Source organism: Acetobacter malorum, assembly GCF_002153605.1.
Classification (GTDB): domain Bacteria; phylum Pseudomonadota; class Alphaproteobacteria; order Acetobacterales; family Acetobacteraceae; genus Acetobacter; species Acetobacter malorum_A.
Genome location: NZ_JOPG01000030.1, coordinates 1 through 57,671 on the forward strand (window position 1 = coordinate 1; position 57,671 = coordinate 57,671).

Genomic DNA, 57,671 nt, shown 5'->3' on the forward strand with positions numbered 1-57,671 from the left:
CGCCCCATGACCCTGCCCGATATCTTCATCGATCATAACACCCAGGACGCCCAGTACGAGCAGGCCGGGCTCACCGCTCCCCACATCGTCAAAACCGCTCTCAGCGCGCTGGGTGTGGCACTGACGGAGCAGACGGCCTGATCTGATGGCACGCCGTCGTGTTGACCAGATGCTTGTTGACCGGGGGCTGGTTGAGAGCAGGACAAAAGCTCAGGCCCTGATTATGGCCGGGCTTGTGTTCACAGGGGAGAAGCGTGTTGCCAAGGCAGGCGATCAGCTTGCTGAGGACGCGCCCCTTGATGTGCGTGGTCAGCAACATCCGTGGGTTTCACGCGGTGGCTGCAAACTGGCACATGCCCTCACCCATTTTGATCTATCCCCGCAGGACCGTGTGTGTCTGGATGTCGGTGCCTCAACAGGCGGGTTCACCGATGTGCTGCTCACCAACGGGGCACAGCATGTTTATGCTGTGGATGTCGGCCACGGGCAGCTGGCATGGAAGTTACGGTCAGACCCGCGCGTGACCGTGATGGAAAAGTGCAATGCCCGGCATCTGGACAGCACACAGATCCCGCAGGCTCCGTCCGTCATTGTCTGTGATGCCAGTTTTATCGGCCTGCGGACTGTGCTGCCTGCCGCCCTCTCTCTGGCGACGGATGATGCGTGGGCCGTTGCTCTTATTAAACCGCAATTTGAAGCCGGCCGTGACCAGATCGGGGCCAAAGGCGTAGTGCGTGATCCTGCGGTGCATGAAAGCGTGTGCCAGATGATCCATGACTGGTGGAGCGCCCTACCCGGCTGGTCTGTGCTGGGGATTGAGGCTAGCCCGATTACGGGGCCAGAAGGCAACCGGGAATTTCTGATTGCCGCCAAACGCGTGCCCCTGCCCGCCTAAAAATCCTGTCCGGGGTGCCCGACAGGATTCTGAGCGCCTTTGTGTCTTTCCTGGTGCATTGCCTGAAGGTGCTTGTTTCCGCCCCCGCTCACCGCGTCCACGCTTTCAAACGCCCCTTCCTTACTTGAAAAAATGCTTCACCCGCCTCAAAGGCGGTTTTCTCAAGCAGTCTTTTTCAACGTTCTTATAAAAACACTTCCTTAAAAGATTTTTTATTACTGCCTGTTCGGCAAATACGTGGCAAAAGATCACTTTTTCTGCCACATTCTCCAAGTAATAAATCCTCATCACAGCAAATTAAGGAAGCCTGTCGCTTATGCGTAAAATCATCATGATGCTTGGCGTTGCAACCGGCCTGCTCGGCATCACTGGTGGTGCCCAAGCTGCCCCTCGCCCGTATAAAGCTGCTGCCAGCGCACCTGCCCAGCAGGACAGCGTAACAGAAGCAGGCAGTTCTCTGCTCCGTGGCTATGAGCAGGATGGGCTTACGCTCCAGGATGATCTGAAAAACCAGACACTGGTGATTTCGACTGACCCTGCAACCCTGCATGCCCGTGCGCTCCCATCCGATGGCAACAACCGGTATCGCATTGCCATGCGGGATGTGCTGTCTGCCGCGGCCTCTTACGCGTATCTGTATTTTGGCCTGCATCAGGACGCGGACCATCTTTCCGTTGTTGCCAACATTCAGTCTGACGGCCTCCAGCAGGCCAGCATGGCAGGCAGCACCGCAGAGGCGGAACAGCCGGCGATGACGTTTGACATCCCGCGCCCCTCCTTTCCGATCTCTCCGGACACGACGCCGGACGTTTATTCAGCGCAGACAATCAGCGCAATTCTGGGCGGAATTGATCCGAGCAAAACCAATATCGCAACATGGCTGCGCGCGGGTCTGCAAGCCACTCCGCAGCAGTCTGGCGCCTCTGCGCATACGCCTTAAGGGATCCCTGCTGACATGAGACGCTGAAGGCGCAAGCATTAAGACTGATCCGCGGCCTTCGCGCAGAAAGATCAGGATAATTTATCAAGGGTCCGGTGCTTGCCGGGCCCTTCTCTGTTATAAGGGCTCCTTTCCTCCCTTCCAGTAGTGGCTCCGTTCATGTCTTCAGGTAATTCTGCTCATCCCACACCATCGCACGATGCAGAGGCAGCCGCCTCGCTCAATGCGGATGAACGCGCCCGTATTCTGGCAAAGGCCGCCCTGTTCAGCCCGCCTCCGGCCACCCTGCCCGATGGGCGGCGCGATCTGGTAGGCCTGACGCGTGAGGAAATTACCGACATTCTGGTCGAAATCGGCGAAAAGCCGTTTCGGACCAAACAGCTCTGGCACTGGATCTACCATCAGGGCGTGACCGATTTCACGCAGATGAGCAGCATCGCCAAGCCGCTCCAGCAAAAGCTGGCGGAACGGTTTGTTGTTGGTCGCCCGGAAGCCGCAACCGTGCAGACCTCTTCGGACGAAACCCGCAAATTCCTCTTCCGCTTCCGTGACGGGCAGGAAGCAGAAACTGTCTATATCCCGGACCGCCGGGAAGACCGGGGCGCTGTGTGCATTTCCTCGCAGGTTGGCTGCACGCTGTCCTGCACCTTCTGCCACACCGGCACCCAGAAACTGGTGCGGAACCTTGGCGCTGCGGAAATTGTCGGCCAGTTTATGGCGGCACGGGATTCCTATAACGAATGGCCAAGCCCTAAGGGCGACACGCCGCGCCTGCTCTCCACCATCGTGCTGATGGGTATGGGTGAGCCGCTCTATAATTACGAAAACATCGCCAAGGCCATGCGGATTATCATGGATGGTGAAGGCATTGGCCTCTCCCGCCGCCGCATTACCCTCTCCACATCTGGCGTAGTGCCGCTGATGGACCGCTGTGGGGATGAACTGGGGATCAACCTCGCCGTCTCCCTGCATGCTGTGCGGAATGACCTGCGGGACGAAATTGTGCCGCTTAACCGCAAATATCCGATTGAAGAGGTTCTGGCCGCCTGCCGCCGTTACCCGGCTGCCAGCAATGCCCGCCGCATCACGTTTGAATACATCATGCTGCGCGGCGTGAATGACAGCGAGGCCGATGCGCGGGAACTGGTCCGACTGATTTCCGGCATTCCTGCCAAGGTCAACCTCATTCCCTTCAACCCCTGGCCGGGCAGCGCCTACCGCCCTTCCACGCGGGAACAGCAGAACAAATTTGCGGATATCGTCATGGCCGCAGGCTTTGCCTCTCCCATTCGCACACCGCGCGGGCGCGATATTCTGGCCGCCTGCGGGCAGCTGAAAACCGAAAGTGAGCGCATCCGCGCCTCGCAAAGCTGATTTTTCTGCATCAGACCCCGCTCAGCGGGGGTTGGGCTCTGGCTCCCTTCCCCCGCTGGTGCTAGGACACTGTTCGGACTTTATTCATTTTATCAGATTCAGGAGACCTGCCTCATGGCCGCTACTGCCGCCAGAAAAGATGTCAAAAAGGTTGTGCTGGCCTATTCCGGCGGCCTTGATACGTCCGTCATCCTGCGCTGGCTGCAGAAGACTTACGGGTGTGAGGTTGTCACCTTTACGGCTGACCTTGGTCAGGGTGAGGAACTGGAACCCGCCCGCAAGAAAGCTGAAATGTTCGGCGTGAAGGAAATCTTCGTCGAAGATCTGCGCGAAACCTTCGTCAAAGACTTCGTGTTCCCCATGTTCCGGGCCAACACGCTGTATGAAGGCCAGTATCTGCTAGGCACGTCCATCGCTCGCCCGCTGATCGCTCAGCGCCAGATCGAGATTGCCCGCGCCGTCGGTGCCGACGCCGTTGCTCACGGCGCAACCGGTAAGGGGAATGATCAGGTTCGCTTTGAGCTGGCCTATTATGCCCTGCAGCCCGACATCACGGTTATTGCCCCCTGGCGTGAGTGGGATCTGACCTCCCGCACCCGTCTGCTGTCCTTTGCTGAAGAAAACCAGATCCCCATTGCCAAGGACAAGCGCGGCGAAGCCCCGTTCTCGGTCGATGCCAACCTTCTGCACTCTTCTTCTGAAGGCAAGCTGCTGGAAGATCCGGCTATCGGTCCGGAAGAAATCGTTTTCCAGCGCACTATCTCTCCGGAAGCCGCACCGGATGTGGCCACTGAAATCACCATTGATTTCGTCAGTGGCGACCCGGTTGCCATCAATGGCGAGGCCATGTCTCCGGCCACCCTGCTCACCCGCCTGAACGAGCTGGGTAAAGCTAACGGCATTGGCCGTCTGGATCTGGTGGAAAACCGCTTTGTGGGCATGAAATCCCGCGGCATTTATGAAACCCCGGGCGGCACCATCCTGCTGACGGCGCATCGCAGCATTGAGTCCATTACGCTGGACCGTGAGGCCATGCACCTGAAGGACAGCCTGATGCCGCGCTACGCCGCCATCCTCTATAACGGGCTGTGGTTCTCCCCGGAGCGCCGCATGCTGCAGGCTCTGATTGATGCCTCTCAGCATTCTGTTTCCGGCCGCGTGCGCCTCAAACTCTATAAGGGTAATGTCATCTGCGTGGGTCGTGAAAGTCCCAATAGCCTGTATGATACCCGTGTCGTGACGTTTGAGGATGATGAAGGTGCGTATAATCAGGCTGACGCACAGGGCTTCATCAAACTGAACGCGCTGCGTCTGAGACTGGGAGCACAGATTGGCCGCAATGGCGGCGCTCTCTGAGCTTTTGGACATCTGCCATTCTTTCTAGATTGCCGAGAGGACCATGACCCGTCGTTTCAACATCATCCCCTATCTGCTTGCGGCCAGCATGGCCGTTTCTCTTACGGCCTGCGGTTCACACAAGCAGGAAGAACCCGAGCTGACCCCAATGCAGCAGCTGGACAAGCTGCGCAGCCAGCCTGGTGTGACGGTGCTGAAGGACGGGCTGGCCTACAAGGTTCTGCAATCTGGTAAAAAAGATGCAGACCAGCCGCGTCCGGGTGACGTCATGATGCTGATCTATGAAGGCCGTCTGCCTGATGGATCCATTTTTGACAGCTCCGAACAGCATGGTGACGGCGCTTATATGCAGATGCCGCTGGAAGGCCTTGTAAAAGGCTGGATGGAAGCCCTGCCGATGATGCGCGTGGGCGATACATGGATGCTCTATGTGCCGCCTGAACTGGGCTACGGCCACAAGGCCATGGGCGTTATCCCGTCCGACAGCCCGCTTATCTTCCGTATCCAGCTGCTGGGTGTCACGCATACGCGCTAAACCCGGCACGTTGCCAAAGCTGGCTCCGCCCATGTGGAGCCAGCAGGTCTTTTTAGTCTCATGACGTTTTTCAAACGGCTTCGTCCCGCTCTTCTTGCCGCAAGCGGGGCTGCTCTCTTCCTGACAGCCTGCACCCCTAAAAGCGGGGCTGGCCTGTACGGGACAAATTGCGGCATCTGCCATCATGGTGGCGACGGGATGCCCGGCGCGGTGCCTCCGCTTGTCGGGCGGATTGACCGCATTGCCAGCACACCAGAAGGCCGGAAATATCTGGCTGATGTGCTGATGAATGGCGTCAGCGGCCCCATCAAAGCCAACGGGCAGCCTTACGAGGCGGAAATGCCGCCCTTCCGCTACCTGCAGGATGAACAGGTGGCACAGATTCTGACGTGGCTGTCTTCCCGTGGGCAGACCAGCCCCGCCCCGCAAATTACCACAGCAGATATTGCAGCCGCTCGCGCCACCCGGAAATCGGCTGGCATGGTCGCGCTGGAGCGGGAAGAGCTGGACCATAAAGCGCCCCTTCCCTGATCCTTCCTTTTCCTGACGCAGGCACTGGTATCCTTATGCAACGTATTTTTTCCGGCATTCAGCCCTCCGGTATTCCGCAGCTTGGCAATTATCTGGGCGCAATCCGCAACTGGGTCAGCCTGCAGGCCGACCATGAGTGCGTTTTTTGCCTTGTGGACATGCATGCCATCACAGTGTGGCAGGACCCGGAAAAACTGCGCAACCAGACGCTGACACAGGCCGCCATTCTGCTGGCCGCCGGGATTGATACGGACAAACACATCCTGTTCAACCAGTCCGCCGTGTCCGCCCATGCGCGGCTGGCCTGGATTTTTAACTGCGTGACCCGTCTTGGCTGGCTGAACCGCATGACGCAGTTCAAGGACAAGGCTGGCAAGGACCGGGAAAACCATTCCGCTGGCCTGTATGTTTACCCCAGCCTGATGGCCGCCGATATTCTGGCCTACAAAGCCACCCGCGTGCCTGTGGGGGAAGACCAGAAGCAGCATCTGGAACTGACGAACGACATCGCCCAGAAGTTCAACCACGACTACGGCGTGGAGTTCTTCCCGGAAGTTGAAGCGCTGATCCCGCCTGCCGCCGCGCGCGTGATGAGCCTGCGCGACGGCACCAAAAAGATGTCCAAATCTGACCCGTCAGCCCAGAGCCGTATTGAGCTGACGGATGATGCCGATACGATTGCCCTCAAGATCCGTCGCGCCAAAACGGATGCCGATGTGCTGCCAGCAGACCCAGCCGGGCTGGCAGACCGCCCGGAAGCCAAAAATCTGGTGACCATTTACGCAGCTCTGGCTGATCTGAGTGTGGAAGAGGTTCTGGCTCGCCATCAGGGCGAAGGCTTCGGCCCCTTCAAAAAGGCGCTCACCGAGGTTGTGGTCAACGCCATTGCTCCTATTGCGCAGGAAACCACGCGCCTGATGCAGGATGAAACGCATCTGGCCAACGTGTTGCGCTCTGGTGCTCAGCGCGCTCAGGCTATTGCGGAGCCGATTGTCTCTGAAGCTGAAAAGATTGTCGGCTTTCTGAAGTAATCCGCCTCTGCGGCATTTACCGGCAAGAGGGCCGTTTTTTCAGAAACAGCCTTCTTGTCACATACTCTTCCTCAAGATTTTATCCGGCGGACGGCGGGCTCTTTGTGTCCTGAGATGCTGGGAACGCATTGGCCAGAATACCCGGCACTGCCAGAGCGATAACCACACAAGCCACCCCCATCAGGAAAAAGCGGGGCCACGCGGTATAGCCAAAGGCTCCTACAGCCCCGCCTCCAATAAAACAGGCAATAATTTTGCTGTGCAGCCGTATGCGCAGGATCGTCTGCGCGTGCTTCTCGGGCTCCACGGGATGCCGGAAGGCGTCCACCCAGTCTGCCAGTTCAATACCCAGATCGGTAATCATCCCGGTCACATGGGTTGTGCGCACCACAGAACCGGAAATGCGGGTAACAGTGGCGTTTTGCAGCCCCATCAGAAAGCTCAGCCCAAGGGGTGGCAAAATAGCGTGCCCGGATGGAGGGAGCCAGAATAACTGTACCAGACCAATCGTGCCAAGAAGCAAGCCTTCTAGCAGAATACTATAGGCATAAATCGCCTTCTGCCCGCGTCTGCGGCCTCCATTTACCAGAAACGTGCACATCATTGCGCCCAGAAAGAAGCTGGCAATAAGGGCAATACAGGTTAACACCTCGGCGCCCTGCCCTTGCGCCAGACCAATGGCAAAGGCTGTGACATTGCCCGTCATGTTCGCGCAGTAAGACCCAACACTCAAAAACCCGGCGACGTTGACTGCCCCGGCAACAAGAGCCAGAGAGCAGCCTAACTGCCGATCATGCAGAAAGCTGCGGCTTCCTTTTTCAAGAAACAGCATCGGTCAGCGCGCGACCTCACGCACCAGCAGGCTCATCATCAGCTTTCTTTCCCTGCATGGCATGACTTAGCGGCCCTTGCGCGAGGCAGCCTGATCCGTCTCCTGACAGGTTAAGGGATGCGTATCCTCCGCGCCCACTTCCGAGAAAAAAGCCGTGTTCCCCTTACTCCACCATTCAAACCGATTGGCCGTATAGCGTGCGCCGGAAGCAGAAATCACATTCGAGAAAACCTGCGTTTCTCCCTCCACCTGCAACACGGCCAGACTGACCGCTCCGGCGTTAAGATAGGTGACAGAGACGACCGGTTTGGGCAGTTTATCCAACAGTTCGGCAGAGCCGGAACAGGTATAAGTCGTGCTGATTTTCTGCACCCGATTTGCGGGCGTCAACGGAATACGCAACGTGCTTGCAGCGGCGAGGTGTGCCGCCCAGCTGCTGCCAGCCTCTGCGGTCTCAAGCACACCAAAGGTGGCAGCCAGTGCGGCCAGCACTTTCAATGTCAGGCCTTTTTTTCCGACTTTTCTAATGTTCACGGGGTTCTCCAATCCTGCCTGCGGGACACGTTGGCCGAAAAACTACACCCGGTTCGCCTTTTTACAAAAATCTCCTGCTCAGAACCGCTCATGAGCAGGAGAAAACGGCTCAGTGTTCCCAAGGCAAAGAGATCTCACAAAAGCCGACAACCTTCAGGACAGCACATCCTCTCGCTGTTCTGCTGCCAGAATACGCAGGCTGATGGCAGCCTTTTGCAGCGTCTCCTGCACCTCAAACGGCGTGCCATGCATCTGGCGCAACAACCAGCCTTCCGTCATCCCGGCCCACGCCGTGGCATCAGTGCCCGTCTGCACCCATTTCCGTAAAAAGACCTGAATGCCGCGGCGGGCGCTGAGTGGCAGAACCGGGTCCTTCGCCACATCCCGCAGGAAGACAATGTGCATCCCCATAGTCATGGCGCGAAACTGCGTTTGCATATAGGTCAGCCGGACAGACTGCGGCACGCCCTGCGCATTCCGCAAAATCCGCACGAGGCTGGAAGCACTTTCTGAAAGCCATTGATGCACCGTCACCCGGCTGCCCGGTGCCCCCAGAGCCTTCAGCCTGCGCTCCACCCAGCGGGCTGTGCGCCGCATGTGGGAGTCCACACGGAACGGCAAAACGAGACGATACGTCCAGCCTACAAAAGTCACGGCTACCAGAAAGGCCATGGCGTTGTTGAAAAACGCCTCTTCTGAAAAGCGGCTCTGGTTCCCCGGCCCGATCAGAACCGGCAGGAACATGTTGAAGGAAAAAGCATACCCCGCAGTTGCCGGTTTTCGCGCCGCCAGACCGCCAATTGTCATGACAATCATCAGCATAACAATCAGCACCTCTGGGGCTGTCACAGCTGGCATGATCCAGAATGCATAAATGGCGGCAGCAAACGCGCACCACAACGCCCCTTTCAGAAAGGGGGTTGAGGCCACAATCGGATTTTCCCGCGTAGCCAGAAGCCCATAGACCAGAGCCACAAAGGAAATGAAGCCAGCCCCGGCAGGCCAGCCTGTCACCTCCCACACCAGCCAGCCGGCCAGAATGCCTGCGCAGGAGCGAATGCCGTTTTCAACAGCTTCCAACGCATGGCGGCGGGATGTCATTTTAAAACGGAAGCGGTCTCCACGTTTGGGATGCGCGCAGGCCTCAATATGCTGGCGGGCGACATCATAGTCGGCATAGAGAGAGGCCGGGAGCGGGACATCTGCCTGCCCGGCCGGATTTTTCTGCTCCAGTAACGCCATGCCCCGCGCACGGGCCAGCACCATAATCATGGCGGCAAGAGCCGCATGGGCGTGGTCTGCCGCGTGGGTCCGTGGCCCCATTTCCAGCGCATCGAACTCAATCCGGGCATTGGCCGCCATCAGGTCTGTCAGAACCTGCCCTTGCGTCTGGGCATCCGCCCGCCCGCTGACGAGCTCAGACACAACATGCCGCACCGTCTGAAAAGCGCCGTTCAGACGATCTAGCAGCCGTTTGCGGGCCTGCGTTTGCAAGGTTGGCATAAAGAGGACCGCAAGAAGCGCCTCACACACCACACCAAGAATGATGTAAGTGCCTCGCGCAATGGCGATATCAAAAACCTGATCAGGCTGTGCAATGGCCCCGGTGGCGACAATGGCCGAGGTAAACCCTGTAAGCACCAGACCATAAGCCCGGTAGCTTTCAAGAAACGTCGCACCGCCACAACACAGGCCAATCCACACAGCAAGGCAGCAGAAAAACAGGGCGGACGCCTGCGGGAAAGCAGCGATTAGCGCCACACCGATACAGCAGCCCAGCACGGTGCCGGCAATACGCCAGCGCGCCTTGGACAGACTTTCCCCACGTGAGGATTGCGCCACCACCCAGACTGTCAGAGGAGCCCACTGGGGGCTGTCCAGCTCCATGCCCATGGCAATCAGCAAGGACAGGACGGCGGCAAGGGAGGACCGGACGGCAAAAATGACGTCCATGGCCGAGGGTTCAAGCAGCCAGCTCAGCTTGCTGCGCCAGGACGCGCGCGGACCACCAAAAAAGAGCCTGCCCAGCAAGCCCCCATCAGGCCCGACCATGCTCTGACCTGTCATGATAGTATTCCGGCGCATGGCACCCCCTCCTGCACGAAGCGGGACAATGCGAAAAACCGGGGGCCTTCGTCCAAATGTTTGTAATAATCAGGTGATAACGTCTGCTTATCAGACTGAATAAATGTCTGCCACGTTCAGGGTCTGCGCAACGTCCCACAAGCGGGTCAGCAGCATGCTGGTGTTGGGTTGCATCAGCCGCACAAGCCCGACATCGGGCGATGCGCACCCGTGGATGCGCCGGAGCTGGAGGCCGGAAAGCCCCACCCGCTCAGGCAGCGCCGCCACCGGCAGGATACTGGCCAGACGCCCCCCGAGCAGTTCCGCATGCAGCAGTTCCAGCGCATCGGTTTCCAGCATGACGGTCGGGGTAACCTCCGCCTCCCGGAACCCTGCATCCACCAGTTGCCGGCTGCGCATATTACGGCTGAGCAGGCATAGCGGCAGCGCGGCAATATCCGCCCAGGAACATTGCTTACCTGCCGGGAGCTGAACCGAGGCCGCAGCCGCCAGCACATGCTGCTCCGCATACAGAGGTCGTGCTTCAAACACGCCATCCCCCGGCAGCTGATCCAGATACATAATGCCCAGCTGCAAATGATGCTCCCGGAGCATCCGGGTAATGTCTGTGCTGGAATAGACTTTCACTTCAACATGCAGAGCCGGAACAGCGGCCCGAAAGCATTCCAGCAGCAGCGGGACAACCTGTATGGCGGGCGGCATGACGCCAATGGAGAGTGAGCCCCCTGCAATATCCTGTGCAAAAGCAGCTTCCTGCTTCAACCCGTCCAGCGCGGCCAGTGTCTGACGCGCCCAGACCAGCACCCGCTTGCCTTCTTCCGTCAGCCCATAAAAACGCCGGTTCCGCTGGATGATGGTAATCCCCAGCTCGTTTTCAAGCTGACGAATACCCGCAGAAAGAGCCGGTTGAGAGACGCCACAGCTTTCCGCTGCACGGGAGAAATGACGGCACCGGTCCAGCGCAATCAGATAAGTCAGTTGCCGCAGAAACACCGTATACCTCGCACCATCAGCTCTTTAAAACGCTTACTGCGCATCCGTATGCGCCTGTAAGGCACTCTGGTCAAAAACCTGATGCGCCCCGGCAGGCGCGCAGATATGCCCTTTAAAAGCGGCCTTTTTCTCCTCCTGCCCGACCTTCAGCACAAGCTGTGCGGGCTGGACGCAATTATGGCTGTCATCAAACACCTCGCCGGAAACCCAGTGCAGCGTGGCCTCACGCACAACGCCGGGTTCTATCAGGACAGGCACTACATGCTGCGTGGCTTTGGCCCCGTGTGGACCGGGCTGACGCGCCCGAACGGTTGAGCGCCTGAAAACAGGCAGCTTAGCGCCATTCCCGTCCTCAAACTGCACCAGCGGGACCGGCGGCAGGGTGCAGGCCTCCGCACCTGTATTCCTTACAGTCAGCACAGTGCCAGACTGGGACATGCCATCAAACGCGCCATTCCGGTCATCCAGCGTGACGTCCAGATGCGCGGCCTGACAGGCCGCAGCCTGTCGGGTTGAAGGCGAAGAAGCACCCGCAGCGCCTGCGCTTGCAAGAGGTGTTACGTCAAAGCTCTTCACGGCCCCGGTTGCGGGGTCCAGATGGCAGGACCATTGAAAAGGCGTCCAGCTTATACCATCCGCAGCCTGTCGGAACTGCCCCCGCCCCTGCACCAAAGAGGGACTGACCAGCACCTGACTGTCGGGCTGATCGTCCTGCAGGAAGAACCGATTGTCTGCCCCCAGACGCGTCAATGGCGCGCGTGCTGCGTTCTGGCAGAGGAAGGTCGTCATCTTCCAGACCAGACTCTGGTTTTGCACCGCCGCACGATCCTGCGGGTTTTGAATGGCAGCAATCTGACGGTTTATGCTCTCCAACTCAGCTTTGGAGGGCTGGCCATTACGGCCCTCCGCCGCAAAAACGGGCACGCTGAACAGAAGAGCCGTAAGGCTAACGCCTGCGGCTCCGGCCTTGTAAAAGCTTGATATGCTGCACATTTTTAGATGATGCGGGAGAGTGAGGGGCAGATCAAGCCATCATCCCCGCAGAGGCCTGATGCATTTCTCACATTAAATCGAAAAATAAGTCTTGAAATCTATCTTAAGATATTTATATCGTAAGACATGATGAAAACACAGAAACACGATCGTCCCTCCCGCCATCCTCACCACGCCGCCGGACCGCGCGGCGACCGCCACGGCGGAGGCCGGGGCTTTGGCCGCGGTTTTGGTGGAGGCTTTGGACGAGGCCCCGGCCGAGGAGACTTCCCCAAAGGCCGCAAACTCAGCTCGGAAGAACTCCAGCTTGTCCTGCTTGCCCTGCTGGCTGAACAGTCTGCGCATGGGTATGAACTCATCCGCCTGCTGGAAGAAAAATCCGGCGGCTTTTATGCCCCCAGCCCCGGCATGGTCTACCCGGCTCTCACCTATCTGGAAGAAATTGGCCACACCTCCGTCACACAGCAAGGCAACCGCAAGTTGTATAGCCTGACGGATGAAGGCCGGGCTTTTCTGGAAGAAAACCGCGAGCAGGCTGACCGTATTCTGGAAACCCTCGCCCGCATTGGCAGCCGTATGAACGAAGTGCGGGAAGCCTTCGCCGGGGTCAACGCCCTTGATCCAGAAGCAGCGGATGCCCTGCATCAGGCGCGCCATGCCCTCAAACAGGCCATGATGCGCAAGCGTGGATGCTCCCCGGAGGCCCTTAAGCGCATCACGCAGATCCTCAACACAGCGGCTGAGGAAATCGCAAAAACGCCAGAGTAAGATCTCTGGCACGCATTTTCTGCTCATGGCATGAAGGAGGAAGTGCCAGCCCCTTATGCCATGAAAAGAAATCCGCATGACGCCCCACAAACCGCGCATCACCATCCACTACTGCACGCAATGCAACTGGCTTTTGCGCGCAGCATGGATGGCGCAGGAACTGCTTTCCACCTTTGGCGAAACTCTGGGTGGCGTGACACTGGTGCCAGATAGCGGGGGCCGGTTTGAGATTCATGTGGATGATCAACTGGTCTGGGAGCGTAAGCGAGACGGCGGCTTTCCCGGCCCTAAAGAGCTGAAGCAGAGAGTGCGGGATATCATTTCGCCTCAGCAGGACCTCGGCCATATCGACCGGTAGGGTCTGTTTAAAACGCGCGCCCTCCGCCTTTTTCTGGCATAATCCCGCGCATGAAACACTATTCCGCCGCCCAGACGCGTGACGCCCTCCCCTTTCCAGCTCTGGTCGAGGCACTGGTCCTAACGGCTCAGGCCTATGCGGAGGGCTCTATTGTGTGCCCCGAACGCAGCGTTGTGCCAGCTCCCGACGGCTCCACACTCCTGATGACGATGCCTTCGGTCAGTCAGGATCTTCTTGTCACCAAGCTACTGACAATCTGCCCGGACAATGCAGGCACCCCTCGTCCCACCATTCAGGGACAGGTCACCTGCGCCAGCACGCGCACCGGTGAGCTGCTTTTTTCACTGGACGGGCCGACCGTGACCATGCGCCGCACATCGGCCATAAGTCTGCTGGGCGTTCGGCTTCTGGCCCGAGGTCCTGTACGGCGCGTGCTGATCATTGGGAGCGGTACGCAGGCCCGCGCCCATTGTGAAGCCTTTGCCGCTCTGTATCCTGAGGCCACGCTTGTGGTACGGGCCCGTACGCCGGAACGTGCCGCGACTTTCTGCCAGCAACAGGCCGACCTGCCTCTCCCTATCCGGCCAGAACAACCGGACGAAGAGCGCTTTGATGTCGTCCTGACTGTCACCAGCAGTCGGGCCATTTTGTATGATGGACCGCCTGATCCAGACTGTCTGGTGGTTGGCGTCGGTGCTTTCCAGCCGGACATGATTGAAGTCGGCCCGCAAATTGTGCGCAACAGCACCCTCTATGTCGATGACCCGATTGGGGCTCCGAGTGAAGCCGGTGACCTCATTCAGGCAGGCGTCAACTGGGCCGATGTGCGGGCGCTGGCTTCCGCCCTGCACACCCCGCCCCCGAAGGATCAGCCTGTTTTTTTCAAATCCGTCGGCTGTGCAGCGTGGGATCTGGCTGCGTGCCGGGTGCTGACCCCTTAAGCAGGCCCTGATATCCGGCAGCGTTACGGCACGAGAGACTTCACCAGTGCGCGCAGAGCTTTCTGCGCGGCTTTCTTCCCCCATTCTTTCAGCAGCTTGCGGGTCCGGTCCTGTTTGGCCAGCGCGTAGGGGCTTTCCCGAATAGGCGGCATGGCCGCGACATGATCTTTCATGGACGCAGGGAGGGCCGGAAACGGATCAATATTCACCAGCCGGATCAGCATCGCGACACTGGTAATCCGGCAAGACGGCTGCGCGGTGTTCAGACAGACATACGCGCCCGTGCCATTCCCGGCGGGGTCATACACCGCTTTCCACGTCACGGTCGGGACGGGAATATGATGGGCCCCTATGGTCCTGAACTGATCGGGGTCATAGCCCGGCCCCGTCACCACAAAGATCTCCCCTTCCTCCCGCGCCCAGCCCCGCACGGCACTTTCCACCCCTTCCCACGGGCCACGATTAAGCTCCGGCGTTTGCGGCACGATATTGGACAGCAGGAAACTCTGCTTCTGGGCCGTCGCCCCGGCCTCGTCCCCACTGGGCGTCATATGCCCCCGGTCATAATGGGAGCGCGTGTAATCAGCAGTCAGCGCCTGCATGGTGGACGGCAGGCGCGTGTCCGGCTGAAAACTGTCATGCCGCTGCATCTTGTCGGCAATTTCCAGATTTTCTTCCGTCAGATCTTCCGCAGACCAAAGCGGCCCACGTGTCTGCTCCGAGGCCAGCACAGCGTACTGGTCATTACACAGCATGACTGTCCCGATCCGTGCTGTCTCAGACAAAACAGCAGGCGGCACACCTTTTGCAAACAGATCCGGGCAGCTTGCAGCATTGGCAACGGGGACCAGTGCTGCGGGAGACAAGCAAAGCAGCCCGGCAGCACCCCAAAAAACTTTCAGCACGTTTTTCCTAAACCCGGCTCGTAAAGCGGTCTGTGGCTTTAATCTCGCTGACGGTCAGTTCAACATCCCGCCGATAAATCTCGTCCCGCAAAAAGGTCTCTTCCTCTTCCCGTTTTTCCGGAGGCAGATCGATAAACCACGCTTTGGGCCGCCCATCCATGCCATCATTCCAGCGATACCCACGAGCCTTAAGCGCATCCTTGCTTTCAAACGGTGCCTGAACAGCCCAGATCCTGACCCAGACCGAGCGGGCGCGGTCCAGAAGGTAGGACAACGCACTCCGTCCCTCTGGAAAGTCGCAATAGCCGAGCAGCGCAAGGCTCGCCAGACAATCATCTGTCGCGCGATGCCCCTCAAAAAAGAACCCGGCCTGCGTTGCCAGATAGCCCAGTTTCCGCCCCTCAAACCCGGCCTCATCCCACGGCACATCCGCCATGGAACAGGCCCACGGTTTTTCCGCAAAGGCGGGGCAAAAGGCTTCAATAAACGGACGATCAAACGTGGCGTTATGCGCAATCACCAGAGAGGCATCCGCTGCAAAATCAGCCACATTCTCCGGCGCAATCCTATGCCCGGCCAGCATCTCCTGCGTCAGGCCCGTCAGCTCCGTCACACGCGGCGGCACGGGCACGGAGGGCTCACGCAGGCGGCTGAAAGCCGGCAATACGCCAATCAGCCCGCCATCCAGCGTATAGGCAAAGGGCACCATGCCAATTTCAATAATTTCATCAAAGGCTGCATCCAGCCCTGTGGTCTCAAGGTCCAGAAACAGACCTTTGCGCACTCTGCGGCCCTCCGGCATGGCCTCCAGCCAATGCGGCCGCAGGCGGCGCAACACACGATAATCGCCTGAACGCTCCAGCGTTCGGGCAAGATTTTCCAAAGACATGTCAGCTCCTGAACCTGCGCGCAACTTATGCAGCGTTGCGCGCAGAGGCCAGAAGATTTTTCCCCCTCCCCTTCAGAAATCCAGGGGTCAGAATGAGGTAGAAACCGTTCCGATCATGGAGAAGGACGGCAGCGGCGCGTAAGTGGGGGAAGAGTCCGCTGCAATCTTGTGCCCATAGACGCCAACAGTCGGTTTGGCGTTGTTGGAGAAGGAATACACACTCCCCAGCTTGTTCTGCCCCGTCACGTTGGAGAAGTTCAGGCGGAACGTGGGAGACTGCGCAATCCACACCTTGGGGAAATGGTAGCCCAGCGCGATGGTATTGGTGAAGTAATACGGCATCGCCTGATCGTTCATGAAGGTAGAATACTGCTTGGCCGTAAAATGCAGGCTGGCGTTCAGGAAGAACGGCCCTTCATTATAGGTCAGCCCCACGCTCGCCATGTATTTCGGCGTCATGACAGGCGTTTTGCCTTTGGTGCGCAGGTAATCCACCACACCACTGCTTGAGGTTGTCGGAAGGTTGTTGTCCATGGTCGCGTGCAGATACTCAAACGACACATAAGGACGGAAACGGTGCAGCAACGGCCGGGTGGACAGCATGACATCCACACCCCGAATGGTCTCACCACCCGCATTCATGGTCTGGCTCACCTGCACATCATTGCTATAGGTGTTCAGCGTCAGCAGACGGTTGGACACATTGAAGTTAAAGGCGCTGATATCTGCCACCAGCAGGTTGCCGGAATAGCGATAACCGATTTCTTCCTTGATGGAATATTGCGGCTTTGTCCCGGCCCCGGAAGTCGTCATCTTGCCGGTTGTGGTGCTGTAACGCGTGATCAGCCCCACCGGAGACGGCGCACGGAAATCCCCCTCCGCATTGAAGTAAACCTGATTGCGCTTATCAATGTCATACGACCACGAGACCCGAGGCGTGGGCGAGACGAATGTCTGAGACGTCTTGCCGGCCCCACCCGGCAGATAATCCTGCCCGCGCAGCGTCATGGCGGTCACCTTGATGCCAGCCCGCAGGCTCATCTTGTGATTCAGGAAATACTGCGTGTCTTCCAGAAAGCCGGAATTCAGGCTGTAGGAACCAAGATAATTGGTGGAATAATAAATATTCCCCGCCGTGGTGCGCAGGTAAGCCGATTTATCCGTATCGGAAGGCCGCGCGCCTGTGGTCTGGTTCATGCGCATCATAGGCGTCAGCAGAGAATAGCTGTTCTCTTCATGCCAATACCCCACCTGCCCTGAATTATCCTTCAGGTTCCAGTGCAGGGCCGCCACAACGCCCCCCTGCTGGTTAAGGGATTGCGCAGCGCTGGCTGCATTATAATACGTCCCTTTTTTGACCTTACCGTCCCCGTCCAGATCAATCTGCTCAAGCGTGGTCCCGGCATAGGTGTAGCCTTCACGCATGCGCGTGGCACTGTCCAGCGTAATGGCCGCACGCTGGTAATAAGGCACGACACTGACGCTGAAGATATGGTTCAGCCCGATCTTAACCGGCAGAGAGGCGTAAAACTGGTCCTTATTCGTGCCGCGCTCCGCGTAATAGGTGCTGGGCGAGGTCGCGCTATAGGTCGCCAAATAGCTTAGCGGCAGAGAAACAGGCCGGTCATGCTTGTCGTTAAGGAAGTTCGCCATCGTCGGATAGCGGTTGAGATAAGACTCATAGTGGTTGTAGCCCACGAACAGATCAATCGAACTGTTCTGACCGAATGTTTTCTGAGCGCGGAAATCCATATGTTTCCGGTCACTATTGCCCGACCCGCGCCAGGCATCCGCACGGGTATGCGAGAACGAGGCATAGCTCTTGATGCCCGAATTCCCCAGCAGACCCGTATCCAGCCGGATAAATTCCTTGGACGTATTGAAAGACCCGTAACTCCCGGAAATAGTGCCCCCAAATTTGTCAGACGGCTTGCGGGTTGTGATGGAGAGCGAACCTGCGGCAGCAGACGTCAACGGATCTTCCACCGAAATGGAACCCGGCGTCATGGATTCAACCGAGATATTCTGGGAATCAATATAGTTCTGGATAAAGCTGGCCCCGGATGTGGAGGAGCCATTGGCAATCGGCATGCCGTTCAGCAAAAAGCCGATATCCACATCGTTCAGGCCACGGCTGGTAATAGAACTGCCATCAATCCCGCTGGGATCTGAGGACGACACATTGACACTCGGCAGGTTGGCAATCAGGTCCAGCGGCGCGCTCGTCGGGCTTTGCATGCCAATATAGGTGCTGGTGACGGACTGCGTAGCGCGCGCATCATGCTCCACGCGCATCATCCCGCCACCCGGCGCATTCCGCCGGCTGCCCCGAATATCAAGGCTTTCAGACTCACTGGACTCACGGTCGGCCGCCTGTGTCTGGCGGGCCTGTTTCCGTGCAGGGCCGGCCTTGCCTTTCCCGGCTTTTGCAGGGGCTACGGCACCGTTGGACCGACCAGTTGTGGACGGGCTGGAGACAGTCTGAGCCGACGCAGACTCACCCAGCACAAAAGCGCCAAGAACAGTTGCCGCCATCAGGTGCCGCTTGCGCCGAATGGAACGCAACAGGGCATTGGAGGGACCGGCAACAGTGCAAATCTTCTGACGAGACATGAGGCGGAGTTTCCTGAAAGAGCATGACGCCTGACAATCGTTACGAATCTTCTCCAAAAGATAAATCGCTTAATCGTGGCGACATTATAAATCTGAGCTTGATAATGACGGTTTTGAGACATCTTTTCCTGCCGCCTCAGCACCCCGGAGATCAGGCAGACTCTCGCTCTTTCAGGAAACGGACCCCCAGCCTGACTGCCAGCGCTGCAAGGCATGCTGTGAACATAACGTAATAAAGTGGCGCACTCTGGTACCCGGAAAACTGGATGATTGCGCCATTGACCAGAGGAGCCAGCCCCCCGAAAGTCGCCACTCCCAGAGAATAGCCTACGGACAGGCCACGCCCCCGGTGCGCCTTGCCAAACAGCAGGCCCATATACCCGTCCAGCGATGCAAAATAGAACAGCCCTAGCACGTTCAGCAGCAGCGGACACAGCATCACCATCACCGGTGTCCACGGCATCCATCCGGCCATGAGGGCTGGCAGCAGAACCAGCCCGGCGCAGGAACACAGCATGGGATAAATGCGCTTTGTGCGGTCAAAATACGATGCCAGCCGCCAGCGCACCGGAGTAAGCAGCAGTTGCCCGGCATAGGTCGCAAAGGCCGCCCAGTAAGTCTGGCGGGGCGAGACATGAAAAACGCTCTGCGCAAAATGGGGCATATAGAACCCCAGATAGGTAATGCCACTCCCAAGGCTGACCATGCCCATAACCAGCATGATCCGCAGGCCGGTATAGCGCTCCGTGCTGACAGGCTTTGGGGCCACAACAGCCTGCGGTGCCACTTCTCGCGGGCCAAGAGACGCCCGGAGCGCCAGCCCCACCAGCCCGCCGCATGAGCCAAGAACCGCCGCAATGCGGAACCCATAGGCGGCATAAGCCTGCTCGCTCAACAGCCCACCAAGCGTCAGCACGACGCTACAGGCGCAGAGAGACGCCAGAATCTGGCCAATAGCCTGCCAGCTCGCCCGCTTGGCTTCCTGATGCGGAGATTGCTCAATCAGGAAGGACGTTGCCACCCCAAACTCGCCGCCCAGAGAAAAGCCCTGTAGCAGACGCCCCAGCACAATCAGGCCCGGAGCAAGCGAGCCCAGCACGGCATAGCCAGGGCAAAAAGCAATCAGCGCACTGCCTGTCGCCATCAGGGCCATACAGACCGTCAGCCCTGGCAGGCGGCCGTTTCTGTCCGCATACCCCCCAAGGACATACGCCCCCACTGGCCGCGCCAGCAGCGAAAGGCCGAACGTGGCAAGGGCCAGCGCGATCTGGGAAAAGCGCAAATCTGCGGGGAAAAACGTCCGGGCGATAAAGGCAGAAAAGTACGAATAAATGACCAGATCATAATATTCGACAACATTGCCGATAATCGCCGTCAGAATATACCGCTTGCGCTGTGAGGCAGACAGGGATGCCGTCATCGGGCCTGCGTCGCAACGCCGCCCAGAGCGCTGACCACAAAGTTGATGAACGAGCGCAGCGTGGGCGAGCTGAAGCGGTCCTTATGATACAAAAGATAAACTGGCCGTGACGGCAGACGGTATTCCGGCAAAACGGCCTTCAGCCTCCCGGCCCGCAAATCCTCTCGCACAAGATCCGCTGGCAACATGGCAAGGCCCATCCCGGCCAGAACAGCTTTCCGCAACGCCTGCGTGTTATTCATGACGGCCCGTGTGCGCAGAATTTCCACCACAACCTTCCCTTTCGGTCCTTCAAGCTGCCATTCCCGCCCCGCCCAGTGCATGGGAGAACTGGCCGGATAAGGGAAAGACAACGCATCATGCGCCTGAAGCTGCGCAGGCGTAAAAGGTTCTCCCCGCCGTTCCAGATAGTCCGGGGCCGCACACAGCGTCATCTGGTAATCGCCCAGCCGCCGGCAGATCAGCGTGGATGGCCCTGGCAGGCCAAGACGGATAGCAGCATCAAATTTTTCTTCCGTCAGATCCACGCTGCGTTCCGTCAGCACCACTTCCACATCCACAGTGGGGTGCTGTTGCAGATAGTCCACCATCCGGGGCGTGAGGCTTTCCGTCCCATACGTCACCGGTGCTGTAATACGCAGCTTGCCGCCCGGCACAGTTTGGGCGGCCTGCGCCATCCGGTCTGTTTCCTCCAGCATCGCAATAATTTCACGACACTTCTCAAAATAGACCGCACCAAAGGGTGTCAGACTCTGCCGCCGCGTCGTACGCCGCAGCAGACTGGCCCCGACCCGCTCTTCCAGCAGACGAATGTAATTGCCCACCATAGTGGAGGACATGCTGCATCGCTCAGCCGCCGCAGCCATGCTGCCGGTTTCCACCACCGCGACAAAGGTCGTCATTGCCTGAAAGACGTTCATTCCGCACCCTGGGTTTCTAATCTTCCCATAATCAGCACGTTTATTGTTTTGATTAAAGACCGTAACCTTTTTCCCAGAGATATTTTCGTGCGGTGCAGCAAAGGTTCTTGTTTCAGGATGAGCATTAAAACAGATCACCGAGCCCTTCCCCTGTCTCCCCGCAAGCGCGCTGGCCTTAAAGCCATGCTTGGCGCTTCGGCCCTGCTGCTCTCCGCCTGCGCGACCCAGCCACCACAAAAAGCACCCGTTATGGCTCAAAGCTATATGGCCGCCACGGCCAACCCGATGGCCTCCAACGTTGCGTCCGACATCCTCGCACGCGGCGGCAATGCAGTGGATGCCGCCATTGCCGGGCAGATGATGCTGGCGGTGGTGGAACCACAGGCCTCCGGTCTGGGCGGCGGCTCCGCAGTGCTCTTCTGGGAAAAGCAGACAGGCCAGCTGAGCTTTTATGACGGTCTGGCAAGCGCCCCGGCCTCTGTCCCGGATGATTACACCAAAGATGCACAGGGCAAGCAGATCCCCCATGCCGTGCTGGAACGCACCGGGCGCGTTGTGGCGGTGCCGGGCACGCTGCGCACCCTCGCCCTGCTCCACAAACGGTATGGCAAACTTCCCTGGGCCGACCTGTTCACACAGGCCATTGCCACAGCCCGCAACGGCTTCCCCATGCCGGGCTACCTGCATCTGGTACTGACGGAACGACCGGACCTTGCAAAGCTACCGGATTTTGCGGCCTATTTTGACGCCAGCCAGCGCCCCCTGCCACAGGGCACGCTTCTGCATAATACGGCATTGGCGGACACCCTTACCCGCATCGCCCAAAACGGGGCAGAAAGCTTCTACGCCCCGGAAAACGCCAACCGCATTGCACAGGCTGTGGCGCAGGGGCCATACCCCGGCCACATCACCCCGGCGGATTTTGCCGCCTATAAAGTGCGGGAACGCGCCCCACTTTGCATTCATGCCTTTGGCCGCCGCATCTGCACAGCCGCGCCGCCAGTGGCCGGTGGCCTCGCTGTGCTGCAACAACTGGCCCTGCTCGACCGGATGCAGATTGGCCGTTACACGCCCGGCAGTGTGCAAGCCGCGCATCTGCTGCTGGAAGCCTCCCGTCTGGCCGAAGCTGACCGCCGGAAATACGCCGCTGACCCCGATTTTGTGCCGGTCGCAACATCTTACCTCCTGAGCCCGGACTATCTGGAAAGCCGCGCGCGCCAGATTGATGAGACCACCGCCGCGCCTAAAGTCTCCCCCGGCGTCATCCCGGCAGATCAGGCCTCTCTCCCGGCCTCCGACGCTATGACCGTGCCGGCCACCACGCACCTGTCCATTCATGACAGCTTTGGCAATGCGCTGTCCTTCACCACCACCATCAACCTGAACTTCGGGGCGGATATTGTGGTGGACGGCATGGTGCTGAATGATGCCATTACCAACTTCGCCACCCATCCGGTTGTGGATGGTCAGCGCGTCGCCAATGCCATTGCGCCGGGCAAACGGCCTATTACGACGATGGCTCCCACCATTGTCTTTGGCGCGGATAACACGCCCGAAGTCATTATCGGCGCAGGCGGTGGCGCCCGAATTATTGATTCCGTCGTGCAGTCACTGGTTGGCTATCTGGCATGGGGTCAGAACATTCGCACTGCCATTGAACAGCCCCGCATCGGCGCACAAAACCGAGCGGAAGAGCTGGAACACGGCACCGCCGCCGCAGCCCTTGCCCCGGCCCTGCGCAAAATGGGGCATAACCCCAAAAGTGCAGTCATGAATGCTGCCGTGCAGGGTATTACGCGCGGCCCCTCCGGTCTGGAAGGCTGGGGCGATCCGCACCGCGATGGCGTTGCCGTCGGCCACTGATTTTACAGGAGACTGTCATGACCCGCTCATTCCGTACTATCCTGTGTGCCTCAACGCTCGTCACGCTGGCAGCCTGCGCGGCTCCGCCCCCGGCAACACCGCCTGCCCCGCCACCGGTGCCGGATCGCCCGCTGGGTGACGGCGGCGTCAGCACCTTTTATCAGCCCCCCGCCACAGTGCCGGCAGAAGCCGGCCGGATGATCCGCACCGAAACCATTCAGGGCCTTAAACTCCCTGACAATGCAGATCACGCCGAGCGCATTCTCTACACCTCCATCAGCGGTGTGGGGAAAGAAGAGCCGGTTTCCGTGTCCGGGCAGATCATTTTCCCCAAAGGCACGCCGCCTAAAGGCGGCTGGCCGGTCATTGCGTGGGAACACGGCACCACAGGCATTGCGGATGTCTGCGCGCCCTCATGGCGCGGCTATTTCTCGCGGGACCGCGCCTTTCTGGACCACTGGCTGAGTGCGGGCTTTGCCATTGTCGCCAGCGATTATCAGGGCTTGGGCACACCGGGGCCGCACCCTTACCTGATGTACAAGCCCGAAGCGTATAGCGTGCTCAATGCACTGCGGGCTGCGCTCAAACAGTATCCGGACCAGCTGCGCAACCGCATTGTTCTGGTCGGGCAGTCTCAGGGCGGTGGTGCCGCTCTGGGCACCGGCTGGATGGCCCCGCGCTATGCGCCGGACCTGCATATTCTGGGTGTTGTTGCTACCGGGGTTGTGACGGACTTTGCGATCACAGCGCACCCGAAGCATCCGCCCATGCCCCGTAGCAATACAGAATCTCCCCATATGGCCGCAGGGTTTGAAATTCTGACGGATGAAGGCTCCAAGCAAAGCCTGCATCCCGGTCAGGATATGGATACGGGCATGACAGAAAAAGGGCATGACCTCTCTCGTCAGGCACGCCAGTCCTGTCTGGGAGATCTCTTCCGCTACACGGACAGTCACGACATCACCACAGCCAACATGTTCACCGCAGGCGTCGCACCGGAAGATCCGGCCTATATTCAAGCCTTCACCATTCCCAATGCACATTTCTCCGTGCCGGTTTTGGTCGGCACCGGTCTGGCCGATGGAGAAGCCGGCATCAGCCAGCAATATAATGCCGTCGCCGCCATGTGTGATGCCGGAACCCATGTGACATGGGTGCAGTATCACGGCCTGACTCATAACGGGGCTGTTAACCCTTCTGCCAATGACTCTGTGCCTTTCGCTCTGGGCCTCCTGAAAGGCAAAGCACCGAAAAGCACGTGCAGCACACTCAAGCCGCTCGGGCATGAAGAAGAGCCAACGCCGGGTATCAAGTGGAATAACTAAAACAAAAAACGGCACAGGACTCTCTCCTGTGCCGTTTTTGCTGTCTTCTCAAAACGCTTAAAATATTAACCCGCTTTTATTTTTGCAATCCACTGATCAACCAGATCAGACATCAGATCCAGCGGCATCGCACCGTTCCCCAGAATGACATCATGGAACGCCTTGATATCGAACTTGTCACCCAGTTCGGTTTTGGCTTTTTCACGCAGCTTCAGAATGGTCTGCTGGCCTAGCATGTAGCCCAGCGCCTGCCCCGGCCATGCAACGTAACGGTCTGTTTCTGCCTGCATATCCGGCTCACTGGTGGGCGGATGCGCGTGGAAGAAGTCGCTCATCTGCTGCCGCGTCCAGTGCTTGTAATGCACACCGGTATCCAGAACCAGACGATCAGCCCGCAGCAGCGCGCCGTTCAGGCGACCATAGTCGCTGTAGAGATCCTGATAAAAGCCCAGTTCTTTCCCCAGACCTTCCGCATAAAGTGCCCAGCCTTCCACATAGGAATTGTAAGCGCCCTGCTGGCGGAACGCGGGCAGAGGCATGTCCTGCGCCAGGGAAATCTGGAAGTGATGCCCCGGCACACCTTCATGATACGCCGTGTCTTCAATCGTATAGAGATCGCGCTTGTCGTAATCCCCCGTATTGACGAACACGATCCCCGGACGAGACCCATCCGGTGTGCCCTGATGATACTCGGCACCGGCTGCATCCGCCTCGCGGTAGGCCTCAACCGACCGCACTTCCAGCTTCGTCTTGGGGATCTTGTTGAAAATGCGCGGTAAGGCAGGCCACATCTGCGCAATATAGCCGCGATATTTCTCCAGAATTTCTTCACGAGATTTGGCATACAGCTTCGGATCATGCTCCACGGACGCCCGCAGCGCGGCCAGATCGGCAAACCCAAGCTTGTGGGCAATCTCCGTCATCTGACCTTCAATCTTGCTCACCTGCTGCAAGCCAAGCTGATGGATGTCTTCCGGGGCCATGGGGCTGGTTGTCTGCACCCGGATTGCATAGCGATACAGGGCATCCCCATTCGGCAGAGACCAGATGCCTTCATGCACGCGGCCATGCGGCACGTAATCGGTCTTTACAAACTGAGCAAAACTGGCGAAGGCAGGCCGAACTTCTGTATCAACGGCTTTCAGAATAGCCTGTTTCAAACGGGCCTGCTGCGCCGCAGAAATCCCCTTGGGGAAGCTTTCAACCGGCTGGCCAAAGACGTTTTTAACACCCGCCGGTTCTGCAACCTGCTCAAGCTGCGTCACCACTTTTTCAAGCAGATAGCGCGGCGGGACCAGACCGTCCTTCATCCCCTGCTGCGCCAGAACTTTCAACTGCGCCAGCACTGTGGGCAGCGCATGCAGGCGGTCGAGATAATCCTGATACTGTCCCGCTGTTTCAAACGGAATGGAGGACACAAAGCCCGGCAGCATCAGCTGCACGCCCTGCACCTGATCAATCGGCAGCTCATAGGTTTTGAGCGCAATACCGCCCAGCTTGTCCTGAAGCTGACGGATCATCATCGCACGGCTGATCTGCTCCTGCCCTGTCAGGGTTGCGGGATCAACTGCTTCAAACCGTTTAAGAAACCATGCTGTGGTAACTTTATCTCTTGCAATCTGCTCCAGAGAATAATCGGTCCACTGCTTGTTGTAGCGATAGTCACCGATGGTGGTTGCAAGCTCGGGGGAAGACCGGAGCTGATACTGCCACTCCTCATCCAGCAGGGCCGCAAAAGCCGTGCTGGCAGAGGGTGCTGCCGGGGCGGCCTGCGTCGTTTTTTCCGGGGCTGGCGCAGCCAGTGCCGTGCCGCTGGCCAGCACACAGGCCAGCCCTAATCCTGCCAGACGATATCGTGGGAACACAGTCATCTTCTCCCTGCAAATCATACAAACAATTATGCCTGGCACGGGGCCAGGCATAATCACGTCGTCTTATGTTTTTAAGTGGTTCCGATCTTCATTACAAATCAGAACTGAACACCGGCCTGAAGGAAGACATAGCGGCCAATAATCTCATCGGAATACATCGCCAGAGCCGTATTGGTGCCGCCATCGGGCACAAACGGGGGCTTCTTATCCAGAATGTTGTTGACGCCACCTTCAAAGTTCCAGCGGCCCAGACGATAGCTGGCCGTGATGTCATGCGAGAAGATACCCGGCACCTTGCAGTAAACGTAAGTCTTGCAGGACAGGTCGCTTGAACCATCGGTAAACTTCATCCCACCGGTGTAGTGCATCATGTAACGCAGGCTGAAGTCGTTATGGTGCCAGGTCACCGTTGCATAATCACGCACACGCGGCATGCCGTAACCGCTTTGATAGAACAGACGGCCTGCATAGTTGTTCCACTGGCCATTCGGTTCGTTCTGCTGCAGGTAACCCACCAGCTGCTGGAAGTTGTTTTCCAGCGTGAAGGAATCCTGCGGCGTAACCTGAATATGGTAGCTCAGGTCAAAGTCGATGCCGTTCGTGCGCAGGCCGCCAACGTTGGCATACAGATCGCTCACCTGCGTCAGCTGGCCAGCGGTAGAACGCTGCGCAACCTGAGAACAGTAAGACGGGTCCGCCCCGGTATAGCACTGGTCTGCCACATACTGCACAGGCAGCACGTTGATCATATGCTGCACGGTGTAGTGCCAGTATTCAACAGAAGCCATCAGCCCCGGCACCCAGCGCGGCGTGATAACTGTGCCAACTGTGTAAGTCCGGCCAATTTCCGGCTGGAGGTTCGGGTTGCCGCCCGTCAGCGTCGGGATCTGCCCGGTGTTGACGTTCACAAAGTTTGCCGGGTTCACACCCTGAGTCAGACATTTGGACGTCACCGCCGCACTGGCCGCTCCATAGCTGGACGCCTGCGCACAGGGGTCCGTGCCCGGATTGTAGGAAATGGACTGGCCGCCAAACAGTTCCGACATATTCGGCGCACGGAAGGACGTACCCAGCGTGGCGCGGAAGCGGATATCCTGCACCGGTGCCCAGTTGATGCCCACCTTCCAGTTTTCGGCACTGCCAAACGTGTTGTAGTGTGAATACCGGCCCTGCGCGTCAATCGTCAGATCTTTCGCAAGAAAGGCGTTCTGGAGCAAAGGAATTTTACCTTCCAGATACACTTCCGTCACGTTGTAGCCACCACCCGTATAGGTCGCGCCACCACCAAGATCACCGTTAGCAGCAAGCGCATCCGGGGTGTAGCTTGCCTGCTCACTCCGGTGCTCAATACCGCCTGCAATCCCGATATTGCCGCCATGTTCATACGGCAGTTTCACAACCTTGTTGTTAAAGACGCGGAAGTTGAAGTCACGCATCTGGTAGTAGCTGTGGTCGTTCTGGGTGTAGCCAATATAGTTTCTTGCCTGCTGGGAGAGCGGCTCGAACGGATTAATCAGCGTACAGCCGGGGGACGACGTACAGACGGAAGGATTATAAACCACCGCACTGTTCGGGTCAGACGGATCAACCTGCTGCTGGCCCAGAACATTCATCGCATTGCGATAGTTCGTCATATTGTTGGTGGTCATGGTTGCAACGGACGAGCCATACGTCATGGACGCATCGTACTGCCAGTTACCGACAATCTCACCCTTCATGCCGCCCATGACCTGGTAAGTATCGACACCTTCCTTGTATTCACGGTTCCCGATATCGGCCATCCGCTTATACAGGGACACATCTTCCCCCCACGTATTGTAAGGGTTGCCGGCCGGCAGGATCCAGGATGTGCTGAGGCTTGAGGGATAAGACGAACCGGTAAGCGGGTTTGGTGCCATCTCGTTCATGGCATCCTTGTGGGTGTACCGAACGTTGGCATACAGCTGGAAATGCTTGCTGATATCGTAATGCATGTCTCCAGACAGGTTCCCGCTCTGCAGGTAGTTTGTCATGGAAGCATCACGCGCAAAGTTATAACGGTCAGAATTGCCAAACGTATGGAAACCACTACCCGAGCTGTTGGCCACCAGGTTGGTCGTGCTGCCATCAGCATTCGGCACCATCACGCGCGTCGCGGTGGAAACGGAACTGCCGTACGGAATTGCCTCGCCCGGTGCCACGTTCGCATTCCACGGCAGGCGAGACCACTGGCGGTCACGCTGGTAAATCGGGCTGGTGGTCATGTACTGACCAAAGATGCTGATATTCCCGCGGTCATGGTCAAAATTAAAGCCTTTGAAGCCTGAAATCTTGCCAGACTGCCCATCACCATAGCTGCTGATCCCGCCGCGCACCTGAATGCTGCCGGTTGTCAGGTTATGCTTGAGCTTGATGTTGATAACGCCGGAAACTGCGTCCGCACCATAGAGTTCGGACCCACCGTCTTTCAGAATTTCCACAGAGGAAATCTGGTCAACCGGGATGGAGTTCAGATCCACGCAGGAGCTGCCCTGCCCCATGGTTTCAACCTGACGCTTGCCATCGACCAGCACCAGCACGCGGCTGGGGCCAAGGTTACGCAGGTCCGGGCAGGACATACCCAGACCACCGTTGGTGGTTGTGTTGTTTGCGCCCTGGGACCCCATGGAGGGCAGACGCTGCAGATAATCACCCAGTGTTACAGCAGAGGTTTGCTGGATGTCTCTGGCGCTGATGATCTGAACGGGGTTGGGATCCTGATGTTTACCAGAAGACAGTGCAGAACCGGTTACGGTAAGCACTTCCGGCTGTGCTGCGGCACTCTTCGCTGTGCGACGCACAACGCGGGCTGACTCGTTTTTCTTCTTCACAGACGCAGCAGTGGATTGATCCTGGCGCGGTGACGCCTCTGCGGCAGCTGCCACAGACTGAGCATGGGCACTGGACCCGATGATCAGGGACAATGACGACGAAAAAGCGAGGAGCGTGAGGCGATGGGGTAAATACGACATCCTTCAGCGTTCCTTAATTCTTGAGCGGTGATCCGCTAACTCTCGTGTGGTGAGGACATCAAAATCGCTATCAGATATCGTATACCATTGTCAAAACGGAATTAGTTTTGGGATGCATTCTGTTGCGCGCCCGGTTTTACGCCATTTAAACGGGGGCGCCCCCCACAAGCTCATCTGACGGCATGCCTTTCAAAAAGATCATCCAATATCTTTTTGAAATTTCTATAAATTTCTCTTTAAACAGAAAAAAGCGTGCAGAATTTTCAGCTCTGCACGCTTCTATCGGGCCTTGTTGCAACAGGCTGAACCTGTCACCTAAAATCCACAATCGCTGACTTATTTTGATACCGTTATAAGATTAAAATCCCTTTAGAAACACACAGAGACTTTCATAATCAGGAAACCTGGAATCCACGACAGAATCGATCTTCTTCATCAATCCAGATCGTGTTGAAACCGGTCGAAACCGCACTCCCCTCAATAACGGGGACAATCGCCTTGTAGTCTCCCAAAGTCGTTTCTTCCGCGACCGTTCCTTTGAACGCACTGTGGATGTAACTTTCATGCGTGAAGGTATCCCCTACCTTCAGAGCCCCCTTATGGTGCAGATGTGCCAGCCGGGCAGACGTTCCGGTGCCACAGGGGCTGCGATCAATCGCATGGTCTCCATAAAAGACCGCGTTACGGCTCTGCGTAGCGGTTGCGCCTTTATCCACCCAAAGAACGTGGCTTACCCCCTGAATACGACTATCCAGCGGATGAACCGGGCTAACAGCCTCCCGCATCCGTTCCCGCACAAGCGGGCTTAATTCCAGAATACGACGGGCTCCAAGCTGATCCAGCCCTTCATAGGCGCCTTGCGGCTCAACAATAGCGTAGAAGTTTCCGCCATAGGCCACATCCACGGCCAACGGCCCAAGACCCGGCACATCAATCTTTATATCCGTCGCCGCAACATAAGCCGGCACATTCCGGATCGCGACACTCCGCACACGGCCGTTGTCCTCCGTGTAGGTGATATCAATAATCCCTGCCGGCACTTCCAGTTTCAGTTTTCCGGGCGTGCGTGGCGTGAGCAGACCGTGTTCCAGCCCAAACGTCACCAGCCCGATTGTCCCATGCCCACACATGGGCAGGCATCCGCTGGTTTCAATAAACAGGATGCCGGCATCGGTGTCAGGCAGCGTGGGGGGGTAGAGAAAACCGCCGGACATCATGTCATGCCCACGGGGTTCAAAACACAGGCCTGTGCGGATCCAGTCAAACCGTTCCAGAAAATCCTGACGGCGCTCCCCCATGGAATTCCCCCGCAGCAGCGGAGCCCCGCCACTAATCAGGCGGACAGGATTGCCAGCAGTATGACCATCAATACAGAAAAATGTGTGACGCATTGCTTTTAAAATCCATGCTTCGGCGTGCAGCAAAGGCACGATCCGGCTTTCTTTTTGGTGCGATTTTCGTCTATCGTATACGTATCATGACCGATATGACCCGTAAAGCCATCCCCCGTCCCGGCTCACCCGCCCCCTCTTTCATCCAGACACTTCGCCGTATCAGGCGGTCCGTCTGGCAAACGGGGCTGTGTTTTGGCCTGTGCGCTGGCACGTCTTCTCTCGCTTTTGCGGCACCTGCACCATCGGAACCGCCAGCCCTCCTGCTGGGCGCGGCCTGGTATCCGGAACAATGGCCGGAAGACGTCTGGGAGCATGACCTCGCCCTGATGGAAGCGGCCCACATCCATCTGGTGCGGATCGGTGAATTTGCGTGGAGCCGCATGGAACCGCGTGAAGGCGAGTGGCACTGGGACTGGCTCGATCACGCCATCACACTGGCGACAAAACACCATATGAAAGTCCTGCTAGGCACCCCCAGCGCTGCCCCGCCAGCCTGGCTGACGCAAAAATATCCAGAGACCCTGCGCGTCTCAAATACCGGCGTGCGGGATGAACACGGGAACCGGCAGCAATTTTCTTTTATCAGCGCGCGCTACCGTGCCCTGACGCACGATCTGGCGGAACGTATGGCCGTGCGCTACGGCCACAACCCAGCTGTTGTCGGCTGGCAGATTGATAACGAGCTGGCGGAACCCTCCTTTGACCCGGAAGCCCATAAAGCCTTCCACACATGGCTTCAGCACAAATACGGCACCATCGAAAATCTGAACCAGAAATGGTGGACCAGCTACTGGTCTCAAACCTATTCCGATTTTGGCCAGATCCCGGTGCATGATGCGGATGAAAACCCGGCCCTGCTGTTAAACTGGAAGCAGTTTGTAACCGACACATGGGTGAGCTACGTCCGTAACCAGACGGCTCCCATCCGCCAGCACGCCCTCCCCTCCCAGTTCATCACCACGAATACCATGGGCTGGTTTGACGGGTTTGACGGCTACACCCTGCACCAGTCCCTCGATCTGGTTGGGTGGGATGATTATGAAACAGACTGGACAGACAACGCCGCCCGTCATGATCTGGCACGCGGATACAAGAACAAGAATTTCTGGGTCACGGAAACAGACCCCGGCTTCGTTAACTGGCGGCCCAATAATCTGGCGCATGATAAAGGCGAGGTCCGCGCTCTGGCATGGCAGGCTGTAGGCCACGGGGCCGATGCTGTAGAATACTGGCAATGGCGCGCCGCCCTGAACGGTCAGGAACAATATCACGGTGTTATTGCGGGCGCAGACGGTAACCCCGCGCCCATTTATGCCGAAATCCAGAGACTTGGCGCTGAGTTTGAAAAAGCCGCGCCTGCTTTGCAGGGCACGTCCCCCCACGCACAGGTCGCGCTGTTGCATGATATGCCCTCACGCTGGGCCATCAGCTTTCAGAAACAGGTGGAAGATTTTAACCCGGTCAAAGCGCTGACAGCTTTTTACGGCCCTCTGCGTCATCAGGCCGGCACGGTCGATGTTATCTCGCCACGCCAAAATCTGGCTCCCTACAAGCTCATTGTCGCCCCCGGCCTGAATGTACTGCCGCAGGAGACGGCTGAGCACCTTCTGGACTGGGTGCGGCAAGGTGGCCATCTGCTGCTGGGGCCACGCTCCGGCATGAAAGACGCTGAAAACGCTCTTGATCCACACCTCCAGCCCGGCCCGCTGGCACCTTTTCTGGGAGCGCATGTCTCACAGTTTTACGGGCTGGTTCAGCCTGTCCCCCTCTCTCTGGGGCACACACAGGGCACGGGCATTCTCTGGGCAGAAACGTTGGAGCCAACAGACCCAGCAACTCAGACGGAAGGCAGCTATGGCCCCTCCAATGGCTGGCTTGATGGGCAGCCCGTTGCTGTCAGTCATCAGGTTGGCAAAGGGAAAATCACCTATCTGAGCACAATCCCCGATGCCGCAACGCTGGATGCCTACATCAAAAAGCAGGTTCAGGAGGCTGACACACTCTCTCCGCTTGCTGATCTGCCTGCTGATATTGAGGCCTGCCTGCGCACTGGCAAGGACCATAGCGTTCTGGTGCTCATCAACCATGCCAGAACGCCGGTTACGTTCACTCTCCCGCAGCCTCTCGCCAGCACGGATCTGCTGGCCCCCGAACAGTCCGCTTCCGGACAAATCACGCTGCCGGGCTACGGGGTTCGCGTTCTAACACGTCCAAACCCTGCTTGAGGCTTAGGCAAACAAAAAAGGCTTTCTTCCTGAAACTGGAAGAAAGCCTTTTTTCCGTGTCTCCTACACTCTGACTACTCAGAGAAAAATTTATCCCAAAACTCGCGCGTTACTGCGCCCCCTCACTGGCATAAGGAGAACGTCCGCCTGTCTGGATAAAGTGATCAATCGCGCCATCCAGCACCGGCAGCGGGACAGAACCGGTCGCCAGAACAGCATCATGGAAAGCCCGCAGGTCAAACGCTTTGCCCAGCGCTTTTTCCGCCCGTGCGCGGTTGCGGCGGATATCAGACTCACCCAGATAGTAAGAAAGCGCCTGAGCAGGCCATGCAATATACCGATCAACCTCGGTATCAATCTCATGCTCGGACAGCGCGGTGTTTTCACGCAGATATGCCCGCGCCTGCTCCCGGCTCCAGTGGAGATGATGCAGACCGGTATCAACCACCAGACGCGCTGCACGCCAGGCCTGATAGGAGAGATAACCGAACCGGTCATACGCCGTTTCGTAAATCCCCATTTCATTACCCAGATATTCACAGTACAGCGCCCAACCTTCCCCGTAGGCTGAAATATAGTTGAACCGGCGATAGGGCGGCACTGCTGGCTGCTCTTCTGCCAGAGACAACTGCAAGGAATGCCCCGGGGAGGATTCATGCAGTGTCAGAGCAGGCAACGCATAGAGCGGGCGGGATGGCAGGTCATACGTATTCACCAGATAAGTGTGCGGGCCACCGCGGCCTGCCGTATAAACCGGGGCAACGTCTGCAGGGACGGGCTCAATGGTAAAGCGCCCACGCGGCAGGCGGCCAATGATATCCCCCACCTTGCCATCAACCCGCTTGGCTAGCCATGCGGCATCTTTCAACAATTCATCGCCCGTTTTGGGGTAGAATTGTGGGTCCGTGCGCAGGAATTTCAGGAAAGCGGGAAAATCCCCTTTAAAATGCGTTTCAGCCATCACACCAAGCATCTGCTTGTGCAGGCCTGCAACTTCCCTGATCCCAATTTTGTGGATTTCATCCGGGCTCATATCCAGCGTGGTGTATTCCCGGATCTGAGAGCGGTAATATGCCTTTCCATCCGGCTGATCTTCCGCCGCGAGTGAGGCACGGGCATGCGGCAGATACTCATCCTTCATGAAAGCATAAAGCGTTTTATAAGCCGGAATGACCGTTTCCCGAATGGCATTCAGGCCATCCTGCCGCAAGGCCGCCTGCGTTTTGGCGGGGATATCCTCCGGGAAATGCTTGAAGGGCGGTGCAAATGCGCTGTCTTCCGGCGTAACAGACGCCATTTTTTCCAGATCCTGCAACCGCTGCTCCACAATCAGCTTCGGCTGCACAAAACCACGCGCCATTCCGGCTTTCATGGCGGCAATTTCGTCTGCAAAATACCGCCCCGTCTCATTCAGGCGGCTCATGTAATCGCGATAATCCTGTTCCTTGATGAACGGCGTATCGGACGGAGGCAAATCACTCCAGAAGCCGGAATCCGCATCAAACGGAATTTGCCAGACCTGCAAGTTCTGATCATCCAGCAAAACCGTCAGCTGTTGTTTGTAAACAGCGTAATTCACCTGATCCTGCGCAGAAAGACTTTGCACGGGAATGGCATTCAGGTCTGCCAGCGCTTTACGCCATGTTTCCTGACGCGCCTGCTGTGTTGCCGGGTCCACTTTTGGGAGATGGGCTGAAGGTTTTCCATCAGGCAAACTGCCCTGAAGGTCCATGCGCCATGCCCACTCGTGCTGATAAAGGTCCTGAAAAGCTTTGGTCGCAGACGGATCGACTGCCGCCTGCGCGTGCGCAAGCGGGCCACAACTCAGTAAGGCTGCCGTCGCCATAAGAGCCAGACGTCTGACAACCGTAACACAGCGCGTGGGATGAACCTGCATGATGCAAAAATCCTTCTTTTCAATTATGGCACTCTAAGCGCGCAATCAGCACCCCGAAAAGCAGACAGAGCAAAAAAAACGGCCCCCTTTGCAGGGAGCCGTTTGGAAAGGAAAGCCGGCTCAGCCGAGTTTTGGGCGGCTGGCAGCAGCGGCTTCCACCATGTCAATTACCTGCTTGCGGCGCTCACCTTCCAGCGGCAGACGCGGGGAACGGACAAGCTCACTGCCTCGGCCCATCACCTGCTCAGCCAGCTTGATGGACTGCACCAGATCATGCGCAGCATCCAGATGCAGCAGCGGCATGAACCAGCGGTAAATGCGCAGAGCTGTTTCAATATCACCACGCTGCAGGGCTTCCACCAGCGCCACAGATTCCTGCGGGAAGGCACTGGTCAGACCGGAAATCCAGCCTTTTGCTCCCAGTGTCAGACCTTCAAACGCCACGTCATCAAGACCCGCCATCATCAGGAAGCGATCACCAAAACGGTTCGGGACATCGGTATAACGACGGGTATCGGAAGAACTTTCCTTCAGACCGACAATGGTTTTGCAATCTTCCAGCTCAGCCAGAACATCCAGTTCCACGTTCACACGGTAGGACGTGGGGTTGTTGTAAATGATGATCGGCAGATCGGTCGCTTTGGAAATTTCGCGGAAATGCGCAACCAGTTCATGCGGCTTGGGCACATAGACCATTGCCGGCAGAACCATCAGCGCATCCGCACCGCTTTTTGCAGCCTGTTTGGCAAATGCCACAGCACGCGGGGTTGTCATTTCAGAGACACCAACAAACAGTGGCGCGCGCGTTCCGGCCACTTCACGCGCGGCTTCCAGAATCTCCACTTTTTCTGCGGGTTCGAGCGAATTGTTCTCGCCACACGTCCCCATCATGACAAGACCGTGCACGCCGTCATTGATCAGCGCGTCAATAACCTTCTGCGTGCCCTTCAGGTCAACGGACAGGTCTTCGTTAAACTGGGTGGTAACTGCGGGAAAAACACCTTTCCACGTCATTTCCAGTGCCATGTGTGAGCCTCCTTGCTCTGCTCTCGTTTCGTTTATCGTATACGTAACACCATCGTAGTGACCCGTAAAGCATCCTCCTCGCCCTCTTGATAAAAAAGCACACTCATCTGCTCACGCTTCGTTCTTTTGCTGCTATAAACAGGAATAAATGTCTTATACCAAAACCAGAATGAGCTGCTTGCTCACAATCTGAAATTCGTTTATCGTATACGCAATGACTATTTTTTGAGTCTGGAGCCGCCTTTTATGAGCACCACAGCCCCTCTTCCTGCCCCACCTGCCCCCATCAGCAGCGCCGCCTTCGCACAGCGCATCCGCTCGGTGCAGGCTCTGCTGGAAAAAGCAGGGCTGGACGCGCTCGCCGTGAATGCCGGCAACAGCATGCGTTACTTCACCGGTGTGCCGTGGGATGCGACGGAACGACTGGTGGCACTGATCATCCCCCGCACCGGCACGCCCGTTGTGGTCTGTCCGCATTTTGAAACAGGCTCTCTTAAAGCCTGCCTGCGGACGGATGTGGAGATTGCAACCTGGCAGGAAGATGAAAACCCCGCCTTGTGCGCTCTGGCACCCTATACCGCAGGCGCACGCATTGCTCTGGACCCGGACTTCAGCTTTGGTTTTGTAACCGCCATGCGCAAAGCGCGGCCTGACCTTGTGCTGGAAGATGACGCAGGGCTGATTTCCAACATGCGGGCCTGCAAATCTCCTGAGGAAATTGCGCTTCTCACCCACGCGATGGCTATCACGCTACAGGTCCACAAAGAGGCGTATGCATTTTTGAAACCGGGCCTTCTGGCCAGTGAAATTCGCCGTTTTATTGATATGCGCCACCGAGCTTTGGGGGCGGATAATGGTTCCTATTTCTGTGCCGTGCAGTTTGGGCACGCTACCGCCTACCCGCATGGCATTCCGGGAGATCAACTTCTGGAAGAAAACGACCTTGTTCTGATTGATACCGGCTGCCGTCTGGATGGGTATCATTCCGATATCACGCGCACCTATGCCTTCGGCCAGCCTGACCCGGAACAGGCGCGGATCTGGGCCATTGAAAAGGAAGCGCAGTATGCGGCCTTCAATGCCGCCAGAATTGGCGCACCCTGCCATGCAGTGGATGATGCCGCCCGTGCGGTGTTGGAACGCCATAACCTTGGCCCGGATTACAAACTCCCGGGCCTGCCCCACCGCACCGGGCATGGCATTGGCCTGTCCATTCATGAAGCCCCGTATCTGGTGCGCGGCAACACAACCCCGCTCAAAGCCGGCCATTGCATGTCCAATGAGCCGATGATCGTCATCCCCGATACATTCGGCATCCGGCTGGAAGACCATTTCTACATGACGGAAGACGGTCCCCGCTGGTTTACCGAACCCGCCCACAGCTTCACCGCCCCGTTCAACTGAACATCTGACCCAGAAAGACGGACACCTCTCATGCCCTCTCCCTCCCCCTCAGAGCGCCTGACGGCACTTCGGTCTGCTCTGTCCGGCCTTGGTGTAGACGGGTTCTTCCTGCCCCGAGGCGATGAACATCTTGGCGAATACGTGCCAGCCTGCGCCGAACGACTGGCCTGGCTGACGGGCTTTACCGGCAGCGCCGGGCTCGCGCTGGTCCTGCCGAATACGGCCGCCGTTTTTTCTGACGGGCGCTATCAGGTGCAGATGCGCCAGCAGGTGGACACGTCCCTCTGGTCTGTCGAGCATATGTATGAGACGCTACCACCACTCTGGCTGGCCCGACATGCACGCGGAAAATCTATCGGGTTTGACCCGCGCAGCGTGAGCGTTCGGGATATCGAGGCGCTGGAGCAGGCTGGTTGTCATATGGTGGCCCTCCCCTGCAATCCTGTCGATGGCATCTGGGCAGATCGCCCCAAAGCTCCAGCCACACCTGTCTGCACGCAGCCTCTGGCACTCACCGGGCGCGAAAACAGTGTAAAAATTCACGATATTGCGGACATGCTCCGTCAAGCCGGGCAGGATGCCGTCATTCTGCCTGACCCGACCAGCATTGCATGGCTTCTGAATATTCGTGGCCGGGACCTGCCCTTTTTGCCGGTCGCCCTGTGCTTTGCCATCCTGCATGCGGATGCCACGGTGGATCTGTTTATTGATATCGCCCGCATTGATGATGCCGTGCGCAGCCACCTCGGCACCTCCGTCCGTGTGCACATGCCTGCGGACATGGAACAGATTTTGCAAACCATGCACGGAAAAACCGTGCGACTGGACCCGGCCCGCTGCCCCATCTGGTTTGCCAGCACTCTGAAAAACGTGGAGGCCACACTTGCAGAAGGCACAGACCCGTGCCTGATGCCGCGGGCCTGCAAAACCCCGGCAGAACTGGACGGCATGCGCCGTGCGCATCTGCTGGACGGGATTGCTCTATGCCGTTTCCTGTACTGGGTGGAAGCACATGGCGTCGGCAAAACCGAAGCCGCTATTTCGGACCATCTGCTGGCCCTGCGCCGCGAGGCAGAAACCTGCATCGGCCCGAGCTTTCACACCATTGCAGGCTCTGGCCCCAACGCCGCCATCATGCACTACGCCCCCACGGCGGAACAGTGCAGCGTAGTGCAGGCCGATGCCTTTCTGCTGGTTGACAGCGGCGGCCAGTATACCTGCGCCACAACAGATGTAACCCGGACTGTCTGGCTGGGTGCAGGCACGCCACCCGAGGACTGGAAAAAACAGTATACCTGCGTGCTTCAGGGGCTGATCGCGCTGGATCAGGCTGCCTTCCCGGCTGGCACACATGGCTATCGTCTGGACCCTCTGGCCCGGCTGGCCCTCTGGAAAGAAGGGCTGGATTTTGACCACGGCGCAGGGCACGGCGTCGGCAGTTGCCTGTCCGTGCATGAATGGCCACTCGGCTTCACCCGCCGCCCCGTGCTGGACCCGCTCCATGAGCATATGGTGATGACGAACGAACCGGGTTTCTACGCCCCCGGATCTCACGGCATGCGGCTGGAAAACCAGATGGAAACCTGTCTGGCCTATAAAACCGAAACAGGCGACTACCTCCGCTTTAAAACCCTCACGCTGGCCCCTATTGATACCCGCGGCATCATTGTGGACCGCCTGACAGAGACGGAGCGCAACTGGTTGAACAGCTACCATGCCCGCGTGCTGGAGCAGATCGGCCCCCATCTTGCCCCCAGGGAGCGCGACTGGCTGCAACGGGCCTGCGCACCGCTATGACAGCCACACTTCCCCCTCCCCGTTCCGTTCTTGTGCTGGGTGGCGGCATTATTGCACGCACCTGCGCCCTGCGCCTTCAGGAACAGGGGTGCGCCGTCACGCTGATTGCTGAGCCGGACACCGCCCCGCCCTCATGGGGCAACGCCGGACATATTGCGACGGAGCAGGTGCAGGTTCTGTCCCGCCTTGCCACGGCCACCCGCGTGCTCTCTGACCACTTCCCGCGTGGCCCCGTAGCGCTGGACTGGGGCTCCGCGTCCGCGTGGCTCCCCTGGTCTTTCCGCTTTCTGCGCGCCTGTCTGCCCGGCACTGTGCAGCGGGGCGATGCCGCCTTGCGGGGCCTGATGCTCAACGCACTGCCCGCATGGGAAAGGCTGACCAAAGCACTGGACCGGCCAGACCTTCTGGACCTGCGCGGTGTGGTCAAACTCTGGGAAGGCGCAAACGCGGCAGAGAAAGCCACAGGTGCGCTCCAGACGGACCACGGCCCGGCAACCACCGCGCCCCTGAATGCTGCGCAGCTTGCTGCGTTCAATCAGGCCCTCGGCACCCCCGTTAAAGCAGGCGTGCATTTTGCAGGCACGGCGCACATCACTAACCCGCGTGACGTGCTGGATGCTCTTCTGGCGCGGTTTATCGCAGCCGGTGGCACGCATCTGACTGCCCGTGCGGTGAAGATCACGCCGGAGACAGAAACTGTCCGGGTCAGCACCACGCAAGGGGATCTCACCGCAGACCGCGTTGTCGTAGCCTGCGGGGTGCGCTCTGGTGGTTTGCTGCCAGACGTCGCTGTACCGCTGGTGGCGGAACGCGGGTACCATGTGGAATGGGACCACGGCGGCCAATGGACACTGCCGAATGCGGTTTTTGAAGACCGCGCCGTAGTCGTCACCCGCTTTGGCAGCCGCCTGCGCGCAACATCTTTTGTTGAGTTCACGCGGGATGCCTCCGCGCCAGACCCGCGCAAGTGGGAACAACTGGAAGCCCATGTGCGTGCATTGGGCTTACCCGTCGCCTCCTCCTTTGCCCGCTGGCATGGCTCCCGCCCCACGCTGCCGGATTACCTGCCTGCTCTGGGCACGTTCCGCCATGCGCCGCGCATTGTTGCGGCCTATGGGCACAACCATCTGGGCCTGACCCTCGGGCCTGTCACTGCGGACGTGCTGAGCGCGCATATCCTGCGTGGCGCTCCCCTCCCCACAGCTTTCAGCCCGGACAGGTTCGGCCTGCGCTCCGGCTCTTCGAAATAAGGAAACCTAATGACTCTGACAGGCGCTCTTCTGATCGGACAGAATACGATCACTCGCCCCGAGACCTTTCAGGCCCTCAATGCGGCAACAGGTGAAACACTGGATACAGCCTTTTCCTGCGCAACGACCGACGATGTCCGCACGGCCTGCACTCTGGCTGATGAAGCCTTTGACACCTTCCGCGCCACGACGCCGGAAGCCCGTGCGCAATTCCTTGACTGCGTTGCGGATGAAATTGAAGCCATTGGTCAGGCTCTGCTGGATCGCGCCAACGCTGAAACCGGCCTCCCTCTGCCGCGCCTGACGGGTGAACGGGGCCGCACCATGGGGCAGCTCCGCATGTTTGCGCGGGAACTGCAGGCCGGACGTTGCCTTGATGCCCGGATTGACGAAGCCCTGCCCGACCGCAAACCCATGCCGCGTGCAGACCTGCGCCAGATCCGCATTGGCGTCGGCCCGGTTGCCGTGTTTGGCGCCAGCAACTTCCCGCTGGCTTTCTCCGTCGCCGGGGGGGATACCGCATCCGCGTTTGCGGCTGGCTGCCCGGTGGTCGTCAAGGCACATCCGGCTCACCCCGGCACCAGTGAGCTGGTTGGCCGCGCCATTCAGTCCGCCGTGAAGAAATGTGGCCTGCCGGAAGGCACATTCTCGCTCGTCGGTGGCCCGGATTATGCGCTGGGGGCCGAACTGGTCAAACACCCGGCCATTATGGCGGTCGGTTATACCGGCTCCCGCGCCGGTGGCCTTGCCCTCAGCAAGATTGCCGCCGCCCGCCCGATTCCGGTGCCCGTTTATGCAGAAATGAGCAGCATCAACCCCGTCTATCTGCTGCCGGAGGCGCTTAAGACCAACGCCGAGAGCCTTGGCGCTGCCTTCATCGCCTCCCTGACGATGGGCGCTGGACAGTTCTGCACCAATCCGGGCCTCATTCTGGCTCTGAGCGGCCCGGATCTGGATCGTTTCTGCCAGAGCGCGCAAGAGGCTCTTAAAACCGCCCCGGCTCCCACCATGCTGACCCAGTCCATCCATGCCTCTTACGATGCAGGCGTGGAAACACTGGCCGGGCGGCCGGGTGTGTCTCTGCTGGGCCGTGGGCCGAAGGGCGATGCTTCGAGCTGTCAGGCCGCCGTGTTCACCACGGATGCCGAAAGCTTTATGCAAGACCCGGTCATGCAGCATGAGATTTTTGGCTCCTGCTCCCTGATTGTTGCCTGCCCGGATCTGGACACCCTGCTCGCCCTGACGCGCAGCCTTGAAGGCCAGCTGACAGGCACGCTGCATCTGGAAGACGGCGATATTGCCGTCGCTCAGGCGCTGATGCCGGTTCTGGAGCGCAAGGTCGGCCGCATTCTCGCTAATGCCTGGCCGACGGGTGTGGAAGTGTGCGCTGCCATGGTGCATGGCGGCCCCTTCCCCGCCACAACAGACCCACGCAGCACGTCCGTCGGCACTGCGGCCATTGAGCGCTTCCTGCGCCCGGTGTGCTATCAGGATCTGCCGGACGCCTTTCTTCCCGCCGGTCTGCGCAGCACCAATCCCCTCGGCCTGCCGCGCCAGACCGATAAATAAAGCCCCCACCAGCCAGCCCTTCGACTGATGACAGGAGCCCTTCATGCCGCATGATGAGTCAGGCCACTTCAAGCAACGCCTTGGTCTGTTTGACCTGACCATGATCGGCTTTGGGTCCATCTTCGGCTCGGGCTGGCTGTTTGCCGCTGCCCATGTGGCGGATATGGCTGGCCCTGCCAGCATCGTTTCATGGCTCATCGGCGGTGTCGCCGTTTTGCTAATCGGGCTGGTCTATTGCGAACTCGGCGCTGCCTTACCTCTGGCGGGCAGCGTGGTGCGCTACCCCGAGCAAGCCCACGGGTCCACCGCTGCCTTTCTGACCGGGGCAATGACCACCATTGCTTTCTCCAGCCTCATTTCCATCGAGATTGTCGCCGCTCGCCAATACGCCGATGCATGGATAGGCGGCCTGTCCCGCAATGCCAGCGGTGACCCCACTCTGGCCGGATGGCTGGTACAGTTTACAATTATGGTTGTGCTCTATGCCATCAACCGGCGCGGCATTGGCAGCTTTGCGCTCATCAATAACATCGTCACCGTCTTCAAGTTTCTGGTGCCGACGCTGGTTATCGTGCTGCTGCTGGCCTACATGCACCCCGGTAATTTCAGCCTGCATGGCTTTGCACCACATGGCTTTCAGGGAGTGGAGACAGCCATTTCCGCCGGCGGCGTCATTTTTGCCTATCTCGGCCTGACGCCCATTCTGTCCGTCGCCAGTGAGGTGCGAAACCCGCAGCGCACTATTCCCATCGCACTGGTCGCCTCCATCTCGCTGGCCATGCTGGTTTATCTTCTGCTGCAAACAGCGTTTATCGGCGCGTTGCCCGCTAACCTGCTGACGGAGGGCTGGAACGGCATTGCCACCCGCCTTGCCTTGCCGTTTCACGATATTGCCGTGCAGCTTGGGCTGAGCTTTCTGGCTCTTATGGTGGTGACAGATGCCATTCTGTCCCCCACCGGGACCGGTAATATCTACATGTCCGCCACGGCCCGCGTCGTTTACGCTTGGTCCAAAAGTGGTACGTTTTTCCCGCTGTTCCAGCGTATGAACACCAAGCGTGGTGTGCCCGACAAAGCGTTGCTGCTGACCTTCGGCCTTGCCCTTTTCTGGACTCTTCCGTTCCCCTCATGGCAGGCGCTTATCGGGGTGGTCTCCTCCGCCCTCATGCTGAGCTATGCCATGGCTCCCACGTCTGCCGCAGCGCTGCGGCGCTCTCAGCCTGACCTCCACCGCCCTTTCCGTCTGCCTTACTTCAGCCTGCTCTCGCCGCTGGCTTTTGCCATTGCGTCCCTGATTGTCATCTGGACAGGCTGGACCACGCTCTGCTGGCTGATGCCCGCCCTGCTGGTTCTGACAGGTATTTTCATGGCCGTTGCCCGCCGCGGCCTCTCCCACGCAGAGTGGACACAGGAACTGCGCAGCAGCCTCTGGATGCCTGCTTATTTTGTGGGGCTGCTGGCTCTGTCCTGGTGCGGCCCTTTTCAGGGTGTCGGTCTGCTGAACCACGTATGGGACGATGTGGCTGTCGTCGTGTTCGCGCTGATCATTCACCACTGGGCCGCGCGCTGCGGCCTGCAGAATCAGGCAGAAAAATCCGCCTGATCCCCGCTTAAATTCTTAACGACGGGGTTCTATTTCAGCGCGCCGCGCAGATCATCCAGTGTGGTCTGGATATGTTTGCGCATCAGCTTTTCAATCTCACGCTTGTTCCCCGCCAGCCAGCAGGCCATCAGGTCCCGATGTTCCTGATTAGCGCGGGTATCAATATCCTGCATGTGCATGTGAAAACGCACATAACGGTCCGCCGTCACGTTCAGCAGGGTCAGCACGTGAATGGTCGTGGGGCCTGCGGCAGGCTCCACCAGAGCCAGATGGAACAGTCGGTTATACACCCCGCGCTGCGGGTCCTGCCGTGCTACTGCACTTTCAAGCTCTTCCAGACAGGCCTGCGCCTTCTTTGCATCCTCTTCCGTAGCACTCTGGGCTCCAAGGGCCGTCGCCTCAGGCTCAATCAGCAAGCGCAGATGAAAGACGTCCTCCGCCTCCTTACGCGTTAGCGGGGTGACAAAAAATCCTCGTTTGGGATGCAGGGAGACGAGGCCATCCTGTTGCAGGCGCACCAGAGCTTCACGCACCGGAATTTTGCTGATCTCAAATTCGGCAGCAATGCCGTCCTGACGGATTGGCTCACCTTCCCCCACCTCTCCGTTCAGAATTTGCTCACGGAGAACGTCATAAAGCTGGTCAGAAATGGACCGCGAAACAAGCCGCGTCTTCTGGGGGGTGATCATACTATGTAAACTTCACTTCTATCGCTCAGATCTTGTTTATATAGCTAGGCCATTCCCCCGCCCGAAACAACCGACAGGCACAAGATGGCAGACAATCACAGCTCCCTTACTGAGAGCTTTTCTGCCCCGCAGCCAGCAGGCGCACCCCAAAGAACGGTCCGTTGGAGCGTGACCCACCGGGCAGGATCCGCACAGTCAGCGTATCTTTGCCCTGTGTCCAGGCTTCCGGAATGGCCGCCTCCACCTCCACAAACCGCGCAGGCATTTCCGTAGGCCAGCTCAGGCTGGAAAGAGGCTTGCCGTTGACCAGAATACGCGTCCCCTGTGTGCGGGGAACATCCTTGCTCCACAAAGTCGTTTGCAAAACAAGCGGTCCCGGTTTGGCCTTCAGGGTAAATTCCATAAACCCACCAGACCGCAGATCCCGCCCGTTCCGGCCACGATACACCAGTGGCCAGGAGCCATCCGCCCGCAGGCCATGGTCATGCTCCTGCTGCATCTCCCCAAGATGGATGACATCAATCGTTCGGGCTGCAATATCTTTCTGGCGGCGTTGTTCCTTGCGATACACACCTTCTTCCTGATGCCATTCGCTTTCTGAAAAACACCGCAGATACAGAGCACTCCGGCGCTTGTACTGCGCATAAAACGGCTTGAACTCAAGCTGCGCGGGCCTTCCTGCCTGCGTGGTGCGATAGACAGCTTCCTGCCCTGCAACGGGTGCCATATCCCGCACGACATCTGAGGTTACAAGCGCCGGGTCCATGGCATCATAAGGCCCTTCAGCACTCGCAAGGTCAGCCGCCAGAACCATCGGTCCATGCAGGAGGGAGACAAGATGAGGGGCCTCAACCGGCGTTTCTGTGCGCAATGCCAGAGGGAGCGTCAGCGCCACCGTATCCCCCGCATGCCAAGTTCGATTGAGGACCAGATAACCGCCTGAAGGCGTAGCGGGAACACTCTGGCCATTCACGGTGAGGCTCAGATCCCCTTTGACCCAGCCCGGCACCCGCAGCGCCAGCCGGAACGTCGCTGGCGCTTTTATAGCCTCAACCTTCAGAGTAACCTGCCCGTTATACGGATAACGGGTTTCCATCCGCCAGGACACGTCTTTACGCGCCCACTGCACCTGAGAGGGAATGTAGAGATTCACAAAAAGCGTCTCTGCCCCCTGCCACCAGATGGACTCTCCATGCTTGGCATGGCTCTCCATCCCCGTGCCGACACAACACCAGAAGCTGTCCGTCGGGGTAGACCACTCGCGCACGCCCGCGGTGATAGTTGGCGTCATGTAGGTAAACAGCCCCGTCTGCGGGTCGTGTGCCGCCAGAACATGGTTCAGATGGGCGCGCTCGTAGTAGTCGAACAGTGTGCTGTCCGGCTGCCATGTATAAAGCTGCCGTGTCAGTTTGAGCATATTGTAGGTATTACAATGCTCGCAGGTCTGCTCGGTAATATGCTGAGAAATGGTATCCGGTTCCGAGAAATATTCCCGGTCCGCATTCCCGCCAATTACATAACTATGATGCTGCGTGACCGCCTGCCAGAAAAAGCGCGGGCCAACCTGCCAGCGCGCATCCCGGCTGACTTCTGCAATCCGCCCCAGCCCAATCAGTTTGGGGATTTGCGTATTGGCATGGCGATTAGCCAGATCATCCTGTCGGGCCATCAACGGGTCCAGCACGGGCCGGTCATAGGTGCGTTTTGCCAGACGCAGCCACTTTGCATCCCCTGTGCGGGCTGCCAGTTCGGCAAAGCTCTCGTTCAGGCCGCCATATTCACAGGTCAGAACTTTTTGCAGCTGTGCGTCTGTCAGCTTGCTGTAAAAGGCTTCAAAAAAACTGCCCAGTTTCACTGCAACAGTCAGCGCGTTGGGGTTCTGACAATAGGTTTGCGCATCAAACAAACCCGCAAAAGTTTTGTGGATATTATATAAAGGAGACCAGGCTCCGTTCAGGTCAAACCCACCTGACCGAATATCGCCTTTTTCCATTTCGGCAAAAATTCTTTTCCCGTCTGTAATCGTGCCGTCTTTTTCCTTACGGGTGAAGCCGGCCACATACCCATCGCCCCATTTATCCTGAACCGTCGCCAGTTCCTGCACAATATAGGCCACCCGGCTGCGGCATTCGGCATCGCCTGTCTGCGCATACATCAGGGCAAGAGCGGAGAGGTAATGACCCAGCGTATGCCCTGCAATCGTGTCATTCTCCCAGCCGCCATACACTTCCCCTTTGGGGGACAGCCCAGCCTGCACGCGGAAGTTGTGGAGCAAACGGTCTGCGCTCAGGCTAAGAAGATAAGCCCGATTACTCTCAACCGCATCGAGCCAGTGAGACGGCAACAAGCGAACATCCTGAAGGGGTATAGGTGTCACACTCTCTCCAGCCAAAACACCCCTTGGCCCGCGCGCTGCAAGCGCCTGTCGTGCCCCCGGCAAAACGGACGCAGCCCCACCCAGAGCAACACTCGCCAGCAGGAAGCGCCTGTTTAGTCTCATCTCCATCGTCTTTTCCTCACGTCGTTTTAAAAACGCTTCCTGTTTTCTGAATAAGAGTCTTGAAGCCCGATACTGATCAGGGGCTCATCGCCTGCAAATGCAGACCTGTTGGAGTGTTATGCAAAGGCACTTCCCACGCATCCCGCACCTTTGGAGCCACAGGATTTACGCCGTAGATATGCATTGGCGCACCCGCAGGATACTCGGCACGCAGCCGCGCCACCGGGGTCCAGCTTTCTGCAGGCGCCAGCGTGATATCCATGTCGTGAGAGGCCGGATTATAGTGAACACTCTCAAACTTCCCGCTTTCCAGCGTGAGGAACACCCCTGCATCCGCCACAAAAATGCGGGTTCTGGCACTGTCTTTAGGCGTAATGGTCACGCTGCCATCACCCTCTTCACGCAACAGACCACCAAAAGCCTGCCAGCCGAAGTCAGGATGTTTGACAACATCAACCTGTGTTGCCAGCGCATGACCATAAAAGCCCATGCCATAATCCCCGGAATACGCATCAAACCGCATGACATCGGGCGCAGAATGGAAGGCCGCAGATCCAAAGCCTTTTTGGTCAATATTGGTCAAAGCCCCCATCAGCCCACCATACGCCACACGCAGCATATAAAAATCTGTGGGTTGCGCCTGAAACGCCGAGAAAAGCGGAACCGCATTCAATGCAGAGCCGTAATGGTGGATTTGCCTCTCTATTCTGGCAATTTTACCGGCATAAAGAAAATCCCAGTAGCGCCGGGCGTTGCCATTATAGCCCCAGCTAGGCAAAGCAGGATCATACGCCAGAATGGCATCCCGTGTTTCGTCCGCCTGTGCCACATCACCAAAATAGCGGAGCCAGGCATAGACTTCAGGCTGACCGGTGGAATCCCACGCCATTTCACTCCCATAAGGGTAACGCTGGCTTTTCCAGACGGTCTCACGCTTTTTCATCAGATTTTCGATCGTCTGAGCTTCTTCTGTCAGGTTTTCCCGTTTCAGATCCTTCAGGATTTCAACAAATACATCGCCTTCCATCAGGCCATACTGCGTGTAATAGGGAGCCTGCTGCATCATTGCAGTTATGGTAACGGCCGCTTTATGCAGATACCAGTTCGCATCATGCTGCTGCACCAGCCCCGTATGGTTCCGCGCCAGCCGATATAAAACCCAATGCACGATAGCGACATGCGGATAGTTATACGCCCGGCCAATATCCGCCGCTTTCTGGCGAGACCATGATGCCCATGTTTTCCAGTTTTCTGCCGCATTATAATAATCCGGGAACTGTGCAGGGTCATAATAGAACAGGCTTTTTCGCACCCCGCCTTCTGTTGGGCCGGAGGCGACCTGAAGCTGCCCGACAACAGTTTCATTCGCAAACTGCTCCAGCTTTGCAACTTCCTGCGGCTCTGGATTATCCAGCTCCTTCATAGCCGCCGCCACATAGCTCCCGGCTCCACCCTCGTCACTCAAACCGGCAATCCAGACACGCGGGTCCTGCGTGATGATGTGTCCTGCCTCCCGATCAAACGTCATGATCGACGGACTACGATGAAACGGATCTGAGGGGTTTTGATACCATTGCTCGGAAAATAGAAAACGGCCCATATCCGCCACGGCCGTATGAGCGGATTTGGTGACGAAATAGCTCAGCGTCTGCACGCTGCCATCCGCATAGGTGACGGAGAGCCGCGCCCGACCCCATATTTTGCCGTCCACCCTATACCGCTGCCAGACGCCGTGGGCACCCTCCGGACTGATGCTAAGCGCCCCTTTTGGCTCTACGGAAAAAGACTGCACAGCCTGCGCAGACTGAAGATACAGCGTTGCGGGCAAATCTTCAGGCACCACATAGCCCGGCAGGCTGACAGCAACAGGCCGTGCATGGGCCGCAAGTGTCTGTTCAATGCCGCGCACGTTCGGCGCAAACGCAAACCTCAGGCCAAACGTGCGTGTTTCACCGGGCTGTAAGGTGAATTGCGTAGGCGCATTCCATTGGCCTCCCGCTTTTTGCCATTCCTGACCAGCAAAACCACCGCTGACTGGCATCCAGTCATAAAAGCCTTCAAAAGTCTGGCTGCGCGGTGTGGCCTCTGCCAGCACATCCGTTATCCCTACCCCTCCGGCAGACGGTTCCACCAAAGGACGATACACTTCCAGCGGCGTGCGCCCTTCGGGCATTCCCAACAACACCGGCCCGGCACCATTCATGCGCGCGACCTGAATATAGCCGCCATCCCGTGCGATGGCCGGGTCCACAAACACCTCGTGCTTGTGGGCGTCATCCAGTGTTTCGTCAGTAAAATCGTTTCCAAAAACCAGCGGGAACCCCATACCACCGACCTGCACTGCCTGCTTGCCGGGATTGGCTATGGAAAACTGTAAAACCAGATCCTGCCCCGAAAGCCTCCATACACGACGCACACGCAACGGAAAGCCCGTCCCCAAAGAGGCAGTGATATCATCCTGCCGCAGCACATCGCCCCCTGAAGGCAGGCGCTGCACAGGCCGTTTTACATGCCATGAGGAAAAATCTTTCCAACCAGCCGCGCCTTCGGTTCTGAGCCGAAAATCAATATCCCCCAGATGTGCAAAGCCATTTCCCTGCCGTCGTCCTTCCAGACGCCAGAGCAGATAGTCGGCCTCTTTATCCGAGCTGGCGGCAAGAGACCGCAGCGTGCCATCCGCACCATGAAACCGCATAAAAAACGGTCCTGCGCTGCAAAGCCTTACGTTCCCATCCGTCGTGCATTGCCGCGCAGACTGCGCTTCCAGACTGGACGCCCCTGCCTGCGCAAAAGCCTCCAGTGGCAACAAGGCCCCACCCAACGTCGTCAGTGCGGAAACGCAGGAAAGCCGTGCGAGAACCTTCACCGTGCCGCCAGTTTTCCCAAAAAAACGCCGTCTCACAGTGCTGAAGCCTCTCATGACAGGGATATCTACGCATATATCGTATACTATTTTACTTTTGAAGGGTAGATTTTATGCAGACACCCTAAAAAGATATGGAAAGTCGGTTGCCGAAAATTTCAGCCATTTTTGCAGACTAATTTCTTGTCCGAACTGATCTGATCTGTATAATCGTATACGAAATAATAAATCGCACACTCCCCCATTCTTCCACATACCCCGGCCCTACCCTCGGCAACACCGGGTATGTGATTGTGAAGGACCCCTTCTGTGCAGCCTGACACACAGCTCCTTACCGCCCGACGCTCCGCTTTTTTCACACTGCTGGTGACAGAAGCCGCAGAACGCGCCGGGTTTTACGGCATGGAGGCCATTCTGTTGCTGTTCATGGTGCAGCAGCTTGGCATGGCCGATACGGGGGCGGACCTGCTGGTTGGCGCTTTTGCCGCCATGATTTACGCCACCCCGCTTCTGGGCGGGTGGCTGGGAGACCGGGTGTATGGCGCACGCCGCACCGTTGTGCTGGGTGCCATTCTGCTAAGTGCAGGCTATGGGCTTCTTGCACTTTCCACTGTGTACCGCGGGCTTTTTGTCCCGGCTCTGGCTCTGGCCGCGACAGGTAACGGGCTTTTCAAACCCAACGCCGCGCAGCTTATCCGTTGCCTTTATGAAGAGCATCCGCAGGAGCGGGATTCCGCCTTCACACTTTACTATATGGCCGCCAATGTCGGGTCTGCCCTCTCCATGCTGTGCATTCCATGGGTGCGGGATTATGCAGGGTCCTTTACCGCTTTTGGTCTCTGCGTGGCAGGACCGGCCTGTGCTCTGGGCGTTCTGCTCGCCCGTACGCATGCCCTGCGTCACACCGGTTCAGCGCCAGACAAAGCCCCGCTCCTGCCGCGCCCGGCGGTTGCGGGAGCCGCAGCCATTTGTCTGTGCACACTTACCATCATGGAGGTATTATCCAGCGCATCCCTCGCCCGGCTGGCCGTGTTTGGCTGCCTCGCACTGGTGACTATTCTGTGGGGCGCCCTGTATCGTAAGGCGACCTCACGAGAACGGCTTAATCTCGTCACCATGGGGATCATGCTGCTGCAAAGCATTGCGTTCTATTGCTTCTACCAGCAGATGCAGACGTCCCTTACCCTGTTTGCCCTGACTAATGTGGACGGTACGTTCCGCATTCTGGGCCATCCCCTGTTTGCCCTCTCAGCCGCCCAGTTTCAGGCACTGGACCCGATTTTCATCATTCTTCTCAGCCCCCTTCTGGCCAAACTCTACCATGCGCTTGCCAGCCGGAACCGGGATCTCTACCTCCCCACAAAATTCGCTGTGGGATTTGGCTTTGTGGCGCTGGCATTTTTCATCTGGTGGGGTGGCACGCGCCTTGCAGGCTCCGGCCTGACAAGCGCATGGCCTATGCTGGGTGGCTATTTTGCCCTTGCAACGGCTGAATTGCTGATTGGCGGCCTGGGGCTTGCGGTTATTGCGCGTTATGCTCCTGCACGTCTGAATGGCTTGATGGTGGGGGCCTATTACCTCACAGTGGGCGCAGGCATGTATCTGGGCAGTGAAATCGCGAGTTTTGCCACGCCCCCGGCCAATACTGCCCCTCTGCAAAACCACCACTATGAAACACTGTTTGGCACGCTGGGCCTATGCGGCCTTGGGCTGGTGAGCATCGCACTCCTTCTGGCCCGTATGCTTAACCATATGGAAAACCGCCATCAGGCCGTGGCCCAGCGCTTCAGTGTGCGAGCAAACACGGATTGTTCAGCATAACCCAAACGGTAGGAAATCTGCCCTTTAGTGTGTTGCCCTGCCTGTAACAGGCGCTCGGCTTCCGTCCGGCGCACACCATCCACAAGACTGCGGAAACTTTGACCCTCTGCTGACAGCCGCCGCTGTAAAGTCCGCACAGAAACCCCGAGAGCCGAGGCAATCTGAGGTATCGTCATGCAGGGTGTCCCAAGGCGTTCGCGCACCGCACGTGCAACCTGCTCGGCCATACTGGCGGACACAGGTACCTCGGCTTCCATGCGCCGGGCCAGTTCTTCCAGATAATCACGACCCGGACGAGGGCTCAGCTCACGCTGGCGCTCCATTTCTGTACGGTCAAACAAAATCCGAAAATGCTTCTGTCCAAACCGCACCGGGCACCCCAGCACCTCTTCCGCCGCCTGCCATAAGCCGGGCCGCGGCGTGGTGCAGGCAAACTCCGCACAAAGGGGCGTAACCTCTGCCCCCAGAGCTTCTTTGGGAAGGCGTGCCAGATTGGTTAAGGCCCACAACTGGCCTGCTTCAAGAATAGCCTTTGGCACTCTCGGGTCTGGTCGTGCCAGCGTGTAGCGAACTTCCACAGTGCGCGGATGCCTGATGACATGAATGGCAATATCCGGATGTAGCAGCAGGCTATAACGCCCCACCATGCTGTATCCATCCAGCAGACTTTCGCACTGGCAGACCAACGCTCCCACCAGACCAAAATCCTGCGGCCTTGTGTATAGCGCCAGCGCAATGCCTAAACCATGGTCCGCATTATTCCGGTCCAGCAAAACGCCCCAGATCGTAACCATCATCTGCCAGATAGAAAGCCTGTGCTGCTGCCGGGACGCCTCAGCCTGCTCCAGCATCCGCTCCTGCTCTGTACGGGTCAGGCACCCGGCCTGCACGGCTGCTCCCAGAACAGCATCAAGCGGTGTCACCATGAGTCAGCCATCCTTTTAGTCTGGCGTAAAATGTCAAAAAACTGGCGCATTTTGTCAAGCCAACCCTCCTGCGCTCCCTACCTTTCCTGACACGTCACAAATGGAAAGTGCTTTATAATGAATCAGCCTGCACAACCTCTCACCGATACGGGCACGTCCCACTTCTTCAAAAATCAGACCTTCCATTTCCAGACCCTCCGCGCGCTGAATGACATTGCCGCCGGCGGTGCAGACCTGAACGAAGTGCTGATGGCCATCAGTCAGATTACCGATGGAGACAGCAATGGCTGGTATGAGGCCTATTCCGCCCTTGCCACCCGCACGGAAGACCGCATTCCCAGCTGCGCCGACCCGCTGAGCTGCGGCCAGTCCTGGCTCCGGGCGCATAATTACTGGCGCACGGCAGAATTCCTGCTGGCCCCGCAGGACCCGCGCCGCCCTCTGGCATGGGACCGGCAGATTGCCGCCTTTGATAAAGGGCTGGAACTCTCCGGCATTGCCCACGAGCGCTTTACCGTGCCGTATGAAAGCGGGAAGCTCCGCGGCATTTTCTACCCCGGCCCGGACGGCTGGCAGAAAAAGCCACTGATCGTTCTGTGCGGCGGGTATGATTCCACGCTGGAAGAGCTGTATTTCGTCATCGCCAAAGCGGCGTATGATCGTGGCTACGCGGTGCTGACATATGAAGGCCCCGGTCAGGGCGGCGTACTGCGCCAGTATGGGCTGAAGTTTACGCCGGAATGGGAAAAACCGACTGGTGCCGTTCTGGACTATTTTGAAACCACCTACTTCAAGCCAGAAAAAACCGTGCTGATCGGCATGAGCCTTGGCGGCTATTTCGCCCCGCGCGTTGCCGCATTTGATAAGCGTATCAGCGGCGTTGTGGCGTATGATGTTTTCTTTGATGCTGGCAGCATTGCACAACGCTACGCCACGCATGCGGGGAACCCTGAAGCACTGAACAACCCGGACATCAAATGGGCGATCGACAATGCAATGTGGACGCTTGGCGTCTCCTCCATGGAAGACGCCGTTAAAACCCTTTCGGCCTACTCTCTGGCTGGTGTTGCGGGGAACATTACGGCAGATGTGCTGACTCTGGTGGGTGAGCACGATCACTTCATCCCGGCCACGCAAGCGGAAGACTTCAGTAAAGCCTGCATCCGGGCCAAATCGGTTGAAACCGTTGTGTATGATGTCGCGTCAGGCGGCGCGGAACACTGCCAGCTTGGAGCACAAACCCTCTGGCATGCGAGCGTCTTTAGCTGGATGGTTCGTAAATTCTCTTAAAACACATAAAAGGCGGAGGGGGCAGAACACCCTTCCGCCTTTTCCTGTTCCGGTTTAACCGAGCTTAGAAATGCCCTTCCAGACTGGCACCAAAAGCACGAGGCTGGCCAACCTGAGCATATGAGCCAGCCCAGCTACTCCGCGCGTTATAAATAATATGCTCATTAGACAGGTTTTTCGCATAAAAACGCACAGTGTAATATTTGGACGTATAGGCTGCGTGCATGTTGAAGGTAATATAATTCCCTGCTGTAATACCCGTTCCGTTTTCGACCTGAGACGTATAAGCCCCCACCCGATTGACCGTTCCACCGAATGAGAAACCAGACTGGAATTTCTGATCAAACCCCACAGTGAAGGTTGTACTGGGGGCATTGCTGAATTTAGACCTTTTTGCATACGCATACGCTGTCGGGGCTTTTTGAATTTTGGTATCCAGCAATCCGACACCACCATAAATATTCAGTCCCTTTGTCACATGGTACTGCGCTTCCAGCTCCAGCCCCATGCTTCGGCCATCGGGAATATTGACAAAGGTATAATCCAGAAGATCCTGATAATTATGAAAGCTATTATAAAACAGGTTTCCATTAAGGCTGAAACGCCGCCCAAACTGCTCCGTATGGCCTGAAAGCTCGTAAGTCGTTACCGTTTCTTTTTTATACTGATAGTAAAACCCACGATCCCAATCAATTGCGCCACCACCGGGGTTATATCCACGCCGGACAGTAAAGCTCATGCTGTCATGCGGAGAGAAAGTATAAAGCAAGCCACCTTTTGGGAGGAACATTGTCGTCCCGCCATCAAAATTGACGCTTCCCCAGCTCATTCGCACGTTTCGGTTCTGCACTTCCCGTTCCACACGGGCCCCGGCTATCAAACTCAAACCACCCACCAGTGGCACTGTGCCGTCCATATAGATGGCATAGGTCTGCTCCTGATCAGGCCCGTTCACCCCCATATCAGGCGAGGTAATTCTCTGGTCTCTATTGAAGTAGTAGAGACCCAGAACACCATTAATCCAGCCATTTTTAGGCGAATAGACAAATCTCTGCTCTATCGTATTGTTATTCTCGTTCAGGTTGAGTTTGCCACGAGAATTGGAACTGGCAAGCTGATTGGACTGGTTGAAGTTCGCATCATACCAGACGTGGCCGTACAAAAGGCTCGCTGTCAGAGCATCTGAAATTTCATAACTAAATTTGTCACTCAGCGTATCAATAGAGGAGTTTGAAACACGAATATTCATATCCGGGTTATCAAATTTATACTTCCAGAAATCCGGACCTGTTGCCTGATACAGATACTCACCATTCTGCTCTCTGTGAGAGCCCACCATTTCCATTTTAAATCGCGGCAATGCCTTAGGCGTCCAGAGCATTTTGCCTCTAAACGTCGACTGATTAATTTCACTCGGATTATATGGCCATGATTTGCCAGCATATTTAATATAGCTGTTTCCATAAATGCCATTCCCGGAAAGCCTGATGGCCAGCTGATCTTTGACTAAAGGCCCGGAAAGCGTTGCCCCGAAACTCCCTCTGTCCCCCTGGCTTTCATAGCCTGCATGCACGGCCCCGTGCCACGCCCATGTGGGGTCTTTGGTATTCATGGTGATTGCACCCCCAATAGCATTCCGCCCCTGGGTTGTAGCCTGCGGGCCGCGCAGAACCTGCACATCATCAAAGTCCCACAACCCTGAATCTGTATAGCGTTGTCCGCCAAAGGTCTCCGGCAAACCATCAATAATCACGGCTGTCCGCGGTCTGCTGCCAGACATGAGGGTGAAAATCCCTCCCGCAGCGCCCTCGCCGCTCATCCCGCGGATAGCAGGAAGCCCGGCTGCATTCCCCACCATGTTGGGCACCCGGTTCGTCACATCATACAGAGAGCGATATTCATCAGTATCCAGATGCCGCAACACAGTCACCGCACTGTTGGTGTTCTTCAGGCGATCAATAGACTGCCCCACCACAACAATGCGCTCCGTTCCGCCATAGCTGCTTGTGGAACTCCCTTCTGCGCTATGCGGATCGGCCGTTTTTGTCAGCCCGCCCGGTCCCGATGAGGTGGGTGATACTGCGACAATCTGAAATGCGCCGTCCCCAACAGAACGATACGTCAGCCCGGTCCCGGCCAAAATCTTTTGCAGGCCTGCTGCCAGTGTAAACTGACCAGCCACGCCCGCACTGTTCCGATGGTCAAGGCTTTCTGCATCGGCAGTGACCTGCACATGTGCTTGCTGGCTAAAGGCAAGAACGGCGTCCGATAACGCGCCCGGAGCGACATGGAAAACGTGGAGCGGGGCAGATGTCTGGGCTTTGGCCTCCATTCCCTCACACAAGGTCCATACCCCGGCAATCGACAGGCCAAGAACCCCCCGCATCAGACCACGAGCCAGAAAAAGCCGTATAACCATGGGTACCGAAAATCCTTCATGCCACTCAACATCACGGAGCTGCAACTGTCTCGCAGTTGCACACCACTCCTTAGATGCACGAGCGGAGAGATTTTCCTGTCATCAGAGAAAATTTTTATTCACGAGCTATCCCGGCCCGGTGACGAGTGCCAGATCAGGCAACACAGTCTGCACGTTCCCGCCATGCGGCCTGACCGCCAGCCGTAAGGCCTGCATGGGGTCACGGACATTATAAACACCTGTGACGCGCTTTTCTGCCAGTTGCTGATCCAGCACAAAAATATGCCGGTGTGACCATGGGCGGAGTGCCGCCACAAAGTCAGAAACCCGCATAGCCCGCGCCATAAGCAGACCTGTGGCCCATACACCAACCATTTCCGGGTTTTGTTTGCCGGTTTGCGTTGTATGCCCGCTCACCCGCAGCCAGTCTCCGGCATATAAATCCTGACTGGCTCCAAGAGCACCGGGAGCGGCAACACGGCTACTCCCTTCTTTTACAGCCACTGTGGTATGGTTATCCTCCATCGCCACATCAAAGACTGTTCCCAAATCCGTTGCAGTCACAGCACCAGCTTTTACCGTAAAGGGACGCTGTGCATTATGATGGACCGTAAAAAGGCCCTGCCCGCGTAAAAGGCTTACGATACGGGTTGTCTGGGTAAACTGGATGGCAATCGCACTCCGCGGCGCAAGCTGCACAACACTCCCATCACGTAACCGAACCTCTTTTGTCTGGCTATAACCGGTGGAGTAATCAGCCTGAGCCCAGATCATCGCATCCGGTGCAAACACAAACATGCTGACACACGCCAACGCCGCCAGACCGCCAGCCCAACTCTGGAACGCACGCCTCTTCCAGACAGGTTTATGCGCCGCCTGTGCCGCGGGCCTTTCGGCCCGTCGCCGTTCCGGGGCAGCCTGCTGCAAGAGCGTGATTGTCTTATTAACCTCCGCCCATGCCTGAGGGTGGCGCGGGTCTGCCCTTAACCAGACATCGAACTGCTGCAACAGTTCTGGGTTATTCGGGTCGTCCTGCAGTTTTACGTGCCAGAGGGCCGCGGCCCGCGTCGCCGTTGTCTTCTCCATCATCAGGCGAGGACAAAAGCGGCGAAGCGAGCAGAGTGTCCCTGCGACCACACTCCGCCTTTCAGATTGCGAGGCACGTTATTCTCCTGTTGCGCGCGTGTTTGTACAAGCCTCTATGCCATCAGCAATAAGGCTTTGCGCAAACGAGACGGAAATATTTAACTCAGCAGCAATTTCGCGCAGCTTTAAGCCTTCAAAATAATACATTTTAATGGCTGCGGTCTGGCGCGGCGGCATCGCCTCTATCTGATCCAGCAATTTACTGACCTGCCAGCGCGCATCAGCAACCTGCTCAGGCGATGGAGCAAGGTCGGCTATCATACGGCTGGCATTATCAAAATCGGTATCTCTGGTTTTTTCCAGCTTCTGCCGCCGGTAACTAAACCTGAACAGATTGCGCATAATCGTTTTGAAATAATGGACCGGCGCGCTGATCTCTATTTTATTCTGCTGTTCAAACAGCACCCAGGCTTCCTGCACAAGGTCTTCCGCCTGTGCGTGGTCCCCCGTAAGGCGGTTGGCATACACAAGAAACGCTTTACGGTGCTCCTGATACAGTCTCAGCGATAATTTTCTCGTGCTCAACGCGAAATCTCCGACATTGAGCTCCGCTATATGAGAATTATTCTCATATAGCTACAAAAATTTCACCTCGGGATCAGGCAGGGCGCACCTGCCCCACCCTGCGGTTTATTCCATCGGCGGCTGACCGTTAGAGGCAGACGTTCCCCCGTCCACCGGGATCGTCGCCCCCGTGACATATCCAGCCGCGTCGCTCGCCAGAAAGACAATCACACTGGCAATATCTTCCGGCTCGCCAAGGCGACCAAGCGCGGTGCGTTCTATAAACTTCTTCGCTTTGGCCTCGTCTTCCACCAGCTCCTTGCCCATTGCCGTGCGGCTGAGGCCCGGATTGACGGAATTGACGCGAATACCGTGCTTGCCAAGGT

Annotated in this window: 43 protein-coding genes (1 of these 43 running past the window's edge); 20 read left to right on the forward strand and 23 right to left on the reverse strand. The window is 57.7% G+C overall.

The features are described 5' to 3' along the window. Positions 1 to 145 precede the first annotated feature (145 nt). The 7 genes from HK23_RS12200 (at position 146) to trpS (ending at position 6,662) form a co-directional block, all read left to right on the forward strand. On the forward strand, positions 146 to 895 hold the full coding sequence (locus HK23_RS12200; protein ID WP_086654172.1) for a TlyA family RNA methyltransferase: 750 nt from the start codon (positions 146 to 148) through the stop codon (positions 893 to 895). Between the two features lie 316 nt (positions 896 to 1,211). Next, positions 1,212 to 1,835, forward strand: a complete 624-nt coding sequence (locus HK23_RS12205) for a hypothetical protein (protein ID WP_086654173.1) — start codon at positions 1,212 to 1,214, stop codon at positions 1,833 to 1,835. A 159-nt stretch (positions 1,836 to 1,994) separates the two neighbouring features. Continuing rightward, complete coding sequence (gene rlmN / locus HK23_RS12210; RefSeq protein WP_061505831.1) at positions 1,995 to 3,209, forward strand: dual-specificity RNA methyltransferase RlmN; 1,215 nt, start codon at positions 1,995 to 1,997, stop codon at positions 3,207 to 3,209. Positions 3,210 to 3,323: 114 nt separating this feature from the next. Further along, positions 3,324 to 4,565: an argininosuccinate synthase gene (locus HK23_RS12215; protein WP_043550972.1), complete on the forward strand. Its 1,242-nt coding sequence runs from the start codon at positions 3,324 to 3,326 to the stop codon at positions 4,563 to 4,565. A gap of 43 nt (positions 4,566 to 4,608) precedes the next feature. Then, entirely contained in the window at positions 4,609 to 5,100 is a 492-nt protein-coding gene (locus HK23_RS12220; protein WP_062142105.1) for an FKBP-type peptidyl-prolyl cis-trans isomerase, read from the forward strand. A 60-nt stretch (positions 5,101 to 5,160) separates the two neighbouring features. Beyond that, on the forward strand, positions 5,161 to 5,631 hold the full coding sequence (locus tag HK23_RS12225; protein WP_086654174.1) for a c-type cytochrome: 471 nt from the start codon (positions 5,161 to 5,163) through the stop codon (positions 5,629 to 5,631). A gap of 35 nt (positions 5,632 to 5,666) precedes the next feature. Next, on the forward strand, positions 5,667 to 6,662 hold the full coding sequence (gene trpS / locus HK23_RS12230; RefSeq protein ID WP_086654175.1) for a tryptophan--tRNA ligase: 996 nt from the start codon (positions 5,667 to 5,669) through the stop codon (positions 6,660 to 6,662). A gap of 79 nt (positions 6,663 to 6,741) precedes the next feature. Here trpS and HK23_RS12235 read toward each other — a convergent pair whose 3' ends face one another. The 5 genes from HK23_RS12235 to HK23_RS12255 all read right to left on the reverse strand — a co-directional run bounded on the left by HK23_RS12235 (position 6,742) and on the right by HK23_RS12255 (position 12,099). After that, a complete protein-coding gene (locus HK23_RS12235; RefSeq protein WP_086654176.1) occupies positions 6,742 to 7,494 on the reverse strand; it encodes a YoaK family protein in 753 nt (250 codons plus the stop codon). A gap of 66 nt (positions 7,495 to 7,560) precedes the next feature. Further along, complete coding sequence (locus HK23_RS12240) at positions 7,561 to 8,028, reverse strand: MliC family protein (RefSeq protein ID WP_218777709.1); 468 nt, start codon at positions 8,026 to 8,028, stop codon at positions 7,561 to 7,563. A gap of 153 nt (positions 8,029 to 8,181) precedes the next feature. Further along, positions 8,182 to 10,113, reverse strand: a complete 1,932-nt coding sequence (locus HK23_RS12245) for an FUSC family protein (protein ID WP_256940182.1) — start codon at positions 10,111 to 10,113, stop codon at positions 8,182 to 8,184. A gap of 90 nt (positions 10,114 to 10,203) precedes the next feature. Further along, positions 10,204 to 11,106 carry a LysR family transcriptional regulator gene (locus HK23_RS12250; protein ID WP_063907511.1) on the reverse strand — a complete coding sequence of 301 codons (903 nt, stop codon included), beginning with the start codon at positions 11,104 to 11,106 and terminating at the stop codon, positions 10,204 to 10,206. A 33-nt stretch (positions 11,107 to 11,139) separates the two neighbouring features. Further along, positions 11,140 to 12,099, reverse strand: coding sequence for a DUF4232 domain-containing protein (locus HK23_RS12255; RefSeq protein ID WP_086654177.1), 960 nt, complete (start codon positions 12,097 to 12,099; stop codon positions 11,140 to 11,142). Between the two features lie 126 nt (positions 12,100 to 12,225). Here HK23_RS12255 and HK23_RS12260 point away from each other — a divergent pair, with 126 nt between their 5' ends. The 3 genes from HK23_RS12260 to HK23_RS12270 all read left to right on the forward strand — a co-directional run bounded on the left by HK23_RS12260 (position 12,226) and on the right by HK23_RS12270 (position 14,166). Beyond that, on the forward strand, positions 12,226 to 12,867 hold the full coding sequence (locus tag HK23_RS12260) for a PadR family transcriptional regulator (RefSeq protein WP_256940183.1): 642 nt from the start codon (positions 12,226 to 12,228) through the stop codon (positions 12,865 to 12,867). Positions 12,868 to 12,943: 76 nt separating this feature from the next. Further along, the gene (locus HK23_RS12265) at positions 12,944 to 13,225 is read left to right on the forward strand and encodes an Rdx family protein (RefSeq protein WP_086654178.1); all 282 of its coding nucleotides are present in this window, start codon (positions 12,944 to 12,946) and stop codon (positions 13,223 to 13,225) included. Between the two features lie 50 nt (positions 13,226 to 13,275). Beyond that, entirely contained in the window at positions 13,276 to 14,166 is an 891-nt protein-coding gene (locus HK23_RS12270; protein ID WP_086654179.1) for a delta(1)-pyrroline-2-carboxylate reductase family protein, read from the forward strand. 23 nt (positions 14,167 to 14,189) lie between these two features. Here HK23_RS12270 and HK23_RS12275 read toward each other — a convergent pair whose 3' ends face one another. From HK23_RS12275 to HK23_RS12295, 5 genes are all read right to left on the reverse strand, one after another. Then, entirely contained in the window at positions 14,190 to 15,071 is an 882-nt protein-coding gene (locus HK23_RS12275; RefSeq protein WP_256940184.1) for a DNA/RNA non-specific endonuclease, read from the reverse strand. A gap of 7 nt (positions 15,072 to 15,078) precedes the next feature. Next, positions 15,079 to 15,960: a 3'-5' exonuclease gene (locus HK23_RS12280; protein ID WP_086654180.1), complete on the reverse strand. Its 882-nt coding sequence runs from the start codon at positions 15,958 to 15,960 to the stop codon at positions 15,079 to 15,081. A gap of 87 nt (positions 15,961 to 16,047) precedes the next feature. Further along, positions 16,048 to 18,573, reverse strand: a complete 2,526-nt coding sequence (locus HK23_RS12285) for a TonB-dependent receptor (RefSeq protein WP_256940185.1) — start codon at positions 18,571 to 18,573, stop codon at positions 16,048 to 16,050. Positions 18,574 to 18,724: 151 nt separating this feature from the next. Beyond that, on the reverse strand, positions 18,725 to 19,993 hold the full coding sequence (locus HK23_RS12290) for an MFS transporter (protein WP_086654181.1): 1,269 nt from the start codon (positions 19,991 to 19,993) through the stop codon (positions 18,725 to 18,727). Beyond that, a complete protein-coding gene (locus HK23_RS12295) occupies positions 19,990 to 20,895 on the reverse strand; it encodes a LysR family transcriptional regulator (RefSeq protein ID WP_231888313.1) in 906 nt (301 codons plus the stop codon). Before HK23_RS12295 ends, HK23_RS12290 begins: the two co-directional genes overlap by 4 nt. A gap of 135 nt (positions 20,896 to 21,030) precedes the next feature. Here HK23_RS12295 and ggt point away from each other — a divergent pair, with 135 nt between their 5' ends. Continuing rightward, positions 21,031 to 22,776, forward strand: coding sequence for a gamma-glutamyltransferase (gene ggt, locus HK23_RS12300; protein WP_086654182.1), 1,746 nt, complete (start codon positions 21,031 to 21,033; stop codon positions 22,774 to 22,776). A gap of 17 nt (positions 22,777 to 22,793) precedes the next feature. After that, positions 22,794 to 24,101, forward strand: a complete 1,308-nt coding sequence (locus tag HK23_RS12305; protein WP_086654183.1) for an alpha/beta hydrolase — start codon at positions 22,794 to 22,796, stop codon at positions 24,099 to 24,101. A 65-nt stretch (positions 24,102 to 24,166) separates the two neighbouring features. Here HK23_RS12305 and HK23_RS12310 read toward each other — a convergent pair whose 3' ends face one another. From HK23_RS12310 to HK23_RS12325, 3 genes are all read right to left on the reverse strand, one after another. Then, the gene (locus HK23_RS12310; protein ID WP_086654184.1) at positions 24,167 to 25,972 is read right to left on the reverse strand and encodes a DUF885 domain-containing protein; all 1,806 of its coding nucleotides are present in this window, start codon (positions 25,970 to 25,972) and stop codon (positions 24,167 to 24,169) included. Positions 25,973 to 26,070: 98 nt separating this feature from the next. Further along, on the reverse strand, positions 26,071 to 28,962 hold the full coding sequence (locus tag HK23_RS12315; RefSeq protein ID WP_256940186.1) for a TonB-dependent receptor domain-containing protein: 2,892 nt from the start codon (positions 28,960 to 28,962) through the stop codon (positions 26,071 to 26,073). 395 nt (positions 28,963 to 29,357) lie between these two features. Then, positions 29,358 to 30,353 (reverse strand): 4-hydroxyproline epimerase, encoded by a 996-nt coding sequence (locus HK23_RS12325; RefSeq protein ID WP_086654211.1) that lies wholly within the window; start codon positions 30,351 to 30,353, stop codon positions 29,358 to 29,360. A gap of 86 nt (positions 30,354 to 30,439) precedes the next feature. Between HK23_RS12325 and HK23_RS12330 the strand changes: the two genes are divergently transcribed. After that, entirely contained in the window at positions 30,440 to 32,581 is a 2,142-nt protein-coding gene (locus HK23_RS12330; protein ID WP_256940187.1) for a beta-galactosidase, read from the forward strand. 109 nt (positions 32,582 to 32,690) lie between these two features. Here HK23_RS12330 and HK23_RS12335 read toward each other — a convergent pair whose 3' ends face one another. Further along, positions 32,691 to 34,478 (reverse strand): DUF885 domain-containing protein, encoded by a 1,788-nt coding sequence (locus tag HK23_RS12335; protein ID WP_086654186.1) that lies wholly within the window; start codon positions 34,476 to 34,478, stop codon positions 32,691 to 32,693. Positions 34,479 to 34,598: 120 nt separating this feature from the next. Further along, positions 34,599 to 35,504, reverse strand: coding sequence for a dihydrodipicolinate synthase family protein (locus tag HK23_RS12340; protein WP_218777710.1), 906 nt, complete (start codon positions 35,502 to 35,504; stop codon positions 34,599 to 34,601). A gap of 246 nt (positions 35,505 to 35,750) precedes the next feature. Between HK23_RS12340 and HK23_RS12345 the strand changes: the two genes are divergently transcribed. Genes HK23_RS12345 through HK23_RS12365 form a run of 5 tightly spaced genes read left to right on the forward strand, consistent with a single transcriptional unit; the run spans position 35,751 to position 43,127 of the window. After that, positions 35,751 to 36,908, forward strand: a complete 1,158-nt coding sequence (locus HK23_RS12345) for a M24 family metallopeptidase (RefSeq protein ID WP_086654187.1) — start codon at positions 35,751 to 35,753, stop codon at positions 36,906 to 36,908. Positions 36,909 to 36,938: 30 nt separating this feature from the next. Then, positions 36,939 to 38,705 (forward strand): aminopeptidase P family protein, encoded by a 1,767-nt coding sequence (locus HK23_RS12350; RefSeq protein WP_086654188.1) that lies wholly within the window; start codon positions 36,939 to 36,941, stop codon positions 38,703 to 38,705. Beyond that, positions 38,702 to 39,955: an NAD(P)/FAD-dependent oxidoreductase gene (locus HK23_RS12355; protein WP_256940188.1), complete on the forward strand. Its 1,254-nt coding sequence runs from the start codon at positions 38,702 to 38,704 to the stop codon at positions 39,953 to 39,955. Before HK23_RS12350 ends, HK23_RS12355 begins: the two co-directional genes overlap by 4 nt. A 9-nt stretch (positions 39,956 to 39,964) precedes the next feature. Then, on the forward strand, positions 39,965 to 41,524 hold the full coding sequence (locus HK23_RS12360) for an aldehyde dehydrogenase (NADP(+)) (protein WP_086654189.1): 1,560 nt from the start codon (positions 39,965 to 39,967) through the stop codon (positions 41,522 to 41,524). 43 nt (positions 41,525 to 41,567) lie between these two features. After that, on the forward strand, positions 41,568 to 43,127 hold the full coding sequence (locus HK23_RS12365; RefSeq protein WP_086654190.1) for an APC family permease: 1,560 nt from the start codon (positions 41,568 to 41,570) through the stop codon (positions 43,125 to 43,127). Between the two features lie 29 nt (positions 43,128 to 43,156). On the opposite strand, the gene HK23_RS12370 is transcribed toward HK23_RS12365, so the two are convergent. From HK23_RS12370 to HK23_RS12380, 3 genes are all read right to left on the reverse strand, one after another. After that, positions 43,157 to 43,816 (reverse strand): GntR family transcriptional regulator, encoded by a 660-nt coding sequence (locus HK23_RS12370; RefSeq protein WP_086654191.1) that lies wholly within the window; start codon positions 43,814 to 43,816, stop codon positions 43,157 to 43,159. Between the two features lie 106 nt (positions 43,817 to 43,922). Beyond that, positions 43,923 to 46,322 (reverse strand): glycoside hydrolase family 127 protein, encoded by a 2,400-nt coding sequence (locus tag HK23_RS12375; RefSeq protein ID WP_086654192.1) that lies wholly within the window; start codon positions 46,320 to 46,322, stop codon positions 43,923 to 43,925. Positions 46,323 to 46,392: 70 nt separating this feature from the next. Continuing rightward, positions 46,393 to 49,218, reverse strand: a complete 2,826-nt coding sequence (locus tag HK23_RS12380; RefSeq protein WP_256940189.1) for a DUF5695 domain-containing protein — start codon at positions 49,216 to 49,218, stop codon at positions 46,393 to 46,395. Between the two features lie 270 nt (positions 49,219 to 49,488). Between HK23_RS12380 and HK23_RS12385 the strand changes: the two genes are divergently transcribed. Continuing rightward, positions 49,489 to 51,000 carry a peptide MFS transporter gene (locus HK23_RS12385; RefSeq protein ID WP_086654193.1) on the forward strand — a complete coding sequence of 504 codons (1,512 nt, stop codon included), beginning with the start codon at positions 49,489 to 49,491 and terminating at the stop codon, positions 50,998 to 51,000. On the opposite strand, the gene HK23_RS12390 is transcribed toward HK23_RS12385, so the two are convergent. Next, complete coding sequence (locus HK23_RS12390) at positions 50,946 to 51,926, reverse strand: AraC family transcriptional regulator (protein ID WP_086654194.1); 981 nt, start codon at positions 51,924 to 51,926, stop codon at positions 50,946 to 50,948. The two genes, HK23_RS12385 and HK23_RS12390, sit on opposite strands and share 55 nt — an antisense overlap. Positions 51,927 to 52,043: 117 nt before the next feature. Here HK23_RS12390 and HK23_RS12395 point away from each other — a divergent pair, with 117 nt between their 5' ends. Then, a complete protein-coding gene (locus HK23_RS12395; RefSeq protein WP_086654195.1) occupies positions 52,044 to 53,216 on the forward strand; it encodes an alpha/beta hydrolase family protein in 1,173 nt (390 codons plus the stop codon). A 64-nt stretch (positions 53,217 to 53,280) separates the two neighbouring features. On the opposite strand, the gene HK23_RS12400 is transcribed toward HK23_RS12395, so the two are convergent. The 4 genes from HK23_RS12400 to budC form a co-directional block, all read right to left on the reverse strand. Then, positions 53,281 to 55,635 carry a TonB-dependent receptor gene (locus HK23_RS12400; protein ID WP_086654196.1) on the reverse strand — a complete coding sequence of 785 codons (2,355 nt, stop codon included), beginning with the start codon at positions 55,633 to 55,635 and terminating at the stop codon, positions 53,281 to 53,283. A 126-nt stretch (positions 55,636 to 55,761) separates the two neighbouring features. Next, positions 55,762 to 56,724, reverse strand: coding sequence for a FecR family protein (locus HK23_RS12405; RefSeq protein ID WP_143217562.1), 963 nt, complete (start codon positions 56,722 to 56,724; stop codon positions 55,762 to 55,764). Positions 56,725 to 56,799: 75 nt separating this feature from the next. Continuing rightward, positions 56,800 to 57,306, reverse strand: coding sequence for an RNA polymerase sigma factor (locus HK23_RS12410; RefSeq protein ID WP_256940191.1), 507 nt, complete (start codon positions 57,304 to 57,306; stop codon positions 56,800 to 56,802). A gap of 105 nt (positions 57,307 to 57,411) precedes the next feature. Beyond that, positions 57,412 to 57,671 carry the 3' portion of a meso-2,3-butanediol dehydrogenase gene (gene budC / locus HK23_RS12415; protein ID WP_086654198.1) on the reverse strand. The gene runs 505 nt beyond the window's last position, so only the last 260 of its 765 coding nucleotides appear in the window; its start codon lies beyond the right edge, outside the window; the stop codon is at positions 57,412 to 57,414.

Coding starts and splice junctions, on each gene's coding strand:
- HK23_RS12235 (WP_086654176.1), bottom strand. CDS start 7,494: ATGCTGTTTCTTGAAAAAGGAAGCCGCAGCTTTCTGCATGATCGGCAG.
- trpS (WP_086654175.1), top strand. CDS start 5,667: ATGCAACGTATTTTTTCCGGCATTCAGCCCTCCGGTATTCCGCAGCTT.
- HK23_RS12255 (WP_086654177.1), bottom strand. CDS start 12,099: ATGTGCAGCATATCAAGCTTTTACAAGGCCGGAGCCGCAGGCGTTAGC.
- HK23_RS12215 (WP_043550972.1), top strand. CDS start 3,324: ATGGCCGCTACTGCCGCCAGAAAAGATGTCAAAAAGGTTGTGCTGGCC.
- HK23_RS12350 (WP_086654188.1), top strand. CDS start 36,939: ATGCCCTCTCCCTCCCCCTCAGAGCGCCTGACGGCACTTCGGTCTGCT.
- HK23_RS12295 (WP_231888313.1), bottom strand. CDS start 20,895: ATGACGACCTTTGTCGCGGTGGTGGAAACCGGCAGCATGGCTGCGGCG.
- HK23_RS12340 (WP_218777710.1), bottom strand. CDS start 35,504: ATGGCACTGGAAATGACGTGGAAAGGTGTTTTTCCCGCAGTTACCACC.
- HK23_RS12355 (WP_256940188.1), top strand. CDS start 38,702: ATGACAGCCACACTTCCCCCTCCCCGTTCCGTTCTTGTGCTGGGTGGC.
- HK23_RS12285 (WP_256940185.1), bottom strand. CDS start 18,573: ATGTCTCGTCAGAAGATTTGCACTGTTGCCGGTCCCTCCAATGCCCTG.
- HK23_RS12405 (WP_143217562.1), bottom strand. CDS start 56,724: ATGATGGAGAAGACAACGGCGACGCGGGCCGCGGCCCTCTGGCACGTA.
- HK23_RS12280 (WP_086654180.1), bottom strand. CDS start 15,960: ATGTCTTTGGAAAATCTTGCCCGAACGCTGGAGCGTTCAGGCGATTAT.
- HK23_RS12335 (WP_086654186.1), bottom strand. CDS start 34,478: ATGCAGGTTCATCCCACGCGCTGTGTTACGGTTGTCAGACGTCTGGCT.
- ggt (WP_086654182.1), top strand. CDS start 21,031: ATGAGCATTAAAACAGATCACCGAGCCCTTCCCCTGTCTCCCCGCAAG.
- HK23_RS12290 (WP_086654181.1), bottom strand. CDS start 19,993: ATGACGGCATCCCTGTCTGCCTCACAGCGCAAGCGGTATATTCTGACG.
- HK23_RS12305 (WP_086654183.1), top strand. CDS start 22,794: ATGACCCGCTCATTCCGTACTATCCTGTGTGCCTCAACGCTCGTCACG.
- HK23_RS12325 (WP_086654211.1), bottom strand. CDS start 30,353: ATGCGTCACACATTTTTCTGTATTGATGGTCATACTGCTGGCAATCCT.
- HK23_RS12315 (WP_256940186.1), bottom strand. CDS start 28,962: ATGTCGTATTTACCCCATCGCCTCACGCTCCTCGCTTTTTCGTCGTCA.
- HK23_RS12390 (WP_086654194.1), bottom strand. CDS start 51,926: ATGGTGACACCGCTTGATGCTGTTCTGGGAGCAGCCGTGCAGGCCGGG.
- rlmN (WP_061505831.1), top strand. CDS start 1,995: ATGTCTTCAGGTAATTCTGCTCATCCCACACCATCGCACGATGCAGAG.
- HK23_RS12370 (WP_086654191.1), bottom strand. CDS start 43,816: ATGATCACCCCCCAGAAGACGCGGCTTGTTTCGCGGTCCATTTCTGAC.
- HK23_RS12345 (WP_086654187.1), top strand. CDS start 35,751: ATGAGCACCACAGCCCCTCTTCCTGCCCCACCTGCCCCCATCAGCAGC.
- HK23_RS12205 (WP_086654173.1), top strand. CDS start 1,212: ATGCGTAAAATCATCATGATGCTTGGCGTTGCAACCGGCCTGCTCGGC.
- HK23_RS12270 (WP_086654179.1), top strand. CDS start 13,276: ATGAAACACTATTCCGCCGCCCAGACGCGTGACGCCCTCCCCTTTCCA.
- HK23_RS12330 (WP_256940187.1), top strand. CDS start 30,440: ATGACCGATATGACCCGTAAAGCCATCCCCCGTCCCGGCTCACCCGCC.
- HK23_RS12245 (WP_256940182.1), bottom strand. CDS start 10,113: ATGCGCCGGAATACTATCATGACAGGTCAGAGCATGGTCGGGCCTGAT.
- HK23_RS12375 (WP_086654192.1), bottom strand. CDS start 46,322: ATGGAGATGAGACTAAACAGGCGCTTCCTGCTGGCGAGTGTTGCTCTG.
- HK23_RS12200 (WP_086654172.1), top strand. CDS start 146: ATGGCACGCCGTCGTGTTGACCAGATGCTTGTTGACCGGGGGCTGGTT.
- HK23_RS12395 (WP_086654195.1), top strand. CDS start 52,044: ATGAATCAGCCTGCACAACCTCTCACCGATACGGGCACGTCCCACTTC.
- HK23_RS12310 (WP_086654184.1), bottom strand. CDS start 25,972: ATGACTGTGTTCCCACGATATCGTCTGGCAGGATTAGGGCTGGCCTGT.
- HK23_RS12265 (WP_086654178.1), top strand. CDS start 12,944: ATGACGCCCCACAAACCGCGCATCACCATCCACTACTGCACGCAATGC.
- HK23_RS12365 (WP_086654190.1), top strand. CDS start 41,568: ATGCCGCATGATGAGTCAGGCCACTTCAAGCAACGCCTTGGTCTGTTT.
- HK23_RS12220 (WP_062142105.1), top strand. CDS start 4,609: ATGACCCGTCGTTTCAACATCATCCCCTATCTGCTTGCGGCCAGCATG.
- HK23_RS12400 (WP_086654196.1), bottom strand. CDS start 55,635: ATGGTTATACGGCTTTTTCTGGCTCGTGGTCTGATGCGGGGGGTTCTT.
- HK23_RS12260 (WP_256940183.1), top strand. CDS start 12,226: ATGATGAAAACACAGAAACACGATCGTCCCTCCCGCCATCCTCACCAC.
- HK23_RS12225 (WP_086654174.1), top strand. CDS start 5,161: ATGACGTTTTTCAAACGGCTTCGTCCCGCTCTTCTTGCCGCAAGCGGG.
- HK23_RS12360 (WP_086654189.1), top strand. CDS start 39,965: ATGACTCTGACAGGCGCTCTTCTGATCGGACAGAATACGATCACTCGC.